General features: G+C 40.0%; 57 protein-coding genes (1 of these 57 only partly in view). 38 read left to right on the top strand and 19 right to left on the bottom strand.

The features are described 5' to 3' along the window. The 6 genes from ampD to tadA form a co-directional block, all read left to right on the top strand. Positions 1-7, top strand: the 3' portion of a protein-coding gene (gene ampD / locus HMPREF2750_RS03165) for a 1,6-anhydro-N-acetylmuramyl-L-alanine amidase AmpD (protein ID WP_070582540.1). Its footprint begins 557 nt before the window's first position; the window shows 7 of its 564 coding nt (coding positions 558-564); its start codon lies beyond the left edge, outside the window; its stop codon occupies positions 5-7. Positions 8-441: 434 nt separating this feature from the next. Next, positions 442-1,035 carry an RNA pyrophosphohydrolase gene (gene rppH / locus HMPREF2750_RS03160; protein WP_070582539.1) on the top strand — a complete coding sequence of 198 codons (594 nt, stop codon included), beginning with the start codon at positions 442-444 and terminating at the stop codon, positions 1,033-1,035. After that, positions 1,035-1,829 (top strand): sulfite exporter TauE/SafE family protein, encoded by a 795-nt coding sequence (locus HMPREF2750_RS03155; RefSeq protein ID WP_070582538.1) that lies wholly within the window; start codon positions 1,035-1,037, stop codon positions 1,827-1,829. The genes rppH and HMPREF2750_RS03155 overlap by 1 nt, the downstream gene beginning before the upstream one ends. An 8-nt stretch (positions 1,830-1,837) precedes the next feature. Next, positions 1,838-2,644, top strand: coding sequence for a prolipoprotein diacylglyceryl transferase (gene lgt / locus HMPREF2750_RS03150; RefSeq protein ID WP_070582537.1), 807 nt, complete (start codon positions 1,838-1,840; stop codon positions 2,642-2,644). A 12-nt stretch (positions 2,645-2,656) separates the two neighbouring features. Next, positions 2,657-3,508: a thymidylate synthase gene (locus HMPREF2750_RS03145; RefSeq protein WP_070582536.1), complete on the top strand. Its 852-nt coding sequence runs from the start codon at positions 2,657-2,659 to the stop codon at positions 3,506-3,508. Between the two features lie 9 nt (positions 3,509-3,517). Then, complete coding sequence (tadA, locus tag HMPREF2750_RS03140; protein WP_178160907.1) at positions 3,518-4,036, top strand: tRNA adenosine(34) deaminase TadA; 519 nt, start codon at positions 3,518-3,520, stop codon at positions 4,034-4,036. On the opposite strand, the gene ung is transcribed toward tadA, so the two are convergent. Next, positions 4,033-4,707 carry a uracil-DNA glycosylase gene (gene ung / locus HMPREF2750_RS03135; RefSeq protein ID WP_257282558.1) on the bottom strand — a complete coding sequence of 225 codons (675 nt, stop codon included), beginning with the start codon at positions 4,705-4,707 and terminating at the stop codon, positions 4,033-4,035. The genes tadA and ung overlap by 4 nt on opposite strands. Positions 4,708-4,956: 249 nt before the next feature. Between ung and grcA the strand changes: the two genes are divergently transcribed. The 8 genes from grcA (at position 4,957) to HMPREF2750_RS03095 (ending at position 12,229) form a co-directional block, all read left to right on the top strand. Beyond that, positions 4,957-5,340, top strand: a complete 384-nt coding sequence (grcA, locus tag HMPREF2750_RS03130) for an autonomous glycyl radical cofactor GrcA (protein ID WP_005697846.1) — start codon at positions 4,957-4,959, stop codon at positions 5,338-5,340. Between the two features lie 168 nt (positions 5,341-5,508). Further along, positions 5,509-7,305: a translation elongation factor 4 gene (gene lepA, locus HMPREF2750_RS03125; protein ID WP_070582533.1), complete on the top strand. Its 1,797-nt coding sequence runs from the start codon at positions 5,509-5,511 to the stop codon at positions 7,303-7,305. 9 nt (positions 7,306-7,314) lie between these two features. After that, on the top strand, positions 7,315-8,364 hold the full coding sequence (lepB, locus tag HMPREF2750_RS03120) for a signal peptidase I (protein ID WP_070582532.1): 1,050 nt from the start codon (positions 7,315-7,317) through the stop codon (positions 8,362-8,364). Between the two features lies 1 nt (position 8,365). Next, a complete protein-coding gene (gene rnc / locus HMPREF2750_RS03115; RefSeq protein WP_070582531.1) occupies positions 8,366-9,049 on the top strand; it encodes a ribonuclease III in 684 nt (227 codons plus the stop codon). Next, a complete protein-coding gene (gene era / locus HMPREF2750_RS03110; RefSeq protein ID WP_054419744.1) occupies positions 9,046-9,960 on the top strand; it encodes a GTPase Era in 915 nt (304 codons plus the stop codon). Before rnc ends, era begins: the two co-directional genes overlap by 4 nt. Before the next feature lie 77 nt (positions 9,961-10,037). Continuing rightward, on the top strand, positions 10,038-10,643 hold the full coding sequence (locus tag HMPREF2750_RS03105; protein ID WP_070582530.1) for a CDP-alcohol phosphatidyltransferase family protein: 606 nt from the start codon (positions 10,038-10,040) through the stop codon (positions 10,641-10,643). 11 nt (positions 10,644-10,654) lie between these two features. Further along, positions 10,655-11,287 carry a lysophospholipid acyltransferase family protein gene (locus tag HMPREF2750_RS03100; protein WP_070582529.1) on the top strand — a complete coding sequence of 211 codons (633 nt, stop codon included), beginning with the start codon at positions 10,655-10,657 and terminating at the stop codon, positions 11,285-11,287. Between the two features lie 9 nt (positions 11,288-11,296). Then, positions 11,297-12,229, top strand: a complete 933-nt coding sequence (locus HMPREF2750_RS03095; protein ID WP_186821571.1) for a phosphatidate cytidylyltransferase — start codon at positions 11,297-11,299, stop codon at positions 12,227-12,229. Positions 12,230-12,279: 50 nt separating this feature from the next. Here HMPREF2750_RS03095 and HMPREF2750_RS03090 read toward each other — a convergent pair whose 3' ends face one another. Beyond that, positions 12,280-13,494 carry a pyridoxal phosphate-dependent aminotransferase gene (locus tag HMPREF2750_RS03090; RefSeq protein WP_049372855.1) on the bottom strand — a complete coding sequence of 405 codons (1,215 nt, stop codon included), beginning with the start codon at positions 13,492-13,494 and terminating at the stop codon, positions 12,280-12,282. A gap of 153 nt (positions 13,495-13,647) precedes the next feature. Between HMPREF2750_RS03090 and HMPREF2750_RS03085 the strand changes: the two genes are divergently transcribed. The 4 genes from HMPREF2750_RS03085 to HMPREF2750_RS03070 are packed head-to-tail and all read left to right on the top strand — an operon-like array spanning position 13,648 to position 18,801. Continuing rightward, complete coding sequence (locus tag HMPREF2750_RS03085) at positions 13,648-14,928, top strand: isochorismate synthase (protein ID WP_070582527.1); 1,281 nt, start codon at positions 13,648-13,650, stop codon at positions 14,926-14,928. Positions 14,929-14,933: 5 nt separating this feature from the next. Further along, positions 14,934-16,640, top strand: coding sequence for a 2-succinyl-5-enolpyruvyl-6-hydroxy-3-cyclohexene-1-carboxylic-acid synthase (gene menD, locus HMPREF2750_RS03080; protein WP_070582526.1), 1,707 nt, complete (start codon positions 14,934-14,936; stop codon positions 16,638-16,640). A 47-nt stretch (positions 16,641-16,687) separates the two neighbouring features. Further along, complete coding sequence (menH, locus tag HMPREF2750_RS03075; RefSeq protein WP_070582525.1) at positions 16,688-17,431, top strand: 2-succinyl-6-hydroxy-2,4-cyclohexadiene-1-carboxylate synthase; 744 nt, start codon at positions 16,688-16,690, stop codon at positions 17,429-17,431. Positions 17,432-17,484: 53 nt separating this feature from the next. Further along, the gene (locus HMPREF2750_RS03070) at positions 17,485-18,801 is read left to right on the top strand and encodes an MFS transporter (RefSeq protein ID WP_070582524.1); all 1,317 of its coding nucleotides are present in this window, start codon (positions 17,485-17,487) and stop codon (positions 18,799-18,801) included. Positions 18,802-18,953: 152 nt separating this feature from the next. Here the strand turns inward: HMPREF2750_RS03070 and HMPREF2750_RS03065 are convergent, their stop codons facing one another. From HMPREF2750_RS03065 to nrfA, 9 genes are all read right to left on the bottom strand, one after another. Beyond that, a complete protein-coding gene (locus tag HMPREF2750_RS03065; RefSeq protein WP_005695537.1) occupies positions 18,954-20,048 on the bottom strand; it encodes a 5-methyltetrahydropteroyltriglutamate--homocysteine S-methyltransferase in 1,095 nt (364 codons plus the stop codon). A gap of 110 nt (positions 20,049-20,158) precedes the next feature. After that, positions 20,159-21,361 (bottom strand): BaiN/RdsA family NAD(P)/FAD-dependent oxidoreductase, encoded by a 1,203-nt coding sequence (locus HMPREF2750_RS03060; RefSeq protein ID WP_070582523.1) that lies wholly within the window; start codon positions 21,359-21,361, stop codon positions 20,159-20,161. Positions 21,362-21,364: 3 nt separating this feature from the next. Next, the gene (gene nrfF / locus HMPREF2750_RS03055; protein WP_049384508.1) at positions 21,365-22,420 is read right to left on the bottom strand and encodes a heme lyase NrfEFG subunit NrfF; all 1,056 of its coding nucleotides are present in this window, start codon (positions 22,418-22,420) and stop codon (positions 21,365-21,367) included. Between the two features lies 1 nt (position 22,421). Then, positions 22,422-22,952: a DsbE family thiol:disulfide interchange protein gene (locus tag HMPREF2750_RS03050; protein WP_049384507.1), complete on the bottom strand. Its 531-nt coding sequence runs from the start codon at positions 22,950-22,952 to the stop codon at positions 22,422-22,424. Beyond that, positions 22,945-24,849 carry a heme lyase NrfEFG subunit NrfE gene (gene nrfE, locus HMPREF2750_RS03045; RefSeq protein WP_070582522.1) on the bottom strand — a complete coding sequence of 635 codons (1,905 nt, stop codon included), beginning with the start codon at positions 24,847-24,849 and terminating at the stop codon, positions 22,945-22,947. Before nrfE ends, HMPREF2750_RS03050 begins: the two co-directional genes overlap by 8 nt. 147 nt (positions 24,850-24,996) lie before the next feature. Next, positions 24,997-25,962, bottom strand: coding sequence for a cytochrome c nitrite reductase subunit NrfD (nrfD, locus tag HMPREF2750_RS03040; protein ID WP_070582521.1), 966 nt, complete (start codon positions 25,960-25,962; stop codon positions 24,997-24,999). Then, the gene (gene nrfC, locus HMPREF2750_RS03035) at positions 25,959-26,636 is read right to left on the bottom strand and encodes a cytochrome c nitrite reductase Fe-S protein (protein ID WP_049376106.1); all 678 of its coding nucleotides are present in this window, start codon (positions 26,634-26,636) and stop codon (positions 25,959-25,961) included. The genes nrfD and nrfC overlap by 4 nt, the downstream gene beginning before the upstream one ends. Next, positions 26,636-27,301, bottom strand: coding sequence for a cytochrome c nitrite reductase pentaheme subunit (gene nrfB, locus HMPREF2750_RS03030; protein ID WP_049384503.1), 666 nt, complete (start codon positions 27,299-27,301; stop codon positions 26,636-26,638). The genes nrfC and nrfB overlap by 1 nt, the downstream gene beginning before the upstream one ends. A gap of 72 nt (positions 27,302-27,373) precedes the next feature. Continuing rightward, entirely contained in the window at positions 27,374-28,897 is a 1,524-nt protein-coding gene (nrfA, locus tag HMPREF2750_RS03025; protein ID WP_186821568.1) for an ammonia-forming nitrite reductase cytochrome c552 subunit, read from the bottom strand. A 511-nt stretch (positions 28,898-29,408) separates the two neighbouring features. Here nrfA and HMPREF2750_RS10030 point away from each other — a divergent pair. Together HMPREF2750_RS10030 and HMPREF2750_RS03015 are read left to right on the top strand one after the other, a co-directional pair. Beyond that, positions 29,409-33,857 (top strand): YadA-like family protein, encoded by a 4,449-nt coding sequence (locus tag HMPREF2750_RS10030; protein WP_186821567.1) that lies wholly within the window; start codon positions 29,409-29,411, stop codon positions 33,855-33,857. A 114-nt stretch (positions 33,858-33,971) separates the two neighbouring features. Next, positions 33,972-34,691: a DUF554 domain-containing protein gene (locus HMPREF2750_RS03015; protein ID WP_070582520.1), complete on the top strand. Its 720-nt coding sequence runs from the start codon at positions 33,972-33,974 to the stop codon at positions 34,689-34,691. A gap of 21 nt (positions 34,692-34,712) precedes the next feature. Here the strand turns inward: HMPREF2750_RS03015 and mutM are convergent, their stop codons facing one another. From mutM to radC, 4 genes are all read right to left on the bottom strand, one after another. Further along, on the bottom strand, positions 34,713-35,528 hold the full coding sequence (mutM, locus tag HMPREF2750_RS03010) for a DNA-formamidopyrimidine glycosylase (RefSeq protein WP_070582519.1): 816 nt from the start codon (positions 35,526-35,528) through the stop codon (positions 34,713-34,715). 72 nt (positions 35,529-35,600) lie between these two features. Continuing rightward, entirely contained in the window at positions 35,601-35,771 is a 171-nt protein-coding gene (gene rpmG, locus HMPREF2750_RS03005; RefSeq protein WP_005613503.1) for a 50S ribosomal protein L33, read from the bottom strand. 11 nt (positions 35,772-35,782) lie between these two features. Beyond that, a complete protein-coding gene (gene rpmB, locus HMPREF2750_RS03000; RefSeq protein ID WP_005599762.1) occupies positions 35,783-36,019 on the bottom strand; it encodes a 50S ribosomal protein L28 in 237 nt (78 codons plus the stop codon). Between the two features lie 218 nt (positions 36,020-36,237). Further along, entirely contained in the window at positions 36,238-36,903 is a 666-nt protein-coding gene (gene radC, locus HMPREF2750_RS02995; RefSeq protein WP_070582518.1) for a RadC family protein, read from the bottom strand. Between the two features lie 201 nt (positions 36,904-37,104). Between radC and coaBC the strand changes: the two genes are divergently transcribed. From coaBC to crp, 5 genes are all read left to right on the top strand, one after another. Then, positions 37,105-38,307 carry a bifunctional phosphopantothenoylcysteine decarboxylase/phosphopantothenate--cysteine ligase CoaBC gene (coaBC, locus tag HMPREF2750_RS02990; protein WP_070582517.1) on the top strand — a complete coding sequence of 401 codons (1,203 nt, stop codon included), beginning with the start codon at positions 37,105-37,107 and terminating at the stop codon, positions 38,305-38,307. 73 nt (positions 38,308-38,380) lie between these two features. After that, positions 38,381-38,836, top strand: coding sequence for a dUTP diphosphatase (gene dut / locus HMPREF2750_RS02985; RefSeq protein ID WP_070582516.1), 456 nt, complete (start codon positions 38,381-38,383; stop codon positions 38,834-38,836). 3 nt (positions 38,837-38,839) lie between these two features. Beyond that, complete coding sequence (gene slmA, locus HMPREF2750_RS02980) at positions 38,840-39,493, top strand: nucleoid occlusion factor SlmA (protein WP_005698358.1); 654 nt, start codon at positions 38,840-38,842, stop codon at positions 39,491-39,493. Between the two features lie 21 nt (positions 39,494-39,514). After that, on the top strand, positions 39,515-39,733 hold the full coding sequence (locus HMPREF2750_RS02975; RefSeq protein ID WP_005695554.1) for a YheU family protein: 219 nt from the start codon (positions 39,515-39,517) through the stop codon (positions 39,731-39,733). 16 nt (positions 39,734-39,749) lie between these two features. Next, the gene (gene crp, locus HMPREF2750_RS02970) at positions 39,750-40,418 is read left to right on the top strand and encodes a cAMP-activated global transcriptional regulator CRP (RefSeq protein WP_049369445.1); all 669 of its coding nucleotides are present in this window, start codon (positions 39,750-39,752) and stop codon (positions 40,416-40,418) included. Positions 40,419-40,918: 500 nt separating this feature from the next. Here the strand turns inward: crp and nagE are convergent, their stop codons facing one another. Continuing rightward, positions 40,919-42,385 (bottom strand): N-acetylglucosamine-specific PTS transporter subunit IIBC, encoded by a 1,467-nt coding sequence (gene nagE, locus HMPREF2750_RS02965; RefSeq protein WP_014064025.1) that lies wholly within the window; start codon positions 42,383-42,385, stop codon positions 40,919-40,921. A gap of 226 nt (positions 42,386-42,611) precedes the next feature. On the opposite strand from nagE, the gene HMPREF2750_RS02960 reads away from it, so the two are divergent. The 6 genes from HMPREF2750_RS02960 (at position 42,612) to nagA (ending at position 48,074) form a co-directional block, all read left to right on the top strand. After that, complete coding sequence (locus HMPREF2750_RS02960) at positions 42,612-43,301, top strand: N-acetylmannosamine-6-phosphate 2-epimerase (protein ID WP_070582515.1); 690 nt, start codon at positions 42,612-42,614, stop codon at positions 43,299-43,301. 11 nt (positions 43,302-43,312) lie between these two features. Next, complete coding sequence (locus HMPREF2750_RS02955; RefSeq protein ID WP_070582514.1) at positions 43,313-44,251, top strand: N-acetylmannosamine kinase; 939 nt, start codon at positions 43,313-43,315, stop codon at positions 44,249-44,251. Further along, positions 44,244-45,110 carry a MurR/RpiR family transcriptional regulator gene (locus HMPREF2750_RS02950; RefSeq protein ID WP_070582513.1) on the top strand — a complete coding sequence of 289 codons (867 nt, stop codon included), beginning with the start codon at positions 44,244-44,246 and terminating at the stop codon, positions 45,108-45,110. Before HMPREF2750_RS02955 ends, HMPREF2750_RS02950 begins: the two co-directional genes overlap by 8 nt. A 9-nt stretch (positions 45,111-45,119) precedes the next feature. Beyond that, positions 45,120-45,998: an N-acetylneuraminate lyase gene (gene nanA, locus HMPREF2750_RS02945; RefSeq protein WP_070582512.1), complete on the top strand. Its 879-nt coding sequence runs from the start codon at positions 45,120-45,122 to the stop codon at positions 45,996-45,998. A gap of 90 nt (positions 45,999-46,088) precedes the next feature. Then, a complete protein-coding gene (gene nagB / locus HMPREF2750_RS02940; RefSeq protein ID WP_070582511.1) occupies positions 46,089-46,892 on the top strand; it encodes a glucosamine-6-phosphate deaminase in 804 nt (267 codons plus the stop codon). A gap of 36 nt (positions 46,893-46,928) precedes the next feature. After that, entirely contained in the window at positions 46,929-48,074 is a 1,146-nt protein-coding gene (gene nagA / locus HMPREF2750_RS02935) for an N-acetylglucosamine-6-phosphate deacetylase (protein WP_070582510.1), read from the top strand. Positions 48,075-48,137: 63 nt separating this feature from the next. Here the strand turns inward: nagA and recF are convergent, their stop codons facing one another. Genes recF through dnaA form a run of 3 tightly spaced genes read right to left on the bottom strand, consistent with a single transcriptional unit; the run spans position 48,138 to position 51,701 of the window. Then, positions 48,138-49,220 (bottom strand): DNA replication/repair protein RecF, encoded by a 1,083-nt coding sequence (recF, locus tag HMPREF2750_RS02930; RefSeq protein ID WP_070582509.1) that lies wholly within the window; start codon positions 49,218-49,220, stop codon positions 48,138-48,140. A 5-nt stretch (positions 49,221-49,225) separates the two neighbouring features. After that, on the bottom strand, positions 49,226-50,326 hold the full coding sequence (gene dnaN / locus HMPREF2750_RS02925) for a DNA polymerase III subunit beta (RefSeq protein ID WP_014064018.1): 1,101 nt from the start codon (positions 50,324-50,326) through the stop codon (positions 49,226-49,228). Between the two features lie 10 nt (positions 50,327-50,336). Continuing rightward, complete coding sequence (gene dnaA, locus HMPREF2750_RS02920; protein WP_070582508.1) at positions 50,337-51,701, bottom strand: chromosomal replication initiator protein DnaA; 1,365 nt, start codon at positions 51,699-51,701, stop codon at positions 50,337-50,339. Positions 51,702-52,019: 318 nt separating this feature from the next. Between dnaA and rpmH the strand changes: the two genes are divergently transcribed. The 7 genes from rpmH to HMPREF2750_RS10130 form a co-directional block, all read left to right on the top strand. Beyond that, on the top strand, positions 52,020-52,154 hold the full coding sequence (gene rpmH, locus HMPREF2750_RS02915; RefSeq protein WP_005539760.1) for a 50S ribosomal protein L34: 135 nt from the start codon (positions 52,020-52,022) through the stop codon (positions 52,152-52,154). A gap of 12 nt (positions 52,155-52,166) precedes the next feature. After that, positions 52,167-52,535, top strand: a complete 369-nt coding sequence (gene rnpA, locus HMPREF2750_RS02910; RefSeq protein ID WP_014064016.1) for a ribonuclease P protein component — start codon at positions 52,167-52,169, stop codon at positions 52,533-52,535. Next, on the top strand, positions 52,490-52,753 hold the full coding sequence (gene yidD, locus HMPREF2750_RS02905; protein ID WP_005695569.1) for a membrane protein insertion efficiency factor YidD: 264 nt from the start codon (positions 52,490-52,492) through the stop codon (positions 52,751-52,753). The genes rnpA and yidD overlap by 46 nt, the downstream gene beginning before the upstream one ends. Beyond that, positions 52,753-54,381 (top strand): membrane protein insertase YidC, encoded by a 1,629-nt coding sequence (gene yidC, locus HMPREF2750_RS02900; RefSeq protein ID WP_070582507.1) that lies wholly within the window; start codon positions 52,753-52,755, stop codon positions 54,379-54,381. The genes yidD and yidC overlap by 1 nt, the downstream gene beginning before the upstream one ends. Positions 54,382-55,052: 671 nt before the next feature. Further along, on the top strand, positions 55,053-56,411 hold the full coding sequence (gene mnmE / locus HMPREF2750_RS02890; protein ID WP_070582505.1) for a tRNA uridine-5-carboxymethylaminomethyl(34) synthesis GTPase MnmE: 1,359 nt from the start codon (positions 55,053-55,055) through the stop codon (positions 56,409-56,411). A 10-nt stretch (positions 56,412-56,421) separates the two neighbouring features. Then, positions 56,422-56,979 carry a manganese efflux pump MntP gene (locus tag HMPREF2750_RS02885; protein ID WP_070582504.1) on the top strand — a complete coding sequence of 186 codons (558 nt, stop codon included), beginning with the start codon at positions 56,422-56,424 and terminating at the stop codon, positions 56,977-56,979. A gap of 67 nt (positions 56,980-57,046) precedes the next feature. After that, the coding region (locus HMPREF2750_RS10130; protein ID WP_261660600.1) for a SurA N-terminal domain-containing protein at positions 57,047-57,671 on the top strand (625 nt) is incomplete at its 3' end.

The raw sequence follows: 57,671 nt of genomic DNA, 5'->3' as shown, positions 1-57,671 counted from the left end.
AAAATAACCACTAAAATTTTTACTTGAATGTGAATAAGATGACTTCTGTGAATAAGCGTTATCTTTATGAAATTAAAGATAAAATTTTTCCTCAAAGCTCTATGGTAAAATGCTAAGAAGAGTTATGCAACAGTCACCATTTGCTCAATCACAATTTTATCCACAGAAATATTGAATAACTCACAGCTGTTATTTCTTCACCAAGCCAGAAATGTTTAAACTAAAAAATGGCTGAATTTTTGATTAAAGGTTATGCAAAAATGAAAAAAATGAAGTGTGAAAAGCGGTTTTTAATTTTTATACACAGTTAAATTTAGACTATCCAAGTGTTACCCACAGAGTTATCCACAATAGGGTAAATATGCCCATTCGGTTGATAAAAAAGCGAATTTATGAAACAATCTGCAAATTATTTTTGTACAAAATTTAAGGTGAACGATAGTGATCGATTTTGATGGCTACCGTCCAAATGTAGGCATTGTCATTTGTAATCGCAAAGGGCAGGTGCTTTGGGCTAAACGATACGGGCAGAATTCGTGGCAATTCCCGCAAGGTGGAATTAACGATAATGAAAGTGCCGAACAAGCTATGTATCGTGAATTATATGAAGAGGTTGGCTTGCAACCCAAAGATGTGAAGGTGCTTTACGCGTCTAAACATTGGTTGCGTTATAAGCTGCCGAAAAGATTGCTGCGTTATGACAGCAAACCCGTGTGTATTGGGCAAAAACAACGTTGGTTTTTGTTGCAATTAGTGGGTGATGAAAAAAATATTAATATGAACACAACAAAATCACCCGAATTTGATGGTTGGCGTTGGGTAAGTTTTTGGTATCCCGTACGTCAGGTTGTGTCCTTTAAGAAAGATGTTTATCGCAAAGCGATGAAAGAGTTTGCTCAAGTGATGTTTGGCAACGAAAAAACATTGCTTGAAAATACGCAGGAGCATGAGATAAATAAACCTTATCATGCTCCACGTAAAAATGGTTCTTCTAAATATCAAAAACGTTCGTTTTATAAATCAAGGGGGCAATAATGCTCACTTTTATTTTACTTTGTTTGCTTGTCGGGTCTGTGGTTGGCTTTCTTGCGGGATTATTTGGCATTGGTGGTGGGTTAATTATCGTCCCTACCTTGGTTTATTTATTGCCGATGGTAGGCGTACCTGAACCCTTGCTGATGTCTACCGCATTAGGGACTTCATTTGCAACCATTGTGATTACTGGATTTTCTTCTGCGCAGCGTCATCATAAACTAGGCAATATAGTCTGGAGTGCCGTGAAAGTATTGGCACCGATGGTGATGATCTCAGTCTTTATCTCTGGTTTGTTTATTGGCAAACTTGATCGTGATGTATCAGCCAAAATCTTTGCCTGTTTAGTCGTATATTTAGCGGCAAAAATGGTGATTTCTATTAAGAAAAACACAGGGAAAACCAAACCTTTAACAACACAAGCATCTGTTATCGGTGGTATTTTAATTGGGATGGCATCAAGTGCAGCAGGCGTTGGCGGTGGTGGTTTTATCGTGCCATTTTTAAATTCCCGCGGGATTGATATGAAAAAAGCCATCGGTTCTTCTGCATTCTGTGGGGCACTTCTTGGTTTATCAGGCATGTTGAGTTTTATGGTGAGTGGTTGGGGTAATCCTACCATGCCAGATTATTCCCTAGGCTATGTTTATTTGCCTGCCGTGCTTGGTATTACGGGCACTTCATTCTTCACTTCTAAACTAGGGGCAACAGCCACCTCCAAACTCCCTGTCCCAACCTTGAAAAAAGGCTTTGCCTTGCTATTAGTTGCGATCGCAGTTGATATGTTTATTAAATAAGGAATGTTATGAATTCAGAATTTTTGATGCTTCCGCATTTTGATCCGACTATTTTTACTTTTGGTAATAGCAATATAGGGCTGCGTTGGTATGGCTTAATGTATCTATTAGGCTTTATCTTTGCGCGCTGGCTAGCGGTTCGTCGTGCCAATCAACCAAATAGTGGTTGGACTGTGGATCAAGTGGATACGTTACTTTTTAATGGCTTTATGGGCGTGTTCTTAGGTGGTCGCATTGGGGATGTCTTCTTCTATAATTTTGATCATTTTGTGCAAGATCCGCTGTATTTATTTCGTGTTTGGGAAGGGGGAATGTCATTCCATGGTGGATTAATTGGGGTGATTATCTCAATGATTTGGACCTCTTATTCTCAAAAAAGAAGCTTCTGGCAAACGGCAGATTTCGTGGCGCCCTTGATTCCATTTGGTTTAGGGATGGGACGAATTGGTAACTTCATCAATTTAGAACTTTGGGGGCGAGAAACGGATGTGCCGTGGGCCATGATTTTCCCAAATGATCCATTGTTATTACCACGCCATCCTTCACAGCTTTATGAAGCATTCTTAGAAGGTTTCGTGCTGTTTATTATTCTGAATGTCTTTATTAAAAAGCCTCGTCCTGTGGGTTCAGTGGCTGGATTATTCCTGATTTGTTACGGGATTTTCCGTTTTATCGTTGAATATGTCCGTGAGCCTGAAGTGGAATCTTTCTTAGGCATCATGACACGTGGACAAGCGCTTTGTTTGCCGATGATTATTGGCGGTGGATTAATTATGGCATGGGCATACAATCGCTCGAAAAGTGCGGTTCATTAGTAAGGAGTTTTTATGAAACAATATTTAGATCTTTGCCGACGTATTGTAAATGAAGGTGAGTGGGTTGCTAATGAGCGTACTGGTAAGCGTTGCCTAACAGTGATTAATGCGGATCTAGAATATGATGTTGGCAATAACCAATTCCCCTTAATTACCACGCGTAAAAGCTATTGGAAAGCGGCGATTGCGGAATTTTTAGGTTATATCCGTGGTTATGACAATGCGGCAGATTTCCGTAAGCTTGGCACCAAAACATGGGATGCCAATGCCAATGAAAATGCCGCTTGGCTTGCTAATCCACATCGTAAAGGCGCCGATGATATGGGCCGTGTTTATGGTGTGCAAGGCCGAGCATGGCGTAAACCGAATGGTGAAACCATCGATCAACTTCGTAAAATTGTGAATAATTTAAGTCGAGGTATTGATGATCGTGGCGAAATCCTGACTTTCTTTAACCCGGGTGAATTTGATCTTGGCTGTTTGCGCCCTTGTATGCACACACATACTTTCTCTTTAGTAGGTGATACATTGCACTTAACGAGTTACCAACGCTCTTGTGATGTGCCACTTGGCTTAAACTTCAATCAAATTCAAGTCTTTACTTTCCTTGCATTAATGGCGCAAATTACTGGTAATAAACCGGGTAAGGCATATCATAAAATTGTAAATGCACATATTTATGAAGACCAACTTGAGTTAATGCGTGATGTGCAATTAAAACGTGAACCATTCCCGTCACCACAATTAGAAATTAATCCTGATATTAAAACCCTTGAAGATCTTGAAACTTGGGTAACAATGGATGATTTCAAGGTGGTGGGTTATCAATCTCACGAACCAATCAAATATCCTTTCTCAGTTTAGGCATTCAACGTGCGGTCAGATTTAGACGAGAAATTTATGCAACACGCCCTGATGCTTGCTGATCGAGCAGAAGCACTTGGCGAGATTCCTGTTGGGGCGGTGTTGGTGGATGATGAAGGAAATATCCTAGGTGAAGGCTGGAATTTATCTATCATTGAAAATGATCCGACCGCTCACGCTGAAATTGTCGCATTGCGTAACGCAGCGCAAAATATTCAAAATTATCGTCTGCTCAATACCACACTCTATGTCACCCTTGAGCCTTGTACCATGTGTGCGGGCGCGATTTTACATAGCCGGATTAAACGATTAGTCTTCGGTGCATCAGATTATAAAACGGGGGCTGTAGGTTCTCGCTTCCACTTCTTTGATGATTATAAAATGAATCACACACTAGAAATTACCTCTGGCGTGCTGGCAGAAAAGTGCGGTCAGAAATTGAGTGATTTTTTTAAAAAAAGACGAGAGCAGAAAAAGGGAGAAAAGCGGGAAAAGAATCTCCCGCTTGATGTTGAGTCGCAATCTTAAACTTGCCAATCAATTTCACTTAAACCATTTTGTTTTAAATATTCGTTAGTTTTAGAAAAATGATGACATCCTAGAAAACCACGATGTGCCGAAAGTGGAGAAGGGTGTGGGGCAGTTAAAACATAATGACGATTGCGATCAATAAATTGCCCTTTTTTCTGAGCATGGCTTCCCCAAAGTAAAAATACGACTTTTTCACGGTGTTCATTAAGTGCTGCAATCACTTGATCTGTAAAAACTTCCCAACCAAATTTAGCATGTGAATGTGCCATGCCACGTTCTACCGTTAGCACGGTGTTAAGCAACAGTACACCTTGCTCCGCCCATTTCACCAAGTAGCCATGATTTGGCATTTTAAAACCTGGGATATCGTTAGCCAATTCTTTGTACATATTCAGTAGAGAAGGCGGAATAGCAACCTCAGGTTTCACCGAAAAAGCTAAACCGTGCGCTTGATTTGGTCCATGGTAGGGATCCTGCCCTAAGATGACGACTTTCACCTCATCAAATGCCGTATATTTAAAGGCATTAAACACTTCGTCTTGCGGTGGGTAAATGGTTTTTCCCGCGAGTCGCTCTTGATGGACTTGTTGTAAAATGTGTTTAAAGTAAGGTTTTTCTTTCTCTTGACCGATAACATCTGTCCAGGTTTTCATTCTGTATTTCCTTATTGGATAAGCTTGAGCACATTATAAATGAAATTGCTTAGAAAGGCTTTATCTGAAGTTATGTTAATATTTTGTTAAATGAGATAGTGTATTGAGGCCTTGCAGTGTCAGAAACTTTAATCTAGATCAATTTTTAAAAATTAGTCAGAAAAAAGAACCTGTTTTAGGTCAAAATTAATTGAATTCTTCAAATAGTTTGATAAAATTTGCACAGTTTAATAAATATACAACCGCCAAATTAGGAGGCACTTTATGATCAAAGGTATTCAAATTACTCAAGCAGCAAATGACAATCTTTTAAACTCATTCTGGTTATTAGACAGCGAAAAAAATGAAGCTCGTTGTTTATGTGCAAAAGCTGAATTCGCAGAAGACCAAGTAGTAGCAGTGAGCGAATTAGGCCAAATCGAATACCGTGAATTACCGGTAAACGTAGCACCAACTGTTAAAGTTGAAGGTGGTCAACACTTAAACGTAAACGTATTACGTCGTGAAACTTTAGAAGATGCTGTAAACAACCCGGATAAATACCCTCAATTAACTATCCGTGTTTCTGGTTACGCAGTACGTTTCAACTCTTTAACGCCAGAACAACAACGTGACGTTATTACTCGTACTTTCACTGAAAGCCTATAATTTCAGTTTGAATGAAAAAAGAAACCCCGAAGTAATTCGGGGTTTTGTTTTATCTAAAAGGTTTGAAAATTTGACCGCACTTTTCCCTTTCATCCCTAGCGATTTCCACGCTTTTCAGGTACAATCCGCCAGTTAAATTTAATGATTTTTGAGAAAACTAATCTATTTATGAAGAATATTCGCAACTTTTCTATTATTGCCCATATTGACCATGGTAAATCGACCCTTTCTGACCGATTAATTCAGACCTGTGGAGGCCTTTCGGATCGTGAAATGGAAGCGCAAGTGTTGGATTCCATGGATCTTGAGCGTGAGCGCGGTATTACCATTAAAGCGCAGAGCGTAACTTTAAATTATCAAGCCAAAGACGGTGAAACATACCAATTAAACTTTATTGATACACCAGGACACGTGGACTTCTCTTATGAAGTATCGCGTTCTCTTGCGGCTTGTGAAGGGGCATTGTTAGTTGTGGATGCAGGACAAGGTGTAGAAGCACAAACCTTGGCAAACTGCTATACCGCCATTGAAATGGATTTAGAAGTCGTGCCGATTTTAAATAAAATCGACTTACCGGCAGCGGATCCTGAACGTGTTGCAGAAGAAATTGAAGACATCGTCGGTATTGATGCGATGGAGGCTGTGCGTTGTTCAGCTAAAACCGGTGTGGGTATCGAAGATGTATTAGAAGAAATTGTTGCAAAGATTCCCGCGCCAGAAGGTGATCCTGATGCACCGTTACAAGCATTGATTATTGACTCTTGGTTCGATAACTATTTAGGCGTGGTGTCATTGGTTCGTATTAAAAATGGTGTGTTGCGTAAAGGCGATAAAATCAAAGTAATGTCTACCGGACAGGCTTACAACGTTGATCGTTTAGGGATTTTTACGCCAAAACAAGTGGATACGACCGTATTAAATACCGGCGAAGTAGGTTGGGTTGTTTGTGCAATTAAAGATATTTTAGGTGCGCCAGTAGGGGATACCTTAACCCATCAACACAATCCAGCAAGCCATGTATTGCCAGGCTTTAAGAAAGTAAAACCGCAGGTTTATGCTGGTTTATTCCCAGTTAGCTCTGACGATTATGAAGCTTTTCGTGATGCGTTGGGTAAATTAAGCCTAAACGATGCATCACTTTTCTATGAACCAGAGAATTCAACCGCTTTAGGTTTTGGTTTCCGTTGTGGTTTCTTAGGGCTTTTACACATGGAGATCATTCAAGAGCGTTTAGAACGTGAATATGATCTTGATTTGATTACTACAGCACCAACAGTAATTTATGAAGTCGAAATGACCAATGGTGAAGTGGTTTATGTGGATAGTCCAGCGAAATTACCGCCATTGAATAATATTTCAGAAATTCGTGAGCCTATCGCGGAATGTAATATGTTGGTACCACAGGAATTCTTAGGTAACGTGATAACCCTTTGCGTGGAAAAACGTGGCGTACAAACAAATATGGTGTATCACGGTAACCAAATTGCGTTAACTTATGAAATCCCAATGGGCGAAGTAGTATTAGATTTCTTCGACCGCTTGAAATCAACATCGCGTGGTTATGCGTCTTTGGATTATGGTTTCAAACGTTTCCAAGCAGCAGACATGGTGCGCGTGGATATTATGATCAACGGTGATCGTGTTGATGCGTTAGCATTAATTGTTCACAAAGATAATGCCCCTTATCGTGGTCGTGAGTTAGTTGAAAAAATGCGCGAGCTGATTCCTCGTCAACAATTTGATATCGCGATTCAAGCCGCGATTGGTAACCACATTATTGCGCGTTCAACGGTGAAACAATTGCGTAAAAACGTATTAGCAAAATGTTATGGTGGTGACGTGAGCCGTAAGAAAAAACTCTTACAGAAACAGAAAGAAGGCAAAAAACGAATGAAATCTTTAGGTAACGTGGAAGTACCGCAAGAAGCGTTTTTAGCGATCTTACACGTTGGTAAAGATAAATAGGAAAGAGCTATGTCGAATGTATTTTTTATTCTGTTGTTAGCCGTGGGATTTGCCGGTTGGAAAGCGTTAGACCATTTCCAACTGCCTAACACATTTAGCATTTTATTGCTGATTTTGACCGCACTTTCTGGCATTTTATGGTGTTATCATCGTTTTGCGGTGATGCCAAGACGTCGTCGTCAAATCGCACGAGCAGAACAACGTTCAGGCAAAGCATTAACGGATGAAGAAAAAGCGAAAATTGAGCCAATTTCAGAAGGTTCAGAATTTATTTCTTCTCTTTTCCCTGTGTTATCCGTGGTATTCCTTGTGCGTTCATTTATTTTTGAACCATTCCAAATTCCATCTGGATCAATGGAAGCAACATTGCGCGTAGGGGATTTCCTCGTTGTTAATAAATATACTTATGGTATTAAAGACCCAATTTTCCAAAATACGATTATTGAAGGTAACAAACCAGAACGTGGAGATGTAATCGTGTTTAAAGCACCAGAGCAGGCGCTACTTCGTACTAGCTTAGGTGCAACGAGAGCAGCGTATGCTGAAAATCTTGCGTTAACATCTAAAAACAATATGTCAGGTGTGGATTACATCAAACGTATTGTGGGTAAAGGCGGTGACCGTATTATCCTTGATGTTGAAAAAAGTGCTTTAACGCTGGTTTATGGTAAAGATGGCAAACCTTGTGAAGTAGATTGCCAAACTAAAGCGTTTGAATACAAACAAGAACCTACAAATCCAGCCTTCCCAACGCAAGTGGAATATTTGGAAATCGGTGACGTGACACACACAATTTTAGTAGAACCAATGCGCCGTTATTCGGGTATTGAATTCTATCCACAGGAAGGCTTACCTACTGCGGAATGGATTGTGCCTGAAGGACAATATTTTGTAATGGGCGATAACCGTGATCATAGTGATGACAGCCGTTTTTGGGGATTTGTACCAGAAAAAAATATCGTGGGTAAAGCCACTTATATTTGGATGAGTTTAGAAAAAGAACCAAATGAGTGGCCTACAGGCTTCCGTTTAGACCGTTTCTTTACAAAAATTAATTAATATGAGCCATTTAGATCGACTAGAACGAAAAATTGGTTATCAATTTTCCGATCTAAAAAACTTAAAATTGGCACTGACACACCGCAGTGCCTCCACTCAACATAATGAACGCCTAGAATTTTTAGGTGATTCTATTCTTAATTATGTCATTGCTGATGCGCTTTATCATCAATTCCCTCGTTGTAATGAAGGTGAACTTAGCAGAATGCGTGCAACATTAGTTCGAGAGCCAACTCTGGCGATGATTGCCCGCAATTTTGAGCTTGGGGACTATATGTCCTTAGGTTCAGGTGAATTGAAAAGTGGGGGATTTCGTCGCGAATCTATTTTGGCCGATTGTGTTGAAGCGGTAATTGGCGCAATGGCATTGGATTCAAGCTTTGATAAAGCGGCAGATATTGTGCGTAGTTGGTATAAAACCTTATTGGCTGAAATTAAGCCAGGCGATAACCAAAAAGATGCCAAAACGCGTTTACAAGAGTATTTACAAGGTAAGCATTTCGCTTTACCAACCTATGAAGTAATAAAAATTGAAGGTGAAGCACATTGCCAAATCTTCACAGTGGAATGTACGGTAAAAAACGTACCAAATATTGACCGCACTTTTATTGCAAAAGGTTCTAGCCGCCGTAAAGCAGAACAAGCGGCCGCAGAACAAATTTTAAAAATATTGGAAATAAAATGACCGAATTAAATCAAGAACAAGAGACCTATTGTGGTTTTATTGCCATTGTAGGCCGCCCAAATGTAGGGAAATCCACCCTGTTAAACAAAATTTTGGGTCAAAAAATCTCGATTACTTCCCGCAAGGCGCAAACCACGCGTCACCGTATTGTGGGAATTAAAACGGAAGGCATCTACCAAGAAATTTATGTAGATACGCCGGGACTTCATATCGAAGAAAAACGAGCGATTAACCGTTTAATGAACCGCGCAGCAAGCTCAGCGATCGGTGATGTGGATCTTATTATTTTCGTCGTGGATGGCACACATTGGAATGCCGATGATGAAATGGTGTTAAACAAATTACGTAACGCCAAAGCACCTGTTGTACTCGCCATCAACAAAGTTGATAACGTCAAGAATAAAGATGATTTGTTGCCATTTATTACTGATTTAGGCAGTAAGTTTGATTTTGCGCACATTGTGCCGATTTCTGCACAACGTGGTAATAATGTGCATCAATTAGAGAAAATTGTTCGTCAGTCCTTACGTAAAGGTGTTCATCACTTCCCTGAAGATTACGTGACCGATCGTTCACAACGTTTTATGGCGTCAGAAATTATCCGTGAAAAATTGATGCGTTTTACTGGTGAAGAATTACCTTATTCTGTGACCGTTGAAATTGAACAATTCAAAGTAAATGAGCGTGGTACTTACGAAATTAATGGTTTGATTTTAGTTGAGCGCGAAGGCCAAAAGAAAATGGTGATTGGTGCTCAAGGGCAAAAAATTAAAACCATTGGTATGGAAGCGCGCGCTGACATGGAACGCTTATTTGATAATAAAGTACACCTTGAACTTTGGGTTAAAGTGAAGTCTGGTTGGGCAGACGATGAACGCGCCTTAAGAAGTCTAGGTTATATGGATGAATAAAAACTTGAGTAATACTCTATACTATTCTATTATTAGCGAAATTTTTATGTTTACTAATAAAAACAAGGAGATGGTAGATGAGTATCTATGCCTTAAAACCCAAATTTCAGAATTTACTTCGGCCTTTAGTTAGACAATTAGCAGCAAAAGGCGTAACAGCAAATCAAGTTACGCTAATTGCTTGCTTACTTTCAATTTTATTAGGTGTGGTTCTCGCACTATTCCCGACATTTTCCACTCTTTTCTTCCTTATTCCTATTTGGTTGTTTTTGCGTATGGCGTTAAATGCTGTTGATGGCATGCTAGCACGTGAATTTAATCAAAAAAGTCGATTAGGGGGTTATCTTAATGAAATTACTGATGTCGTCTCTGATGCAGCACTTTACCTTCCTTTTGCTTTTGTCGCGCCTTTTGATGGCGTTCAAATCTCAAGTATTATTTGGCTTGCCGCGTTGAGTGAGTTATGTGGTATTTTGGGGCAAGTTCAAGGCAAAACGCGTCGTTATGATGGCCCAATGGGTAAAAGCGATCGTGCATTTGTGTTTGGTGTGCTCGGTTTACTCTATGCGGTGAGTGGTAGTTTGCATTCATTTTTCTGGTGGGTAGCAAATATCCTGATTATCTTGCTCATCGTGACTTGTATTAAGCGAGTAAAAAATGGATTAGCGGAAGTAGCAGAGTAATAGGAGTAAATATGATCGCGAGATTAATCGATTTTTTATTGTGTCGTTTTGCCTCTTTTATTACAGGTGTTCGACCTCAAGCAGCGATAGCTGAACAATCTTCAGAAGGGCATCGTGTCTATTTTGCCAATCATAACAGCCATGGTGATTTCATCTTACTTTGGATTTCATTACCTTATGAAGTGAGAAAACAAACGCGTCCTGTTGCAGGCAAAGATTATTGGACGAAAGGCGCAATTCGTCGTTTTCTAGCCAATAAAGTGTTTAATATGTTACTGATTGAGCGTAATAGCCAAGATCCACAAGCGGCAATACGACAAATGACGGAAGCCTTGGAGAATGATTCGCTTATTCTTTTTCCTGAAGGAACCCGTAAAACGGATGATGATTTGCCACTTCAGCCATTTAAAAGTGGATTGTTTTATTTAGCAAAAGAAAATCCTAATTGTGAATTTGTGCCAGTTTGGATTAGCAATATGAATAATGTTTTACCAAAAGGCTTTATTTTACCGATCCCGTTGTTATGTGATCTTTATGTCGGTGAACCATTAAAAATTGGGACAGATGAGACTAAAGGTGAATTTTTAACACGTGCACAATCGGCATTATTAAGTTTAAACATCAGTGAAAAAGGCAAATCTTAGGAGTAAATGATGACAGAAATATGGCAACTCTTCGGTGGTTTATTTATCGCCTTAATTTTTGCTTCCACAGTGGGATATGTTTTAAAACGCAGAGCGGGCGTGGATACACCGAATAGCGTTATTGATAACCTGAATGCACGCATCAATGCTTGGTGGGTGATGATTGGTATTATCTTTATTGCGAGTTTATTAGGCTTTTATGGCGTGATTGGGCTCTTTTTGATTATTTCATTTATGGGATTGCGTGAGTTTCTTTCTCTGTTGAATATTCGTCGAGGCGATCATCTTGCACTCGCAGCCTGTTTTTATGTGATCTTGCCATTGCAATATTTTTTAGTCGCCATTGATTGGTTTAGTATGTTTACTATCTTTATTCCCGTATATGGCTTCTTATTTTTACCGATTCTTTCAGCATTACTGGGTGACCCAGCGAATTTCTTAGATCGTTCTACGAAAATTCAGTGGGCATTGATGATTAGCGTATTCTGTATTTCACATATCCCCGCTTTATTGACACTTGATATCTCAGGTTATGAAGGAAAAAATCTTTTATTAATGATCTTCTTAATCTTGGTAGTACAGTCAAGTGATGTGTTGCAATACGTTTGGGGTAAACTCTTCGGTAAACATAAAATTGCGCCAACCTTGTCACCATCCAAAACGGTAGAAGGTTTTGTTGGTGGGGTATTAAGCGCAAGTTTATTAGGTATGCTACTTCATTGGATGACACCATTTTATGCATGGCAAGCCTTTTTAATGAGTCTGTTAATTTGCTTAATGGGATTCTTAGGTGGACTCGTGATGTCGGCAATGAAACGCAGTATGGGTGTGAAAGACTGGGGGAATATGATCAGTGGCCATGGTGGTATTTTAGATCGAATGGATTCACTTTGTTTCTCCGCACCTATTTTCTTCCATGTGGTGCGTTATTTCTGGGCATAGTTATAAATCATGAAATAAAAAAAGAGCGGTTAATTAACCGCTCTTTTTTATTATTGACGATAAGTTTCTAAGAATCGCGCCAATTTGCCAATGGCTTCTTCTAATTGACCGGTATAAGGAAGTGTCACCACACGGAAGTGATCCGGTGAGTGCCAGTTAAATCCTTTACCATGCACGAGAAGTACTTTCTCTTTACGTAATAAATCGAGCACAAATTTTTCATCACTATGAATGTTGAATTTTTGGATGTCGAGTTTCGGGAACATATACATTGCCCCCATTGGTTTTACGCAGCTAATACCAGGGATTTGAGTAATTAAATCATAGGCTTTATTGCGTTGTTCCAGCAAACGACCACCCGGTTGAACAAATTCATTAATACTTTGATAGCCGCCTAATGCTGTTTGAATGGCGTGCTGCATTGGTACGTTTGCACATAAACGCATAGACGCTAGCATATCTAAGCCTTCAATATAGCCTTTAGCATGTTGTTTCGGCCCATTTAAAATCATCCAACCTTGACGAAAACCCGCAACACGATATGCTTTTGATAAGCCATTGAATGTAATGGTTAATACATCTGGTGCAAGGGCTGCAATATGATGGTGGACAGCACCATCGTAGAGAATTTTGTCATAAATTTCATCCGCAAAAATAATGAGATTATTTTCACGTGCGACTTGGATAATTTCTTCGAGTAACTCTTTGCTATAAACCGCACCCGTCGGGTTGTTCGGGTTGATCACTACGATAGCTTTGGTTTTGGCATTGACTTTCGCGCGAATATCATCAATAGCAGGGAACCAACCCGCTTCTTCATCACATAAATAATGTACCGCGTTTCCGCCCGCTAACGTTACCGCCGCCGTCCATAATGGATAATCCGGCATTGGAACCAATACCTCATCACCATCATTAAGAAGGGCTTGCATGGACATGGTAATCAATTCAGATACACCGTTCCCGATGTACACATCGTTTACTGTCGCATCATGAATACCTTTAGACTGATAGTATTGCACGATAGCTTTACGTGCAGAATACAAACCTTTGGAATCGCAATAACCTTGTGCAGAAGGTAAGTTGCGGATGACATCGACTAAAATTTCATCTGGCGCTTCAAAACCAAATGGGGCAGGGTTGCCGATATTAAGTTTTAAAATTTTATTGCCTTCTTCTTCTAGGCGTAAAGCTTCTTTGTGAACCGGTCCACGAATATCGTAGCAAACGTGCTCTAATTTGTCTGATTTCGGAAAAGATCTCATTAGTAACATCCTATGATAATTAGATTTTCATTCAAAAATTGTGTCTAATTTACGCTTAAATTCTTATCTTGAAAAGATTTAATAAAAAAATTTTTTGAATGTATTAAAGTGCGGTAGAATATGGGCTAATTTTTTTGTGTTTTATTATTTTTCATGGGCCCTTTAGAACAAGCTAAATCTGAGCTAATTCGCCAATTTGAAACTTTGGCGATAACTGATCAGCAACCTGCTATTGCACGTCTTCAGATGAAGATGAAATTGGGTGTTGATCTTTTGGCATGGATGAAAGGACAGCTTGTTTATCCACAATTTTATTTACGTTTTCGTGATGAAGATAAAACCGTCGCTGCCGTAGGGAAAGTGCGGTCATTTTCAGATGTGAATTTGGCACAGCAATTTATTCAAGAGCACAATTTCCCGTTAGTGGGCGGTTTACAGTTCCAAGGTGAAAGTCAGTTTATTTTGCCGCAAGTTTTAATTGAACAGCAAAATGGTGAGACCGTGGTTTCAGTTTTTGTTGATCCAAATGAGCTTGATTCGGCAAAAATGATTTTGAATTCATTTGAAAAAATGACCGTACTTTCACCGCTTAATCAATTAACCATCGAAAGTGTAGAGCCAAAAGCGAATCAAGATACCTGGTGTAACTGGGTCAATCAAGCACTCACTCGAATTCGACAGGGTGAATTAACTAAGCTCGTTTTGGCAAATGAAACCGTGTTTGGTATTCAGGGTGAGCTAAACGGAAAAGATTTTCTTGCTGCAAGCCAAGCAAAAAATAGTGGTTGTTACCATTTTTTATGGGCAGATAATGCTCAAAACTGTTTTGTGGGATCGACACCAGAACGCTTATTTGCACGTGATGATCGTCAGTTATTCACGGAAGCGCTTGCAGGGACAGCACCTGTTAGTGATAATCCGAGTGAAAATGACGAACGTGCGAATTGGCTGTTAAATGATGAAAAAAACCTCAATGAAAACTGGTTGGTGGTTGAAGATATTTCACAAAATATCAGTCACTTAGTGGAACAAATTACTGTTGATGATGTCGCATTAAAGTCACTACGCAAAGTGCAGCATTTAATTAGAAAAATGCAAGCAAAATTGACCGCAGTTTGTACGGATGCCGATTTGCTGAAAGCGATCCATCCAACGGCGGCTGTATCCGGCTTACCACAGCAGCAAGCGAAGAAAGCCTTGGCTGAAATAGAAACCTTTGATCGTCGTTGGTATGCCGGTACATTAGGTGTGATGAATCAACATCTATCAGAATTTTGTGTCACCATTCGTTCGGCTTTTATCGAAGAAAAACAAGTGCGTGTATTTGCTGGAGCCGGTATTGTAGAAGGCTCACAACCTGTAGAAGAGTGGTTGGAAATTGAACGTAAAGCGGCAGGGCTCATTTCCCTGTTTGCAGAGAATAACGGAGAATAAGAAGAATGTCTGTAAGCGTATTTAATCGTTGTTGGTCAAAGGTGATCTTAGAAACCTTGGTTCGCCAAGGGGTGAGTCACTTTTGTATTGCGCCAGGTTCACGATCAACACCTTTAACGCTAGAAGCTGTGCGTTTACAAAATGCCTCTCGAGCAACGTGCCATAGTCACTTTGATGAACGTGGCTTAGGCTTTTTTGCTTTGGGTATTGCAAAATCCACGCAAGCACCTGTTGCCGTGATTGTCACCTCAGGGACTGCGGCAGCAAATTTATATCCAGCGATTATTGAAGCTCGCCAAACAGGCGTGAATTTAATTATTCTTACTGCCGATCGACCACCTGAATTGTGGGAATGTGGTGCGAATCAAGCGATCGTGCAACAAAATATGTTTGCTGATTACCCAGTGGCAAGTGTCAATTTACCGAAGCCTCAAGCCGATTATGCGGCGAAATGGTTAATTTCTACGTTAGAACAAGCTTGCTATAAACAAAAGCAACAACCAGGCGTGGTGCATATTAATGTACCTTTTGCTGAGCCACTTTATAATGCCCAAGATCAAGAAATTGATGCTCATCCATGGTTAATGCCAATTCAACGTTGGTTAAGTCAGCCTAAAAATTGGGTTGATCATCAACCATTGCAACAAGAAGTGTTGATGCATGAGAATTGGGATAGCTGGCGTACAAAACGTGGTGTGATTGTGGCAGGGCAATTAACGCCTGAACAAGCAATGGGTATTAACTCATGGGCAAATACCATGGGGTGGATTTTGCTTACGGATATTCAATCCGGTGTTGAACCGCTCATGCCTTATGAGGATATTTGGCTAGCAAACCAAACCGTGAAGCAAAAATTACTTCAAGCTGATATCGTGATTCAATTTGGTTCTCGTTTTATCAGTAAACGTATTAACCAATTCTTAGCGGAGTTCCAAGGCGAATTTTGGGTGGTGGAGCAAAGTCAAAATGCAGTTGATCCTAATCACCATACGCAAACTCGCTTTAACGCCAAAGCTCATCATTGGTTGCGTGCACATCCGCCATTGCGTCAAAAACCTTGGTTACTCGAGCCACTTGCGCTTTCAAAATTCTGTGCAACCTTTATCGAACAACAAGTTGGTGGCAATCTTAATGAAGCCTCATTAGCACATCATATTGAACGTGTTTTACCTTACAACGGTATTTTGTTCTTAGGAAACAGTCTTTTTGTACGTTTGGTTGATGCTTTAACCAAATTGCCTGAAGGGTATCCGATTTTCACTAACCGTGGTGCAAGTGGGATTGATGGCTTATTAGCAACGGCTGCAGGTATTGGTATCGGTGCAGATCAACCTGTGGTCGCCATGATTGGTGATACGTCTACGCTTTATGATTTAAACTCTTTAGCCTTATTTAAGAATGTGACTCAACCAACTATTATTTTTGTGATTAACAATAATGGTGGTGCGATCTTCGATATGTTGCCGGTAGATGAAGAGGTGAAAGAGCAGTTCTATCGCTTGCCACATAATGGTGATTTCTCTCAAGTCGCGGCAATGTTTGGCTTAAAATATGCCCTGCCTTACACCTGGGCAGATTTAAGCTCCGTGTTAAAACAAGCTTATACTCGCCGCCGTGCGACATTAATTGAAATCAAAACAAACCCAAGTGATGGCAGCGCAACCTATAAGCGCTTGATTGAACAAATCAGCCACGCGGTGGTTGGTGAATAATTTCTTTCCCCTCTTATATAGAGGGGATTTCTTTATATGGCATTATTATGATGAATCTTGTTTTTCTTCATGGTTTATTAGGTACGAAATCAGATTGGCAAAAAGTCATCGAAAATCTACCGCACTTTCGTTGTCTCTCTCTCGATTTACCGTTTCATGGCGAGAATAAAGCTGTTGCTGTTGAAGATTTTGAGCAAACCGCTCAGTGCCTTGAAGAACAAATTCAACATCTCATAAAAAATGAGCCTTATATCTTAATCGGTTATTCACTTGGTGGACGAATCGCACAATATTATGCACTGCAAGCGAAAGTGAAAATAGGGCATTTAAAGGCCGTCATTTTAGAAGGGGCGAATTTAGGTTTACAGTCTGAGCAAGAAAAGCAAAGTCGTTTGGTCAATGACGAAATGTGGGCTGAGTGTTTTTTTCATGAAAAGCCTGAAACCGTGCTCGAAGATTGGTATCAACAACCTGTTTTTTCTCATTTAAATGAACCGCAACGTAAGGCATTAATTGAAAAGCGAAAAGCCAATTGTGGGGCAAATATTGGTCATATGTTATTAGCCACTAGTCTTGCCAAGCAGCCTGATTTCCGAGAGAAAGTGCGGTCAAGTTTGCTGCCATTTTTTTATTTTTGTGGTGAACGAGATCAGAAGTTTCGTCAAATGGCAGAGGATAATCAACTTGATTTAACGATTATTCCTGATGCTGGTCATAATGCACATTTAGAAAATCCGACATATTTTGCTGAAAAAATCGAAAATATCGCATTAAAAATTGCTCAACCTTAAGAGAAATGCTAGGATTTAGCCCTTTCATTTTATTTGACTCTTAAGGAAGCAAAATGTCCTCACAACTTCGTAATGATCCATTTAAGGTTGCTTTGGCATCCATGGTGGGTACTGCAATTGAATTCTTCGATTATTATATCTATGCAGCGGCTGCAGTATTAGTTTTTAACACGCAATTCTTCCATAGTGGCGATCCGCTTTCAGATGATTTGCTTTCTCTTTCGACATTAGCTTTAGCGTTCTTTGCTCGTCCCATTGGCTCCGCTTTATTTGGGCACTTTGGTGACAAGATCGGTCGTAAGAAAACCTTGGTCGCCTCTTTGGTTTTAATGGGCGGATCTACGGTCGTTATCGGCTTGTTGCCGACTTATTCTCAAATTGGTATTTGGGCACCGATTTTGTTATGTATTTGCCGTGTCGGTCAAGGTATTGGTCTTGGTGGTGAATGGGGTGGTGCCGCTTTAGTGGCAACAGAAAATGCGCCAGAAGGAAAACGTGCTTGGTATGGCACATTCCCTCAATTAGGTGCACCAATTGGTTTATTTGTGGCTAATGCAACCTTCTTCTTAGTGAGCTATTTCTGGGGGCAACAAGCCCTTGTTGAGTGGGCATGGCGTATCCCGTTTGTTTCTTCTTTAGCCTTAGTTTTAGTTGGGTTGTATGTTCGTTTAACTTTACATGAGAGCCATGTCTTCGTTGAAGCGGAAGAAAAAGGGAAAAAATTAAAAGCACCGGTGAGTGTGGTATTTACTAAACACTTTAAACCGATGGTGATTGGTACCTTTATTATGGTGGCGACTTATTCCTTGTTCTATATTATGACTGCCTTTGCTCAAGCGTATTCTCGTACACCGGCAACCCTTTCAGAAGCGGGCTATCCTATGGGGTTAGGCATTCCTGCCAATACCTTCACGGGATTACTTTTAATGAGTGCGATCGTTTTTGCGATTTTTATCAGCATTTCAGGTCTTTATGCCGATAAAATCGGTCGTCGTAAATGGTTGATTTGGACAACGGTCAGCATCTTAATTTTTGCATTATGTATGCCATTATTCCTTGGAAACGGTACACCAACTTCTGTATTTGCTTTCTTAGTAATTGGTATGGCATTAATGGGCATGACATTTGGCCCAATGGCGGCGTTATTGCCTGAATTATTCCCAACGGAAGTACGTTATTCTGGTGCTTCTTTAGCCTACAATATTGCATCGATTATCGGGGCCACTATTGCGGCAATGATTTCATTAAAAATCAATGCACTTTATGGCTTAATGGGTGTAGGGATTTATTTAGCCATTAATGCATTCTTAACCTTGTTAGCATTATTAGCCTCAAAAGAAACTAAAAACGTCGATTTAACGCAAATCTAGTGATAAATTGATAATGAAAAAGCTGATGTAAATTACATCAGCTTTTTTTATTTGTTGAAAGGAAGCAGTAAAAAAGAGCGTATTGCTACGCACTCAGATTATAAAAGTGCGGTTAAAAAACAGTGTGTTTTTAACATCAGATATGAAAAGAATTAATCTTCACCCCATACTTCTTTGGCAATTTCTTCAACATAACGGACTTTTGCCCATTGCTGTGCTTCCGTCATGATATTTCCTTCTTCAGTTGACGCAAAACCACATTGTGGGCTTAAGCAAAGCTGTTCAAGTGGAACATATTTAGTTGCTTCTTCAATGCGAGCTTTAATAGCCGCTTTATCTTCTAATTCAGGGAATTTTGAACTGATTAAGCCTAATACAATACGACCTTTGTGTGGATTATTAGCAAAGTGTTTTAATGGTTCAAACCCACCAGAACGCTCATCATCATATTCAAGGAAATAGCCATCGTATTGGGTTTGGCCGAATAACGCATCCGCAATAGGATCGTATGCGCCAGTTAATAAATAGGTTGAACGGAAATTGCCACGACAAACATGCGTTGTGATAACCATATCTGCTGGTTTAGCCGCTAATACAACTTGAATATTTTCAAGCGCCTGTGCTTTATCTGCTTCAAATTCTGGTTTTAAGTGATTGTTACAGAGTGAACCCCAATACACGTCATCAAATTGTAAATAACGGCAACCCGCATCATAGAAGGCTTTGATCGCATCTTTATAAGCTTGTTGAACATCTTTGGCAAATTCTGCACGTGTCGCATAAACGCCCGTATCCCATTGAATTGGATACATTAATTGATTCGGACTTGGAATGGTATATTTTACGACGCCACGATCTCCAACAATGTCTTTTAATTTTTTGAAATGTTCGATAAATGGGTGGTTTGGATTCCAAGATACTTTACCGCAGCAGCGAGTATTGTAAGGTTTGGTTTCCACGCCATTAAATTTATAACCGTGTTCAGGGTGATAACCTTCAATACCATTTAAGTGTTCTAAGAAATCGATATGCCAAAATGCACGGCGATATTCCCCATCCGTGATGACTTGAATACCTGCATCTAACTGAGCTTGTACCAATTTAGCAATTTCTTGATCTTCAACTTCCGTTAATTGTTCACGAGAAAGTTCGCCTGCTGCAAATTTTGCACGAGCTTCTTTTAAAGGTTGAGAACGTAAATATGAGCCCACAGTATCAGCGTGAAAGGGAAGTGTTTTTGATGTCATGTTTATATCCTTCTTTTTTATTTTCGTATGCTGATTTTAACGTAAGGATATTTCATGATCAAAGTAATGATTTTTTCATTCATAATGAAAATAATTAATGCAGAGAAAGATTAGCCTTCAGCAATTCCCATCGCACAAACGGCAGCCGAACTCCATGCCCATTGGAAATTGTAGCCACCTAACCAGCCGACAACATCTAACACTTCACCGATAAAATAGAGGCCTTTAATCTTTGTGGCTTCCATGGTTTTGGATGAAATTTCATGGGTATCAACACCGCCCATTGTGACTTCAGCCGTGCGGTAGCCCTCAGTGCCATTAGGTATAAATTGCCAATTGTGGATTAAATTCTCTAAATTTTCTAACTGCACTTTACTTAAGTTCGCGATCACTTCATCTTGAATCAAGCCTTGTTCTAGCCAAAGTTCGATTAACTTTTTCGGTAATAATCGACTTAATACAGTCTTTAACTGCAATTTAGGTGAAGATTGACGCATTTCATCCAAATGATGACGAATGTTGTTATAGGGCAATAAATCTAAATGAATGCTTTCACCCGGTTGCCAATAATTGGAAATTTGCAAAATGGCAGGCCCAGATAAACCACGATGGGTGAATAGCATTTGATGAGTAAAGGTTTTGTTTTGATTTGTCGCTGCCACATCTAATGAAACACCAGAGAGTGCTGCATAGAATTTTTCACTTTCTCGCCATGTGAACGGTACAAGACTCGCACGTGGGGGAATCACATTTAATCCAAACTGTTCTGCAATTTGATAGCCAAAAGGCGAAGCGCCTAAGCCAGGCATGGAGAGCCCACCGGTGGCGATAATTAAATTCTGGCATTGCCATTCAACCGCATTTACCTTCAATTTAAACCGCACTTTAGGGTTGTTTTCAACGGCTTCGACATCACTCACTTCGCTGCGTAGTTGAATGCTTACACCATATTTGTCACATTCCGTTCCGAGCATCTTCACGATATCTTCTGCACCGTTATCACAAAATAGCTGTCCTAACTCTTTTTCATGGTAAGGAATGCCATACTCAGCGACTAAAGCAATAAAATCCCATTGTGTATAACGTTTTAAGGCAGATTTGACGAAATGCTTGTTTTGACTGATATAACGGTCTGGACTGATTTCCATATTGGTGAAATTACAAAATCCGCCGCCAGACATTAAAATTTTTCGGCCAATTTTCTTACCGTTATCAAAAATGGTGGCTTGCTTGCCCAGCTTTCCTAACTGTGCGGCACAAAATAAGCCGGCAGCACCGGCTCCAATAATGATATTTTCTGAATAATGAGACATAGCTTATTGTGAGGTTTGTCCTTTTTCAAAATAGTCTATCATTTTGATTCGTTGGATGACAGTACGGCGATCCACGGCAGAATTCCCCGAATCTAATAATTGTTGCCAATAAGCTTTGGCTTTTTCGGCTTCATGATTTTTAAAAGCTTCAGTCGCCAATAATGTGATTACCGAGATTTCATGTTTATCTTGTTTTAACGCTTCATCCATTATTTGCTGGATTTGCGGTGTGATGTTTTGACCTGCTTGATAATAAAGTGCGGTCGCTTTTAGGCCTAAAATAGCGGGTGTTGTGCCTGAAATTTTTTCTGCATTGCTATAGGCGATGAGAGCATGATCAAATTCATCATTTTGCATATAGGCGTCACCTAGCTGAGCCCAAAGCTCAGGGTTATTCACATCTTCTCGAATTTTATTTTGAATTTTGAGCACCATATCTTCTTTTTGATGCACCATTGATGTATCTGCTTTTTTGTTGGCAAGCTCAATCATTTCTTTTTCACCTTGTTGAACACGCTCAAAACGATCAAGGGAGAAGTAATAACTTAAAGGAAGAACCAACAAAATAGCAAAGACCCAAATGGCAGATTTGGTTTCAAATTTGACCGCATTTTTTTCTTCTTTAGGCGCTGTATAAGGTTTATTTTCAAGTGGTTTAGGTTCGTCTTCTGATTTTTTAGTGGAAAACAAAATCAACGCAAAAGCACCAATTAATAGCAAAATAGGTAATAACCAGAGGAGTGCGGTATTCCATTGGAAAGGGGGCTTATAGTTCACGAAATTACCGAAACGTGCAGTCATCGTATCAATAATTTGCTGATTCGTTTTTCCTTCATCCACCATTTTATAGACTTCAATACGTAAGTCATAAGCAATCGGCGAATTGGACTCAACTAAGTTCTGATTCTGACATTGTGGGCAACGTAAGGATTTTGCCAGTTCAACAGCACGAGTACGATCGGCTTGGTTTTTAAACGCATAGGTGTCCACCATTTCTGCGTGAGCAAAAAGGGCGAAAGTCAGTAAAAGTGCGGTCAGAAATCGGGTTAATTTTTTCATTTTACTTTTTTGTTAATTCATCAAGTTTTGGTTTGATTTCGGTAAGCCACGTTTCACGATCCATATAGCCAGAATGACGATAACGGATCATGCCGTGTTCATCGACAATATAGGTCTCTGGTGCACCATCTACGCCTAATTGCATCGCAAATTCACCACGACTATCGTCAATGGTAAGTATAAATGGATTACCCATACGTTCGAGCATCGCAATACCGTTTTGTGGTTTGTCACGATAGTCGATGCCCACAATGAGCACGTCTTTTGAAATTTCCATTAAAAGAGGGTGTTCTTGTTGGCAATAGCCACACCAACTTCCCCACACATTAAGCAGGAAAGGTTTCTTTGGGAAATCTCTTGGGCTGACGATTTGAGTCGGTTCAAGCAAATTTGCTTGATAGAATTCTGGCACGGGCTTATTAATGAGTGCAGAGGCAATTTGTTTTGGATCTTTATGCAAACCAACAAAAAGCAGTAAGCAAACGCTCAATAATAAAATCAGTGGTAAAAACAAAATAAACTTTTTATTCATCGCGTTTTCTCTTCAAATTGATGGCAGAACATAATGCGCCAAGTGCCATTAAAATGCCTCCGAGCCATAACCAGCGAATAAGTGGTTTGTAATGCAAGCGGAACGTGAATTCACCTTTGCCCAAGTTATCACCCATCACAATATATAAATCGCCCCAAAGACCAGCATCTAAACCCACTTCACTCATGGTCATGGTACGAACGTCGTAATAGCGGCGTTCAGGTACAATTTCAGCGTAAGGTTTGCCTTGTTTTGACACGTTAAAGAAAGCAACTTCAGCGGTAAAGTTTGGTCCGATTTCATTGGAAAAACGATCATAGTGGAATTCAAATTGACCTAATTGTTGGCTTTGTTGTGGTGCAAGTCTAACACCTAATTCACTGCCAAAGTAACTACTCATCACGGCGCCCATTGTAGCAATAGCCACGCCACAGTGTGCAAGAATCATCCCAAAATAGGATAGTCTTACTTTTGCCCAATTTTGCCATAAGGTGACGAATAATACCCAAATAGCGAGAGTAAGTAGTACATAAGCGAAGAAATGGAAACGTAACGCACTGTCATTTTGTAGCGCATTCCAAATCATGCCATAAGCCATCACTGCTGCAGGAATGAGTAATAACAAGCGTTTGAAAAAATGTTTCTTATCGGCTTTAAACCAGCCTAAGCAAAGTGTGCCCGCCATGGCAAAAAGCACTAACGTGAGCAATGGGAAGAAAATGCTATTAAAGTAAGGGGCGCCCACAGAAATACTTCCCCAATTCATGGCTTGGAATAGCATTGGATAGAAAGTGCCTAAGAATGTGCTGACGGTGGCCACGGTCAATACGATGTTTAAACCTAAAATCGCCCCAGTTTTAGAAATGAGTGGAAATTTGACCGCACTTTCGTTGGTATTTGTGCGTAGCGCAAATAAACTGAGCGAGCCGACAGTCAGTAAGAAGAAAATGAGTAATAACACATAACCGCGAGAACTATCTAAGGCAAACGCGTGAACGGAGGTTAATGCGCCTGAACGGACAATAAATGTGCCTAATACGCTGAATGCAAAAGCGAGTAGGGAGAAGAGTGTTGTCCAATAGCTGAAAGCACCTTGTTTTTCAGTCACCATTAAGCTGTGTAAAAGAGCAAGACCTAATAACCACGGCATAAGAGAGGCGTTTTCTACTGGGTCCCAGAACCACCAGCCGCCCCAGCCTAATTCATAATATGCCCACCATGCACCGAGCACGATCCCTAATGTTAAGAATAACCAAGAAACGAGAACCCAGGCTCGCATCGCACGCGCGATTGCTTGTGCAGAACGATTAAAGATTAAGGCAGAAATGGACATGGCAAAGTTAACGGCAAAGCCCACATAACCCACATATAACAGTGGTGGATGGAAAATTAAGCCAATATCTTGCAGCATTGGGTTGAGATCTCGCCCTTCCGAAGGGGCAGGAAAAGCACGTCCAAATGGATTAGAGTAGAACAAAATGAAAATAGCAAATCCAAGACAAATTAAGCCGAGTAAAGAAAGGGTTTGTGCAGAAAAAGTGCGGTCATTTTTGCGAGAGAAAAAGGCAAAAGCCACTAACCAAAGACTTAAGGTAAAAAGCCAAAATAAAATGGAGCCTTCATGTCCGCCCCAGGTGGCGGCGACTTTAAAAAATGTTGGTAGTTGAGAATTGGAGTGCGCTGCCACGTATTCCAAAGTGAAGTCATCCATTGCAAAAGAGTAGGCAAGAATACCGATTGAAACGCTCGTAAAAATACCGAAGCAATAACTTAATCCCCAAGCTGTGTTGGTGAGAGAGGGTTTATTTCGCCAAATACCAATTTGCGGCACGATGGAAAGTAAGAGCGCCGCGGTGGTGGCAAAGAGTAATGAGAGAAATCCGAATTCGGGAAGCATAGTATTCTTCAGTATTAAAGGTTGTATTTTACAAAATGAGGTTGATTTTAAGCATGAAAAACATACGTAAAATTAACCGCACTTTAGTCTTCTAAATAAACAAAAGGCGTATTGTATACGCCTTTTGATTAAATAAGAAATTTATCCTTACGCAACGGTAAGTTGTCCTGCATACAAGATGAAGTAACGTAAGCAGAGAACCCCGATTAAGTCGAAGATTGACACAAGGATAATAAAGTTCTTGTTGTATTTTAAGTTGTCTTTTACGGCAAGGTTGGCAAATAGTGGAATTAAGATACCAATTAAGAATACCCCAATCCAGAACACTGCACCCCAGAAGCCGGAAAGTGCATTGTGCAATGCAACCACTTTCTGACCACCACCGAAGTGTAGACCAACAAAGAAACAGATTAATAAACCAAGTTCAGTCACCATAATTGGCACTTCAAATTTGTGAATGAAGTGTGATTCATGGCTATCACCTTTTAATTTACCTGCAATAAGGATAAATAAGAAGGTTGCAGCGATACCTGAAGAGGTACCTGAAGCTAAGAATAACGCTGGTAGAACAGGGTTATTTAACATTGGGTAACTGATCAATGCTGAAAGTAAGAAACCGGTATAAGCCCCTAGCACAGCAGCTAAGATGAAGAGAATGACTTCTACAGGACCAGTTAAACGTTCTAATACATTGATAATTTTGCCGACAAACCCCAGTTTTGGCATAAAACGTTGAATGAGCGCCATGATATCTTCTTTGAAGATAACCGCACACCAACATACCAAGAACAGCATATAAACTTGGAATAACATTACCCCCATAGACATTACAGAGTTGAATTGATAGTTAAACATCAATTTCCAGAATGTCCAAGGACGTGCCAAGTGGAAAATTAACAGGGTTAAACCAATTAATGTTGGCACAGAACCTAAAACGGCGGCTGCTCGGATAATCCAGTTTTTGCTAGGATTTTCTAATTTGTGACTACGTTTATAAGCAATCGCTAATTGTACCGCACCGGAAGAAATACCAAGTAAGAACAAATAGATAGCGATTGTTGAATCCCACACTAAATTAGGTGTGTGAAACGGAACAGGATAATCTAATGTCATCTTCTTGGCTCCCCGTGTTGGAATGGAATATGGTAAAGATTTGGTTGAGTACCTAATTCCACTTTCGTGCGATAAACCGGTTTTTCTTTCACTTTGCGGGAAACGGCACTGCTTGGATCATTCATATCGCCAAAGGTTAATGCTTTGGTTGGACAAGCTTCTACACAAGCAGGTTGTTTGCCAGCTGCTAAGTTTGTATCGCGACAGAAGTTACATTTGTCCGCAGTACGGTGTACTGGGTGAATGAAACGTACGCGGTAAGGACAAACTGCAATACAGTATTGGCAACCTACACAAAGATCTTTATGCACATCGACGATACCTGTTTCAGGATCAATAAATGATGCACCGGTCGGACAAACTGCCACGCAAGGGGCGTTTGTACAGTGTTGGCAAGATTGACGGAAAAACTCGTATTCTTGATTTGGGAATTCGCCGTAAGGTTCACTACGGAGAATTTCCAAACGTGAAACGCCTTCAGGAACGTGGTTTGTTTCACGACAAGCATCCATACAAGCGGTACAGCCGATACAAGCTGTTTCGTCGTGTACCATTGCATAGCGTTTCGGTTTATCCGCCTTTTCCTCTTTCGCTAAAGAGGTAACTGATGTCCCCGTCATAAGGATTAATGCCCCCATGCCGGAAACAAAGTTTCGGCGTGAACAAGCTGTCATTATTTATCCTTTTGTTCGGTTGATTGCGTTTGTGATTGTGTGTCTTTTGCCGCTTTGCGTTTTTGTTGTTCGCCGTGGCAATCTACACAAAGTTTCACACGATTTTTCGGTTGAATGCCTTTCATCGCATCATCTTTCGGGTGTAATGTGTGGCAGCTTGCACAAGGCAATTTCATTGCGTGAACATCGTGCGCCCAAAGTTTTTCACGAAGTTTTGCAGGTTGGTGACAAGCAAAACAAACTTGGTTTTGTTCTTGCGCGGTATACATTGGTTTTTTATCACCAAAGATATCGCCATCAAAACGCATCACATCTTTTGCACCACGACGGTGATCTTCCGAAATATTACCGTGACAGTTTACACAGTTAATCGGTTTACCTGTGTTAGGGCTTTTTTGATTTAAGTGTGCGCCGTGGAATTTACCAAAGTGTAATTCACCACCAGATTGATCTAAAGTTTGGTTTTTATCAACTTGGTCAAATTTGTGACATTTCGCACAATATTGGTTTGGGTCACGTTGGTTATCCAATTGTGGCTCATAAGTGAGTTGAGAGGCAGGTGTTTTTGCCATCTCTTCCGCACTTGCAGCCATTGGCATTGCCGCAAGCATTGCAAGCAATGCGAGGGATTTTGCCGATTTGCTGATTAAAGAAGTTAAATTCATTCTGATTACCTCAAATATATGGTTAAAAATGACCGCACTTCGACACTTTAGTTACAAAGTGCGGTTCTTTTTTTATTGTTTTGTTGCGGTATCTTCAGCTAATTTGCCATTGGCTTTCGCTTCTTTTACCCATTGAGGTACAACAGTTTCTAAGAATTCTTTTTTCGCTTGACGTTCTTTCTCGATATCAATACCCATTACTTTCCATGCTTTATCAGCTGTAGAAATATCTGGTACTTCAACCGGAGTTTTCACGCCGTGTTTAGTTAAGATTGCTGCAAGTTTAGCACGTGCATCTGCTGCTTTGTCGATACCAGAACCTAATACGCGAAGCATTACATCAGGTGCGTGCATGTGACCACCGTGGCTTGCTGCTGCGTAGTCCCAACGCCATTGAGCGTGACGGATATCCATTAAAGCAGGTTCCATTTCTTCTTTAGTTGCACCTGCATCCCATGCCGCTTTCGCTTCAAAGTGAGCACGAACAACTTGATCTTCTAAACGACCCATTACATCTTTCACTTCTTTTTTACGTGAAGCAACGATATCTTTAAGTTTTTCTTTACTTTGATCGTGACAGTTTGCACATGTGGTATCAAATGCATCGAATGGGTTTTGGATTTGGTGGTCGGTGTAAACTTTACCGTCTTTACCTTGTACTTTAGGCATGTGACAGTCGATACAAGTTACGCCGTTTTTACCGTGCATACCTAAAGACCAAATTTCAAAGTCAGGGTGTTGAGCTTTTAACATTGGTGCTTTAGAAAGAGAGTGAGTCCAGTCACTGAAGCCGATATCATCGTAGTATTTTTCGATGTCATCAACAGTTTGACCATTGTTCCACGGGAAGGTGACTTGTTTTAAGTCGCCCGCGAAGTAGTATTCAACGTGACAGTTTGCACAGATTTCAGCACGTTTTTCAGTGCGAGCAGCTGTGTTAAAGCTTAAGTTAGCTTGTTCTTTACCTTCAGCTTTTGCTTTTGCTTGAAGTGCATTATTTAAGTGATCTAATGCACGAAGAACGTGTGGACGAGCAATACGTAATGCAGGTTTGCCTTCAGCAAAGTCTTTAGAGGTCGTATCGTGACAGTCAGCACAACCGATCGAGTTGACAATTTCTGGTCCACCTTTAGCCCATTTGGCACCAAAGTAACCATCTTCACCCCATTCTGCAATTAAACGAGGAACGTCTGGACCTTTACAAGTCCAACATGCCATTGGTTGTGGGCCATCATTTGCATTTTTGGGCGCACCAGTACGTAAAATATTACGTACATCTTCTACTGCATAAATGTGACCACGAGGTGCGTTATATTCTTTTGCGAAAGAATAGCCCCCCCATAACACGATTAAACGAGGATCTTGTTCATTAGCATAGATGATTTTGTCGCCTTTTTCAGTCGCTTTCCACGAATTGAATTGGCTAGGATATTTCTCAGCAAATTTTTCATTCACTGCTTCGATTTTTAAATTAGGGTTTGGTGCTTCCACAGGTTGTTCAACAGGCTTGTATACCATTTCAGCCATCGCTGAGTTATACACACCTAAAGCTGCGAAAGAAGTGGCCAAAACAAGGCTTTTTCTCAATGCGTTCACGATAATCACTCCATTAGGAAAGAATAAAAAAACAATTTTAAATGCGAACAATTCCTATTAAGCTTTTGAAATCACTCATAAAAATAGCTCAACGCAAGCATAAGATACCAAAAAGTAGTAGTTTTCCTAAGGTTTTTTTTCAAAACTTTGAGGTTGATCAAACTTTAAAATCAAAATACTCATAAAGGGGTATGTTAGGTATTAAAAAAGTGGTAGGGGAGGATACCCTAAAAGAGGAAAAAAGTGCGATCGATTTTCATCGTGTTTTTTATTTGTTTGAGAGAGATTAAACCCTTGTGATTAGTCCATCCTGAGTACTTTTTTAATGTTCGCTTTTTACGCAAACGTTAAAATGTAAATTTTTTGTAAAAAACAGTGTAAAAAGCAAACATTTACTTGATCTTATGCTTAGCTCCTATATACTCCAAGAACTTTATTATTTATGTGCTTAGTTTGCATTATTTTAGCTTTGCAACGACTTGTTAACCTATTTGTTTGGGAGAACCTTTTTATGAACAAAGTATTTAAGATTATTTGGAACAAAACGACACAATCTTTTGTCGTCACATCAGAATTAGCGAAAGGAGCCGTAAAAGCTTCTTCAAACTCAGAACAACGTGTAACAAGCGAAACACGTTTATCTTCTCTTTTTAAACTTTCTGTATTTGCACTTTCTTTATCTGCAGTGATGATGCCGGCACAAGCAAACGTGATTGTGGGGGATGGAAGCAATGCGCCTACAAATGTACATCCTTTTAGTATTGCAGTTGGGAACAGTGCCACATCAGCAAGCGGTGGAAGTACTACCGCTATTGGTTATGGCGTAAATGGTCGTTATGACAATAGTGTGCTGATTGGTGATGGCACAGGAAATTATGGTGGAACAACGGGTAGTCGTAATATTCTCATCGGTCAAAATGCTCAAGTTGGTGATAGCACTTCTGTTGTACGAGTAAACCAGTCTATTGCTATTGGAGCTGGCATTAGAGCTGATAAAGCGGCTAAATATGGTGGTAATTCTATTACTGAGGGTGCATGGGCTCGAGGCGATCAATCAATTGCGATTGGCGGTAATGTTATTTCTTATGGTAATGCATCGGTTGCGATTGGTGGGGATGATACTGATTCAGCAGCGGCTACACAAACGACTTATATCAATACTAATGGCCAAGATAAAACGGGAACGGTTCAACAAGCATTTAGAGATTTAACTGGAGGGGAGCTTCAAAGTCCTCGTTGGATGAATACAATTGCAGGGGAAGCTGCTGTATCATTAGGAACAAAAACAAAATCTGGGGATCTTTCATTAGCATTAGGTTCATTGGCTGCAGCGCAAAAAACGAATGCTGTCGCTGTTGGTACTGGGGCTAATGCATCGTTTGCAAACTCAGTAGCGATTGGTGGCGGTTCCGCAACGGATAAAGCAGGGGTTGCCTATACTACTCGTACTATTTTAGGGACAACTTATACTTGGGCTGGTGGTGCTGATACTATCGCGGGGGACGTTGTTTCCATTGGTAAAAAAGGCTATGAACGTCAACTTATTAACTTATCACCTGGTGATATTTCTGCAAACTCGACTGATGCAATCAATGGTTCTCAGCTTTATGCTGCGATGGCAGAAATTGAAAAAATTCGTTATTTCTCGGTTAATTCTACTGTTGAGGGAAATAAAAATAATAATGGTGCAACGGCAGTTAATTCTATTGCAATTGGCCCAGATGCGAAATCAAGCGCAGTTAATGGCGTTTCATTAGGTAATAATGCAACCAGTAATTTTTCAAATTCTACAGCGATTGGTTTTGCGACCCATGCTAATGGTGGTAATGCTACTGCAGTGGGTACAAATGCTAAAGCCGTTACTAACTCGACAGCACTAGGTTCTAATACAGATGCTAAAGAGTTAGGCGTGGCCATTGGCCATACTGCCTCTTCTGCTTATGCAGGTGTTGCTACGGGGGCAAATGCAAATGTTAGTGGCATTTATGGTATCGCAATAGGTAATAATGCTAATGCTTCAGAACAAGCATCTATTGCTATCGGTAAGGACGCAGCTGGCTCGGCAGCTGATGGTGTAGCGATTGGTTCATCAGCTAATGCAACGGTGCGAAATTCAGTTGCGTTAGGTAAAGATAGTGTGGCAGGTGGCAATGTTTTCGGTGGAACCGCCCATGAAGCCGCTTTCAAAAATGATAATGGCGTGAGTGAAAATAAACAGTTTAAAGCTGGTTTAGCTAATAATTCGCTTGGTGCTGTTTCAGTTGGTAAAGAAGGTTTTGAACGTCAAATTCAAAATGTAGGTGCGGGCCGTGTTACTGCAAACTCTACTGATGCAATCAACGGTTCACAGCTTTATGCCGTATTAACTTATAGTGGCTTTAACGTACAACAAAATGGTACTGATAAATCACGTATTAATAACAACGGTTTTGTGAACTTTAAAGATGGTAATTTAACCACTGTAAATGTAACTGATGCGGATAATGGCACCATTGTGAAATTTGATGTGAATACAACAAATTTCACGACTGATGCAGCAGGCAATGTAACTGCAGCGAATCCAAATAATATTGCAACCGCAGGTGATGTAGCTGATGCAATTAATAACGTACGTAATATGCCATTAACCTTTGCTGGAGATACTGGCACTAATGTAACACGTAAATTAGGTGAAACCGTTAAAGTAATTGGTGGTGAAACTAATGCGGCTAAACTTTCTGATGGTAACATTGGTGTAGTAGCGAATGGCCAGGATAAGTTAGAAATTAAATTAGCGAAAGACATCAACGTTGATAGCGTAAAAGCTGGCGATACCGTTTTAAATAAAGATGGTGTAAAAGTTGGCGATACCGTTTTAAATAAAGATGGCTTAAAAGCGGGTGATGTATTAGTTAATAAAGATGGCATCAATGCAGGCAATCAAAAGATTAGTAACGTGGCAAACGGCAACGTGACACAGGATAGCAAAGAAGCTGTGAACGGTAGCCAATTATATTCATTAGGCGATACAATCAATAAGAAAATTGATGGTATGGGCTTTAATTTAACCACAAATGGTGCTGAAACACCGTCGCTTTCTGGTGCGGATAAACGTATTACGAACAATGAAACATTTGCAATTAACCAAGGTAAAAATATTCAAGTAACCCAAATTGCAAATGGTTATGAAATTGCTACAGCGAATAACATGACACTAGGCGAAAAAGCAGAGAATGGTCAACCGGGCAGTGATGGCTCGTTAGATGTTAAAGGTAAAGATGGTTCTGCTGTTTCAATCAATGGAAAAGATGGCTCAATCGGTCTAGCGGGTAAAGATGGTGCAAACCCACTTACGATTAAGACCGCAGAGGGACCTGCTGGTGTAGATGGTGACGATGCAACTAAGAAACCTCGTTTAAATGTAAACGGTGAAAGTGTTGCTACTTTGGATGATGGCTTGAAGTTTACAGGTAATAATGAAAGTACGGTAAACAAACATAAACTGAATACCTTAGTGAAAATTAAAGGTGAAGGTGTAACTGAAGCACAGTCAGCAGACTTTAAATCAGCAGCAGGTAATATTAATGTTAAAGCAGATGGTGCAAGTACATTAGAAGTTCAGTTAGCGAAAGACTTAAAAGGGTTAAATAGCGCTGAATTTAAAGATGCTGCAGGTGATGTAACCAAAATCACTCCAGCAGGTGTTGCAGTTAATAAAGCGGATAACTTGAACCCGGATGGTTCAGTTAAAGATCCAAAGAAAACTGTATCAATCTCTAATACTGGTCTGAATGCAGGTGAAAACAAAGTCACTAATGTTGCAGATGGTGCTGTTGATGCCAATAGCAAAGATGCAATAAACGGTAGCCAACTTTATAATGCTGTAGCGACCACTAATTTAACGCCTAATGCTACAGGAAAAATTGATACACCTGTAGATGGAGCAAAATTGGTGAATGCAACCACAGTTGCAGAGGCAATCAATAAGTCTGGTTGGAATGTCACTGTGGATGAAGACGGTGGTAAAGCTGAAGGTAAAACTGTTCAAAAGGTAAGCCCAGGTAATACTGTGACTTATATCGCAGGACAAAATATCAAAATTAAGCAAAATGGTATGAATTTCACTATCTCTACTACGAACGATTTAGAAGCCGGAACTGTGAATGCCACAACGGTTAATACCACGACGATTAATCTTGGCAAAGGTGAGAATTCAGAGCAAATTACAGTAGTAAGTGGTGAAGATGCGCCAAATGTAAATGGTGATACACCAAATCGAATGAAATTTGGTCGTGAAACTATCGCAACATTAAGTGACGGCTTAAAATTTGGTGCGAATGTAGGCGACGTTTACCCTGCGAGATTAAATAGCCAAATCAATGTGAAAGGCGCAGATAGCAACACAAACTGGAGTGAGTTTGATGGTGGCGATAATGTGATGACAAACATTGATAAGAGCGGTAATGTTCGTGTAGGTATCAAGAAAAAACTTAAAGTGGAAAGCGTAACTGCAAACAAATTCACTGCGGGTGATACGGTGATTGATGGCAATGGCGTCACCATTAAAAATGGTCCAAGTATGACTAAAAATGGTATTGATGCAGGTAATAAACAAATTACCAATGTTGCACCAGGACGCATTGCAGCAGACAGTACTGATGCAGTAAATGGCAGCCAATTACACGAAGTAAAAGCTGACATGAATAACAAGATCAACCACTTAAATGGTCAAGTGAACAAGTTAGGTAAACGTGTCAATGCAGGTACAGCAAGTGCGTTAGCAGCGTCTCAATTACCACAAGCTTACATTCCAGGTAAGAGCATGGTATCTGTGGCAGCGGGTAATTACCAAGGTCAAAATGCAGTGGCATTAGGTATGTCACGTATTTCAGATAACGGTAAAATCATTATTCGTTTAGCCGGTACGAGCGATACTCAAGGTAAAGTGGGTGTAGCAGTAGGTGCAGGTTACCACTGGTAATTTATCATTTATAAACAAAAGGCATGGGAAACCATGCCTTTTTTATTGTTAAAAGTGCGGTCGATTTTCATCCTGTTTTTCGTATAATAGAAAGAACTTAACTCGGAGAAGAATATGATTATCGGACCTTATATTAATGCATTGGCGATTATCAGTGGCGCAGTTATTGGGGCAGCACTCGGTGGGCGCATCCCAGAGCGTTTACGCACTAATCTCACTTTAATCTTTGGCTTGTGTTCGATGGGCATGGGCATTGTGATGGTGGCGAAAACCACTAATATGCCGGCAATGATTTTATCGGTGTTATTAGGGACGATAATTGGCGAGTTGCTTTTATTGGAACAGGGGATCAATAAACTGGCATCATCAGCCAAAGGCCTTGTTGAAAAAATGTTCCCTGATAAGCCAAGTAGCATGAATAGCCAAGAAGAGTTCTTATCTAAATTTGTTGCGATTGTGGTTTTGTTTTCATTTAGTGGAACGGGGATTTTCGGGGCGATGAATGAGGGGATGAGTGGTAATTTTGATATCCTCATTGTGAAATCCTTTTTAGATTTTTTCACGGCGATGATCTTTGCCACATCACTCGGCATTTCTGTGGCAAGTATTTTTGTGCCACAAACATTGGTTCAAGTGATCTTAGCTTATTCTGCGGTATTCATTATTCCTTTCGTGACACCTGAAATGCGAGGTGATTTTGCTGCGGTAGGCGGTATGCTAATGATAGCTGCGGGCTTTCGCATTTGTAATATCCAAATGTTCCATGTGGCGAATATGCTGCCGGCTCTTTTCCTCGCTATGCCGATTTCTCATTTCTGGAGTACCTTTTTCTAAAACAATAGGCGTGTATCACGCCTATTTCTTTTTCTGACAATGAGGGCAATAAAAGCTATTGCGTTGCCCAATAATCATGCTTTCGATCTTTGTGCCACATTTTGGACAAGGTTTATCTTTGTTTCCGTACACTAACAATTCCTGCGCAAAATAACCAGGACGGCCATCGGGTTGTAAGAAATCTTTTAATGTTGTTCCACCTTGTGTAATAGCTTTCGCTAATACGTTTTTAATTGTTTCAACGAGTAAGGCGCATTGGTTCCGCGTGAGATTTTCGGCTAATTTCATTGGGTGTAAACCACATAAAAAGAGTGTTTCATTGGCATAAATATTTCCTACGCCCACGACGACAGCATTATCCATTAAAAAGGTTTTAAGTGCGGTCGATTTTTTGCGTGATTTTTTAAAAAGGTATTCCGCATTAAATTCATCAGAAAGTGGTTCTGGACCAAGTTTTAGAAAAAGATGAAAGTCACCTAAGCTTTCCGTCCATAACCATGCACCGAAGCGTCTCGGGTCGTTATAACGCAGTAATTTGTCATTATTCATTACAATATCAAGGTGATCGTGTTTATCAATAGGACTATCGTGCGGCACAATTCGAACAGAGCCAGACATGCCTAAATGGCCAATGATATAACCTTTTTCAGTATGAATAATGAGGTATTTCGCACGGCGAGAAGTATCTAAAATTTTGACGTTTTTGAGCGTTGTTAATTCAGGAGAGACAACCCAGCGTAATTGTGGTTGACGGACTACAATTTTTTCAATGGTAAAACCTTTTAAATAGGGACTGACACCGCGTAGGGCTGTTTCGACTTCAGGAAGTTCAGGCATAGATAATCTCGGTAATGAATTTGTGATATAAAAAAACCCGAACAATGTCGGGCTTTTTTCAAATCAGCAAAATTATTTGATTTTTGCTTCTTTATAGATAACGTGTTTACGCACTACTGGATCAAATTTTTTGATTTCCATTTTTTCAGGCATATTACGTTTGTTTTTATCAGTCGTGTAGAAGTGACCAGTCTCTGCTGTAGAAACTAAACGGATTTTCTCACGAGCGCCTTTAGCTGCCATGTTTTAGCTCCTTAGATTTTTTCGCCACGAGCACGGATTTCAGCTAACACTGCATCAATGCCTTTTTTATCGATAATACGCATACCTTTCGCAGTTAAACGTAAGGTCACGAAACGGTTTTCACTTTCAACCCAGAAACGGTGAGTGTGAAGGTTTGGAAGAAAACGACGACGTGTCGCATTCAACGCGTGTGAGCGGTTGTTACCCACAGCTGGACGCTTGCCTGTTACTTGACAAACTCTAGACATAATAATCTCCAATAATTTAAATATAAGCTCGAGCTTATGGTTCGGATAATGAAGCTTAAAACTAAGCTTGCTTCCTCGTCAGGTCGCAGTATCCGACCCACTTACTATATTAAAGGTCGCAAATTATACTGACTTTATTTTCATTTCTCAAGTCCAAAAGCGATTTTTCCGTCTTTAAATGGAAATGAACGATAAAAAAATCATCAAATTCCCTAAAACTATAACAGATTATGTTCTGCAAAAGAATAACAAGTCCCTTTGCCGACAATAAAATGATCCAAAATACGAATATCCATTAACTCAGCAGCTTCAATAATTTTTTGTGTGATCATTTTGTCGGAATAGCTCGGTTCTGCTAGGCCAGAAGGGTGGTTGTGAGCCAAAATTAAGGCGGCTGCATTGCAGTAAAGGCTTTCTTTGATGATTTCTCGTGGATAAACATTCGTCACATTAATTGTGCCTAAAAATAACCGCTCTTTTTTAATCAAACGATGTTGATTATCTAGAAATAACACCATAAAAATTTCACGTTCTTCGTGATGAAGCTCCGCTTGAAGATAAAGCTTTACCGTAGATGTGTCGCTAAATACATGCTCTATCAGTAATTCTTGCTTCAGATACCGCTTTGTCATTTCTGTGGTGGCTTGCAGTTGAATAAACTGCGTAATGCCTAATCCTTTTACTTTGCAAAAGGCTTCTTTATCTGCGCTTAATAAGGTTCGAAGAGAGCCAAAATGTTGCAGCACGTTATGTGATAATTCCATGACAGGGCAACCTTTAATCCCTGTTCGTAGAAAAATAGCGAGTAATTCGTGATCTTCTAGGGCTTCAACGCCATATTTCAACAATTTTTCACGAGGCATTAAAGGAGTGTTTGTTTGCATATTAATTAATGAAAAGAAAAAAGTGCGGTCAATTTCCACGATGTTTTCAATCTTGGCGAGAAATCAGTTTTATTTTTGGAACGGCGATCGTAAAAATAAAATTTTTTATTGGCGAAATTTGAAGTAAAATAGGCGACCTTAAGTTGTTAAGTACTAACACACAAAACATATCCATTCTATTAAGTTGCAGCGGAGTAGCAAATGAGCTTGAGCGGAAAGCGTATTGTTGTCGGGATTACAGGAGGCATCGCCGCCTATAAAACCATTGAGTTTATTCGTTTATTACGCAAATCTAACGCAGAAGTTCGAGTGGCTTTAACGCCAGCCGCCGCTGAATTTGTCACACCTTTAACGCTACAAGCCATTTCGGGTAATGCGGTTTCTCAATCTTTACTTGATCCACAAGCTGAATTAGCCATGGGACATATTGAGCTGGCCAAATGGGCTGATGCGATTGTGATTGCGCCAGCCAGTGCCGATTTTATTGCGCGTTTAACCGTTGGAATGGCAAATGATTTACTCAGTACGATCTGTCTCGCGACAAGTGCCCCTATTTTGCTCGCACCTGCTATGAATCAGCAAATGTACCGCCAGGCGATTACACAACAAAATTTGACCGCTCTTTCTGTGCGAGGTATTCATTTTGTTGGGCCAAATAGTGGCTTTCAAGCTTGCGGCGATGTGGGCGCAGGCAGAATGTCTGAACCGGCTGAAATTTTCGAATCACTTCAATCACTTTTTGCTGTTCAGCAGGATTTAGCCGATTTAAGTGTCACCATTACGGCAGGCCCAACGCGTGAAGCTATCGATCCGGTTCGTTATATTTCTAATCACAGCTCAGGTAAAATGGGCTTTGCAATTGCCGAGGCCTTTGCAAAATGTGGGGCAAATGTCACCTTAATTGCAGGGCCTGTTAATCTGGCTACACCGAAAAATGTTCATCGTATTGATGTGACAACTGCCCATGAAATGTGGCAAGCCTCCCTTGAAAGTGCGGTCAAAAATAGCATCTTTATTGGCTGTGCCGCTGTGGCTGATTATCGAGTTGCGGAAGTCGCTGATCAAAAAATTAAGAAAACCAATGATAACGATGAGCTTTCTCTTAAATTGGTGAAAAATCCAGACATTATCGCAAGTGTGGCAAGTTTAGAAAAAGATCGTCCATTTGTTGTGGGCTTTGCAGCTGAAACGCAAAATGTCGCTGAGTATGCGAAGAGCAAACTTCAACGCAAAAATTTAGATATGATTTGTGCCAATGATGTATCGGGTGGGCAAGTATTCGGACAAGATCAAAATGCCTTGCAGATCTTTTGGAAAACAGGCGAAAAAGCGTTGCCTTTAGCAGATAAAAATAAATTGGCAGAAGTGTTAGTCACTGAAATTGTTGAGCATTATCACAAATAAAATACGCTCAAAATTCGTTGGATTTTGTGACCTCACTTTTGTATGACAGATTTCTTTTAAAGGATAAATAAGCATGAAAAAAATTGATGTAAAAATTTTAGATAGCCGTATTGGCAACGAATTTCCTTTACCAACCTACGCAACCGAAGGTTCAGCAGGTTTGGATTTACGTGCATTGCTTGAAGAGGGCATTGAAATTCAGCCAGGCGAAACCAAACTTATCCCAACAGGTCTTTCAATTTATATTGCCGATCTGAACCTTGCAGCAGTGATTCTGCCTCGTTCTGGTTTAGGTCATAAACACGGTATCGTATTAGGTAACTTAGTGGGCTTAATTGATTCAGATTACCAAGGTCCATTAATGGTGTCTGTATGGAATCGTGGCCATGAACCGTTCAAAATTGAAGTTGGTGATCGTATTGCGCAGTTAGTCTTTGTGCCAGTAGTACAAGCTGAATTTAATATTGTTAATGAATTTACCGAAACTGAACGTGGTGAAGGTGGTTTTGGTCATTCAGGTAAAAAATAAACTATGGTAGAACAATTATCTCTCGTAGAAGTTGATGAGATTGCGGCGGAAATCAAACCGCCAAAAATCGAAAAGCGTACGGTAAAAGAACGTCGTCAACAAGTGTTGACGGTGCTTACCCATATGCTGCATTCTGAACGTGGAATGGAGCGTATGACAACCGCGCGTTTAGCGGAAGAAGTAGGGGTGTCAGAAGCCGCGCTTTATCGTTACTTCCCAAGTAAAACCAAAATGTTTGAAGCGTTGATCGATAATATCGAAGCGAATTTATTTAGCCGTATTACCACATCAATTCGCAATGAAACCAATACGATGAATCGTGTACGTGACATTATGCAGATGATCCTCGACTTTGCGCGTAAAAACCCTGGTTTGACACGTATTTTGACGGGGCATGCATTGATGTTTGAAGAGCCGCTTTTACAGGCTCGTGTCGCGCAATTTTTCGATCGTCTTGAAATGCAATTTGTGAATATTTTACAAATGCGAAAATTACGCGAAGGGCGTGGTTTTAATGTCGATGAACGTATTATTGCAGGGCATTTAGTGACCCTTTGTGAAGGGCAGTTTATGCGTTATGTCCGCACAAACTTCCGTTTAGGCGCAAATCAAAGCTTTGAACAGCAATGGCGTTTTCTTGAACCGCTTTTTGCTTAATTGACTTTAGTTGATAAATATATGATTATTCCGTGGCAAGAATTGCCAACAGAAACCTTAGAAAATATTGTGGAAAGTGTGGTACTTAGAGAAGGTACCGATTATGGTTCGCACGAATTTTCTTTAGAACAAAAAAAACAACATCTACTAAACAAGATTCACAATGGAAGTGCAGTGATCGTTTGGTCGGAGTTACATGAATCCATTGATATAAAAGATAAAATGGAATTTCTAAAATAAATCAATAGGAGCTTATATGTCAGAAAATGTAGAATTATTAGAAGAACAAAAGCCCCAGGACGATGATCAGCAACGTGATCCTGCTCTGGATTGGTTCCTAACGCACTGTCATTTACATAAATATCCGGCTAAATCCACCTTAATTCATGCGGGGGAAGATGCCAATATTTTATATTTCTTAATTAAAGGAACGGTGATGGTTTCATCGAAAGATGATGAAGGCAAAGAGATGATTTTATCTTATTTAGGTGCTGGACAATTTTTTGGTGAAGCGGGTTTATTTGATGAAGGCTCGAAACGTTCTGCTTGGGTAAAAACGAAAACCCCTTGTGAAATTGCAGAAATTTCCTATAAAAAATATCGTCAGCTTATCCAAATTAATCCTGAGATTTTAATGTTCCTTACTTCTCAGTTATCAAAACGCTTGCAAAATACATCTCGACAAGTGACTAACCTGGCCTTTTTGGATGTGGCGGGGCGTATTGCTCAGGCGCTTATGCATCTAGCAAAACAACCTGAAGCGATGACGCATCCAGATGGCATGCAGATTAAAATTACGCGTCAGGAAATTGGTCAAATGGTGGGCTGTTCACGTGAAACCGTAGGGCGAATAATTAAGATGCTGGAAGATCAAAATCTAATTCATGCGCACGGTAAAACCATTGTGGTTTACGGCACTCGATAGTAAAAATAACCGTCTTTAATAAGACGGTTATTTTGTTTTTGTTACATTGATGTGATAGTTGAAATGACTTTGTTAATTTTTATACGAAAAGCGAAAAAATACTTCTTTTAGTGCAATATCTTAATTGACAAAATAGCGGAAGACTTCTATCATACCACTGCCTTCCAATGTAGTTTCTTTGGAAGTCAGGATTGGTCTCCTGAATATATAAGTGGCTTTTAAAAGATTCTTAATCTTTTAATTTTATATCGCAGACTGGAACCCCAGAGATGCTTTAAATCTATGGTGGGCTAGGTAGAAATCCCGCAGGGATGCGATGCAGTAAGCCACTTGCTGTTAAGACCAATTCTGCTTAGTTCCACCACCCTTCAAAACAATTTTCAAACTTTCATTTAACTCAACTCGAGCAACAAATTCTCAGCTAAAGTGCGGTCATTTTTACTTTGTTTTTGGCAAAAAATACCGACCCATTTCTGAGTCGGTATTTCATTTGGTGTGTGTTATTTCACTTTTTGTTTCATGGCTTCTGCCACAAGTTCAGCTTCAGGGCCGAGAACCACTTGTAAGCCATCGTTACCGATTTTCACGATACCTTTTGCGCCAAGAGACTTGAGCTGTTCTTCATTAATTTTGTGTTGGTCCACTAAGCTTAAACGTAAGCGAGTGATACAAGCATCAATATTTTTGAAGTTATCAGCACCACCTAAAGCATCAATAAATTTGACCGCTCTTTCTTCACGAGATTGGCTCGCTGCTGGTTGTGCTGCAGTGGTTTCTTCTGCTTCTTCTGTACGACCTAATGTTTTTAAGTTGAAAGCTTTAATTGCAAAACGGAATACTGCATAGTAAATCACAAAGAATACTAAGCCTTGTACGATTAGCATATACCATTCAACGGCTAATGGGTTGCGTGATGAAAGCACCATATCCACGAGACCCGCACTGAAACCGAAGCCTGCGATCCAATGCATTGTTGCGGCGATAAAGACGGAAATACCGGTTAATACCGCGTGGATGAAGTAAAGCACGGGCGCAACAAACATGAAAGAGAATTCTAATGGCTCGGTGATACCAGTGAAGAATGAGGCAAACGCACCCGCAAGCATGATTGATGCCACTTTAGTTCTTTGGCTTGGTTTAGCGCTGAGATAAATCGCTAATGCTGCACCCGGTAACCCGAACATCATGACAGGGAAGAAGCCTGCTTGGTACATACCCGTTACACCAACCGTTGCAGTGCCTTCAGCAAGTGATTTAGCACCACCCAAGAAGTTTGGAATGTCATTGATGCCTGCAACGTCAAACCAGAATACTGAGTTCAATGCATGGTGTAAGCCAACAGGAATAAGTAAACGGTTGAAGAAACCGTAAAGACCCGCACCAACAGCACCTAAGTCTTTAATGCTTTCACCGAATGATACTAAACCACCGAAAATATATGGCCAGATATAGAGCAATACGAAGCTGATGAACATCATGACAAAAGATACGACGATTGGCACAAGACGTTTTCCGCTAAAGAAGGAGAGTGCTTTTGGCAATTCTACTTGATAGAAGCGGTTATAAAGTTCAGCCGAAATCACCCCGATCAAAATCCCAATAAATTGGTTATTGATTTTCCCGAAGGCAGCTGGCACTTCACTTACATCGATATGTTGTAGCTGAGCAACACTGCCAGGTGAAAGTAGAGTGGTTACCACATAGTAGCCCACTAAACCTGAAAGTGCAGCAGAACCATGTTTGTCCTTAGATAAACCGAAAGCAACGCCAACGGCAAAAAGCAGGCCCATGTTATCGATGATAGCACCGCCTGATTTAATTAAAAATGCAGCAAGTTGACTGTTAGCTCCCCAGCCATCTGGGTCAAGCCAATAACCAATACCCATCAGTACAGCCGCTGCTGGTAAGACAGCAACTGGTACCATTAAGGCTTGCCCAATTTTTTGCGCATAACCTAACACATTCATTTTTTTCTCCTATTTATAGTAATGAAGTATTACTTCATATTCTAAAGTAAAAAAAAATATTTTGTACAAATGTGGTAACTTTATCTCAAAATTGAGAAGCCGATCACAAATTTTGAAATTGTACTTCAAAAAATATTTTTTTATGGTGCAAGTTTTACTGCGTTTTACTATAATGACCAAAAAGCCAAAAGGAAACCAAGTGTTACTGTCTAATGTAGGAGTTTATATGTCGAAATTATCACATAATGAAGTCTTAGATAAAATCAAATTTGGTCTTATTGCTTCTTGTCAGCCTGTCGATGACGGCCCGATGGATAAACCAGAAATCGTGGCGGCCATGGCACAGGCTTCTGTTGCTGGTGGCGCCGCCGGATTGCGTATCGAGGGCATAGAAAATCTTAAAGCAACACGCCCTACTGTGAATGTACCGATTATTGGTATTGTGAAACGTGATTTACCTGACAGCCCTGTACGAATTACCCCATTTTTGCATGATATTGAAGATTTAGCGAAAGCGGGTGCTGATATTATCGCCGTGGATGGGACAAATCGCCCTAGACCCGTAGATATTGAAAGTGCGGTCAAAAAAATACACGAATCAGGCTGTTTAGCCATGGCGGATTGTTCGAATTTAGAAGAAGGCTTGTACTGTCAAAAACTCGGTTTTGATATTGTGGGCAGTACGATGTCTGGCTACACAGGTGGTACTGTGCCAGAGGAGCCTGATTATCAATTGGTTAAAGATTTAAAAGCAGCAGGCTGCCGAGTCATGGCGGAAGGACGTTATAACACCCCTGAATTAGCGAAAACGGCAATTGAAATTGGTGCTTATTGCGTGACTGTAGGTTCTGCATTAACTCGTTTAGAGCATATCGTAAGTTGGTTTACAGAAGCCATTCATTCAGCAAAAAAATAAAGGAAGAAGATATGTCATTAACAGTGGATAGTGGTCAGACATTACAGCGTTGTTTGGCATTAGATATTGGTGGCACGAAAATCGCTTCTGCTATAGTGAAAAATGGTGAAATTCAACAGCGAAAACAGATTTCCACGCCACAAGATGATGCTGCGCAAGCGATGCATCAAACCCTTGCTCAGTTGTTAAAAGAATATGAAGGGCAGTTTGATTATGTCGCCGTTGCTTCAACGGGCATTATTAATCAAGGCATTCTGACCGCACTTAATCCTAAAAATTTGGGTGGATTAGCCCAATTTCCATTAAAAGATAGCATTGCACAGCATACTGATAAACCGATTGGTTTACTTAATGATGTGCAAGCTGCCGCCTATGCCGAGTATCAATTACAAAATCCTAATGATGTTCAAAATTTTACCTTTATTACGGTTTCAACAGGCGTAGGGGGCGGTTTAATTTTAAATCATCGTTTACTTACTGAGCCAAACGGCATTGCTGGGCATATTGGTCATACTTTATCTGATCCTAATGGTCCAATTTGCGGCTGTGGTCGCCGTGGTTGTGTCGAAGCCATTGCATCAGGTCGCGCGATTGAAGCAGTTTCTTCTCAATGGGATGATCCTTGTGAACCGAAAGAAGTTTTTGCGCGTTTCCGTCAAAATGATGAAAAAGCAACCGCACTTGTGACTCGTTCAGCCCAAGCCATTGCGAATTTAATTGCGGATTTGAAGATTGGATTAGATATGCAAAAAGTCGTGGTTGGCGGTAGCGTAGGGTTGGCAGAAGGTTATTTACCGCTAGTTCAATCTTTATTAAGTGAACTTCCCGCTGTTTATCACTGCGAATTAGAAAGTGCTCAATTTGGACAAGATGCAGGCTTGATTGGGGCTGCTTATTGGGTAAAAGATTGCTTATTACAAGCAAAAAATACGGGAGTGGTTTATGGCTAAAAACGGCAATATTTTAAATACCATCAGCTCGTTATACCGTAGTTTAACGAAAACTGAAAAGAAAATTGCGGATGCGATTTTATTAAATCCCGATCTTGCGGTGCAGGCTCCTTTAGCTGAAATTGCCACCCATTTAGAAGTGGGGGAGGCGACCTTTGTGCGTTTTTGTCGTACTCTCGGCTTTAAAGGCTTCAGTGATTTTAAATTGGAATTATCCATCGAGCTTGCCACAAAAGATGGCAAAGATAACACCGTATTAGATTCAGATATTACCGATTCTGACAACTCATTGAATATTGCGCATAAGCTGAAATCTGCCATCAATAACGTGATGGATGAAACCATTAATTTATTAGATTTTGAGCAGTTGGAAGAGGCAGTAAAAGCCATTCAACAAGCAAATCGTGTCTTTTTATTTGGTGTGGGCACATCCGGCATTACTGCGGAAGATGCCAAAAATAAACTGATGCGTATCGGTGTGCAAGTGGATGCGACAGGTAACAACCATTTTATGTATATGCAGGCATCGTTATTGACGAAAAAAGATGTGGCAATTGGTTTGAGCCATTCAGGTTATTCTCAAGAAACCACTCATACCATGAAAATTGCCAAAGAAAATGGTGCCAAAACCATTGCGATTACGCACAGTTTGCGTTCCCCCATCACAGAATATGCTGATCTTGTTTTAGTGAATGGGAATAAGCAAGGCAAGTTGCAAGGCGACTCTATCGGCACGAAGATTGCTCAATTATTCGTATTAGATTTGATTTACGCTTTATTAGTACAGGCATCACAGGAAAGTGCGGTCAAAATAAAGCAAAAAACATTAAATGTCATTTTAGAACAACGTATCAAATAGGAGAGAAAAATGCGTAACTTAAAAGGTATTTTTAGTGCGTTATTAGTATCATTCAATGAAGATGGCTCTATCAATGAAAAAGGTTTGCGTGAAATCATTCGCTATAACATTGATAAGATGAAAATTGATGGTTTATATGTAGGCGGTTCAACAGGTGAAAACTTCATGCTTTCTACGGAAGAGAAAAAACAAATTTTCCGTATCGCGAAAGATGAAGCAAAAGACCAAGTTGCGCTAATCGCACAAGTGGGTAGTGTGAACTTACATGAAGCAGTGGAATTAGGTAAATATGCAACGGAATTAGGCTATGACTGTCTTTCTGCAGTAACCCCGTTCTACTATAAATTCAGCTTCCCTGAAATCAAACATTACTATGACACTATCATTGCTGAAACAGGCAATAACATGATTGTGTACTCAATTCCGTTCTTAACAGGCGTGAATATGGGGATTGAGCAATTCGGCGAACTTTATAAAAACCCGAAAGTGCTAGGTGTAAAATTTACGGCAGGGGATTTCTATCTATTAGAACGCTTGAAAAAAGCTTATCCAAATCACCTCATTTGGGCTGGTTTTGATGAAATGATGGTGCCGGCAGTATCTCTTGGTGTAGATGGTGCAATTGGTAGTACATTCAACGTAAATGGTGTGCGAGCAAGACAAATCTTTGAATTAACCAAACAAGGTAAATTGGCTGATGCGCTTCAAGTTCAACACGTTACCAATGACCTTATCGAAGGCATTTTAGCAAATGGCTTATATCTCACTATCAAAGAGTTATTGAAACTAGAGGGTGTGGATGCAGGTTATTGCCGTGAGCCAATGACAGCGAAAGCAACACCAGAGCAATTAGCGAAAGCGAAAGAGTTAAAAGCAAAATATTTATAAATTAATGGAAAAGTGACCGCACTTGCTTCTTTCCTCCCTCTATAGCGGGGTGGAAAGAATGTCAGTGTGGTACTGATAAGGAAGGTTATTATGCGTCTCATTCCTCTAAATAATGAACAACAAGTTAGCCGTTGGGCGGCGCGTCATATTGCTGATCGAATTAATCATTTCAAACCTACAGCAGAACGTCCTTTTGTATTAGGTTTACCAACAGGCAGTACACCACTTAAGACCTATCAAGAATTGATTAAATTAAATCAAGCGGGAGAAGTGAGTTTTAAACATGTGGTGACCTTTAATATGGATGAATATGTGGGTTTGCCAAAAGAACATCCGGAAAGTTATCACAGTTTTATGCATAATAATTTCTTCAACCATATTGATATTCAACCACAAAATATCAATATTTTGAATGGTAATACCAATGACCATGATGAAGAATGTCGTCGTTATGAAGAAAAAATTAAATCTTACGGTAAAATTCATTTATTTATGGGCGGTGTAGGTGTTGACGGACATATTGCCTTCAATGAGCCTGCGTCTTCTTTAAGTTCGCGCACCCGTATTAAAACCTTAACGCCAGATACCATTATTGCGAATTCTCGTTTCTTTAATAACGATGTAAATCAAGTACCAAAATATGCTTTAACAATCGGCGTGGGTACATTACTTGATGCAGAAGAAGTGATGATTTTAGCAACAGGCCATAATAAAGCCTTAGCTGTACAAGCGGCAGTAGAAGGCAGTATTAATCACCTTTGGACAGTAAGTGCCTTACAGCTCCATCGCCATTTTGTTTTAGTATGTGATGAGCCTGCTCTGCAAGAATTAAAAGTGAAAACAGTGAAATATTTTACTGAATTGGAAGGTCGTGCGATTCATAGTGTGTTATAAGTGCGGTTAATTTTAATTTGATTTTAGGAAGGTATGATGAAGTATGCATTAATTAACAGCGTAATCTACACCAAAAATGAGGTGTTAAGAAATTATGCAGTGGTTATTGAAGGGGAATATATTCAATCTGTTATTCCACAAAGCGAATTAGAAAGTGGGATTAAAACCATTGATTTGCAAGGTCATAATCTCACGGCAGGCTTTATTGATCTGCAATTAAACGGTTGTGGTGGCGTGATGTTTAACGATCAAACAAGCGTAGAAACATTAGAAATTATGCAAGCGACTAATTTGAAATCAGGCTGTACTAGTTTCTTACCAACATTTATTACCGCACCGGATGAAGATATCAAACGCGCAGTAAGTATCATGCGAGAGTATTTGAATAAGCATAAAAATCAAGCGCTTGGTTTACACATCGAAGGCCCTTATTTAAGTCTTGAGAAAAAAGGCGTACATCGCCCGGAATATATCCGTGAAGCGACGCCTGAGATGAAAGATTTCTTATGTGATAATGCGGATGTCATCACTAAACTGACCATTGCCGCTGAAAACCCAACGGTGCAATATATTCCTGATTTTGTGAAAGCAGGCATTATCGTGTCTATTGGCCATTCTAATGCAACTTATGAAGTGGCGAAAGCTGCCTTTCATAAAGGTGCGACGTTTGCAACACACTTGCATAATGCGATGTCGCCGATCAGTTCAGGACGTGCGATGGGCGTAGTTGGTGCAGTGTTAGATTCTGATGTTTACACGGGGATTATTGTAGATGGCGTGCATGTGAACTTTGGTAACGTTCGCTTAGATAAAAAAGCGAAAGGTGACAAACTTTGCATTGTAACCGATTCTCTTGCTGCTGCAGGTGCACCACCTGAATTGGAAACCTTTACCTTTGTAGGAAAACCAATTTATGTGAAAGAAGGTCGTTGCTACGATGCAAATGGCACGATTGCAGGTGCATCAATTACCATGATGGAATCTATTAAGAATGCTGTAGAGTATGTAGAAATTCCATTAGCAGAAGCGATTCGTATGAGTAACCTTTACCCTGCGAGAGCAATCGGTGTAGATGATCGTTTAGGCTCAGTTGAAGCGGGTAAGGTGGCTAACTTGGCGGTATTCACAAAAGATTATGACGTGATTGGTACCGTATTGAACGGCGAATGGAAACCAAACTAAAGTGCGGCCAAAAATAGTATTGTTTTAAACGTAATCCGATCTTTAAACAGATCGGATTATTTTTTATGACTGTAGTACGGTGATCTTACCGGTATCTACTTGGAACAATTTTCCTTTTCCCACTTGCATCTCTTTGAGTTGACCTTGAGTAATAGCGGTTACGAAAACTTGAGAACCACTTTGTTGTAAGCGTTCCGCAAGTAGGGCTCGTTTATGTTGATCCAACTCTGAGGCAAAGTCATCAATCAGAAAGATGCAATGACGCTGTTTTTGAATCATTAAATGTTCACCTTGTGCTAAACGTAGCGCACACATCAATAATTTCAATTGACCACGAGAGAGTACGTCTTCCACGGGGAGCCCATTGGCTTTAAAACGGAAATCGGCTTTTTGCGGACCAGAAACCGTATAGCCAATGGCTTTATCTCGCTCAAAGTTTTGCGCCAATAATTCACCATATTCAGTCTCTTTATCCCAGCCTTGATGAAAGCTAACAGTAATCTCTAATTCGGGTAAAAATAACTGGCAGGTTTTTTCGATCTCAGGACGTAAAGCCTCTGCGTATTCAGCTCGCCAATCACTCACTTGGTGGGCTAATTTGGCTAATTCAATATCCCAAATTTTAATCGCAGAATAAGGCTGGTTTTGACTTAATGCGGCATTTCGCTGTTTTAATAAGCGGTTTAATGCGACCCAAGATGAATGGAAACTATTATGGTGGTGGAATAAGCCCCAATCTAAAAATGCACGTCGAAAACTCGGTCCGCCATTTAATAGGGTAAGTCCTTCTGGTGTAATTAATTGCATCGGTAAAAGGTGAGCGAGATCGGCAATTTTATTGCCGTCTTCACCGTTTATTTTTGCGATGGTATTGCCTTGGCGGAGTTTTTGTAAGCCAACAGACCATTGATGCTGGCTTTCTTGTATTTGGCCAAAAAGCGTGAAATGAGGTTCGTCGTAAGAAATGATGCGATTTGCGACCGCACTTTTGAAAGAGCGTCCATGTCCGAGATAAAAAATGGCTTCTAATAAGCTCGTTTTTCCGCTGCCGTTGTTGCCGACTAAAAAGTTAAAGCCGTGATCAAATTCAAGATCCACGGCATTTAAATTTCTAAATTTTTCAACAATTAAGCGGGAAATGGCCATTATTTCTAGAGGCGCATTGGCATAATGACGTATTCTGCACTTGCATCTTCGCTGTTTTCAATTAAGCAGCTTGATGACGCATCAGTGAGGCGGATACGTACTTGTTGGCATTTTAAGGCGTTCAATACATCTAAAATGTAAGTTACATTAAAGCCCACTTCCATTTCTTCACCTTGATAATTCACATCCACGATTTCTTCTGCTACTTCGTGTTCAGGGTTAGATGCGGTAATTTTAAGTTGGTTTTCACTTAAGTTTAAACGCACGCTACGTACACGCTCATTAGAAAGGATCGAAGCACGTACAAAGGCTTGTTTTAAGGTTTCCCAGTTACCTTCTACGATACGAGTTGCATTACGTGGTAATACACGACGGTAATCCGGGAAGCGACCATCAATGAGTTTTGAGGTAAACACAATGTGGTTTAAGTGAATGCGAAGATTATTCGTGCCGATTTGCAAACGAGCAAGTTCGTCACTGCTTTCTAATAAGCGATTCAGTTCTAATACACCTTTGCGAGGGAGAATAACTGAATGGGTTTGCAGATCTTGATCTAATTCGATCGTACAAACAGCAAGACGGTGACCGTCAGTTGCAACAGTACGTAATAAATTACCTTCCGTTTCAAATTTCATGCCGTTTAAGAAATAGCGGGCATCCTGGTTTGCCATTGAAAATTGGGTGGCTTCAATTAAGCGACGTAAGGTGCTTTGCGGTAAGGCAAAATCCACTTCAGATTGCCAATCTGTTAGATTTGGATATTCTTCAGCAGGCAGAGTAGTGAGATTAAACTTACTGCGACCAGACTCCACAATGGCGCGATCTTCTTCAAAGGTAACTGTAATTTCAAATTCATCTGATAGCGTGCGGCAAATATCTAAGAATTTTTTAGCCGGAATGGTGAACGCGCCATCAGCGGTTGAAGAAGAAAGTTGAGTATAGCTAGAAAGCTCCACTTCAAGGTCTGTACCTGTAATCGTTAAACGGTTATCTTCAATTTGTAATAACACGTTATTTAATACAGGAATATTCGGACGATTGCTCAATACGCCACAAACTTGCTGTAAGGGTTTTAATAGATTTTCTCTTGAAATGCTAAATTGCATCATTGGCTCCTTATGCAGATAATGTGCGAATTAAATTCGCCCAATCTTCTTGAATACTGCTGTCTTTTTCACGGAATTTGGGCACTTCACGGCAGGCATTTAAGACTGTCGTATGGTCGCGTTCAAAGGCACGGCCAATTTCCGGTAAACTTTTATTGGTTAATTCTTTTGCTAATGCCATCGCAACTTGGCGTGGGCGAGTGACTGATCTCGCTCTACTTTTTGATTTTAAATCAGCCACTTTAATTCGATAGTATTCTGCCACGACTTTCTGAATGTTTTCAATGGTGACCAAACGTTCTTGTAAGGCGAGAATATCTTTTAATGTATCACGAACAAAATCAATATCAATGTGACCACCTTTGAAATCTTGCATCGCTTTTACACGGTTTAATGCACCTTCTAATTCACGAACATTGGTACGTAAGCGTTGGGCAATAAAGAATGCGACTTCTTCTGGCAGCTCCATGTTATGTTCTTCTGCTTTTTTCAGCAAAATCGCAACACGGGTTTCTAAATCTGGTGGTTCAATCGCAGTGGTTAAACCCCAACCGAAACGAGATTTTAGGCGTTCTTCAATTTTCTCAATTTCTTTTGGATAGCGGTCAGAAGTCAAAATGATTTGACGACCAGTTTCAAATAAACTATTGAAAATATGGAAAAATTCTTCTTGTGTTTTTTCTTTTTCTGCAAAGAATTGAATATCATCCACTAATAATGCATCAAGAGAACGATAGAATTTTTTGAATTGATCCATCTTATTATCACGCATCGCTTTGACCATGTGCTGCATAAAATTATTAGCATGGATATAAAGCACGCGGGCATTCGGTTTATTCGCTAAAATACCATTACCGATTGCGTGTAATAAGTGGGTTTTACCTAAACCTGTACCCCCATATAAAAAGAATGGGTTTGCCGTTGGTTCACCTGGTGCAAGAGCAAGTTTTTGACCTACTGCACGAGCGAGTTGGTTTGATTTACCTTCAACAAAGTTTTCGAATAAATGTTTACGATTTAGATGTGATTCAAATTTAGTAGATGAATCAGATTCTTGCTGAAAACTCGCCGCACTTTCTTGATGATTATTCGTTTGAATTGGGGCTTCAACTGCTTTTGGCGCTGGTTTTACCCCTTCTTTTACGATAATTTGTAAATTTGGATTTTTAGCAAGGGCTTGGCAAATTTGATGAATTTGGGCCAAGTAATGATTTTCTACCCAGCTTTTCACAAACATATTTGACGCATATAACACCACTTGATCTTGCGAGATGATATCCGCTTGTAATGGGCGTAACCATGTGCTGAGATCCATCGGGGAAACCTGATCTTGTAGTTGTGATAAGCAATCTTGCCATAGGGTAGAAAGGCTCACGATAAATTATCCTTATGTTATATGCGTATAAAATAAAAGCCGCAAAAGTGCGGTTAAAAATCGAAGAGAATTTTACAATAATTTAGGCAAAAGATCTTCTGTTGGTCGTCAAAAAAAGACAAAAAGGTTGCTTGAGATTTTGTCTAAAATCCGTATAATCCCCACGATTTTAGAAGAAACGGAAGATTATTTCGGAATTTTCTCTTTTCTTATTTGACGAAAGCCCAATTTATGATTAAAATTGCGGTCTATTTTTTATAACCCTTGTTGTGTTTTGAATATCAAAACAGTAAACCATTTTGATTTAGGTAGATTACAATGAAACGTACATTTCAACCTTCTGTATTAAAACGTAGCCGTACTCACGGTTTCCGTGCTCGTATGGCAACTAAAAACGGCCGTCAAGTTTTAGCTCGTCGTCGTGCTAAAGGTCGTAAGAGTTTATCTGCATAATCACCTCTTTTAGTGATTAAGCTAAACTTCTCTCGGGAGTTACGATTGCTAACTCCCACTCAATTCAAAAATGTCTTCGAACAACCGTTTCGAGCAAGCACCCCTGAAATTACCATTCTCGCACGCAAAAATAATCTTGAGCATCCACGCTTAGGTTTAACTGTGGCTAAAAAACATCTTAAACGAGCACATGATCGTAATCGTATTAAACGTTTAGTTCGTGAAAGTTTTCGTTTATCTCAACATAATTTGCCTTCTTGTGACTTTGTCTTTGTGGCGAAACGTGGCATTGGTCAGCTTGATAATCAAACGTTTTTACAAACTTTGGATAAATTATGGGCACGTCACATTCGTTTGGCACAAAAATCCTCATCGCTTTAATTAAGTTTTATCAAGTAGCGATTAGCCCTTTAATCGGGCCACGTTGTCGTTTTGTGCCAACCTGTTCTTGTTATGGTATTGAGGCGTTAAAAACACATGGATTGTTAAAAGGTAGTTGGCTTACGCTAAAACGTGTATTAAAATGTCACCCCTTAAGCGCCGGTGGATTCGATCCTGTTCCGCCGAAAAAGATTAATAATAACGATGAGAAAAAATAATGGACTCAAGACGTAGCCTATTAGTGCTTGCACTACTCTTTATTTCTTTCCTTGTTTATCAGCAATGGCAACTTGATAAAAATCCACCTGTTCAACAACAGACCACGGAACAAACAACAGCCGCCTCTTCTGATGTCCCGGCAAGTTCTTCTTCATCTGCTGAAGTAGTGGCAGATTCACAAACAAAAGGTCAAATTATCACATTAGAAAATGATGTACTCCGTTTGAAAGTGGATACATTAGGTGGTGATGTAATCAGTTCTGAACTATTAAAATATGATGCAGAATTAGGTTCAAAAGAACCTTTCGTCTTGTTAAAAGATACAAACGAGCATGTTTACATTGCACAAAGCGGTTTAATTGGTAAAAACGGGATCGATACAAAAGCAGGTCGCGCGCAATATCAAGTTACTGGCGACAATTTCAAATTAGCAGAAGGTCAAAATGAACTTTCTGTGCCATTAACATTTGAAAAAGATGGTGTGACTTATCGTAAAATCTTTGTGTTAAAACGTGATAGTTACGATGTAGGTGTTAACTTTGAAATTGTGAACCAAAGTGGTAGCGCAATTGAAGTTGAACCTTACGGCCAATTAAAACACACATTAGTTGAAAGCAGCGGTAACGTGGCAATGCCTACTTATACCGGTGGTGCGTATTCTTCTTCAGAAACCAATTACAAAAAATACAGCTTCAGCGATATGAAAGATAAAAATCTTTCTATCGATACCAAAGCAGGTTGGGTTGCTGTTTTACAACACTATTTCGTATCAGCTTGGATCCCAAATCAAGATGTAAATAACCAACTTTATAGTATTACAGACAGTAAAAATAACGTTGCGTCTATTGGTTATCGTGGTCCAGTCGTTTCTATTCCAGCTGGTGCAACAGAGACTATTACCAGCTCATTATGGACAGGTCCGAAATTACAAAACAAAATGGCTGAAGTGGCTAACCACTTAGACTTAACTGTCGATTATGGTTGGGCATGGTTCATTGCGAAACCATTATTCTGGTTATTAACGTTCATTCAAAGTATTGTATCTAACTGGGGTGTAGCAATTATTTGTGTTACCTTAGTGGTTAAAGCGATTTTATATCCGCTCACAAAAGCACAATACACTTCTATGGCGAAAATGCGTATGTTGCAACCGAAAATGCAAGAAATGCGCGAACGTTTTGGTGATGATCGCCAACGTATGAGCCAAGAAATGATGAAACTTTACAAAGAAGAAAAAGTAAATCCACTTGGCGGTTGCTTACCATTAATCCTTCAAATGCCAATTTTTATCGCATTATACTGGACGTTTATGGAAGCGGTTGAACTTCGTCATGCGCCATTCTTTGGTTGGATTCAAGATTTATCGGCACAAGACCCTTACTATATTCTCCCAATCTTAATGGGCGGATCAATGTTCTTGTTACAAAAAATGTCACCGACACCAGTTGCAGATCCAATGCAACAAAAGGTGATGAACTTTATGCCGTTGATCTTCATGTTCTTCTTCCTCTGGTTCCCGGCAGGTCTAGTACTTTACTGGTTAGTGTCTAACTTAATCACTATCGTACAACAACAAATGATCTACCGTGGTTTAGAGAAAAAAGGGTTACACACCCGTAAAAAATAATCACTAACCGCACCTTTGGGTGCGGTTTTTACATATATTTATGATGTTCAATACAAGACTAAAAGTCATTTCGTTATTTATTTTAATTGGGTTAATTATATATCCTACGTTTTCGGATAAGACCCTACTTCCTGGTGCACGTCTTGATGTTTATGTTTCCCTTGTATTAAGCATTCTTCTTTTTTTGTCGTGATTTATTGGGAAGTGGAAAATGTCCTTTTACAAAGGAAGGCAAAACCTAAAAGAGCTTCCGATAAAAAGAAACCCAAAGAAAATATTTTTTATCACATACTCATGAAAGTATTGGGGTATATTATTATGTGTAGTGGTTTTTTTTGTTGCTTTTTCTTACTTTCAGACACTTTCTTAACTTTCTATGTTTCCATTTGGGGACAAGAAGAAAACTATATAGCCGAGGTTACTTATAAGCGTAAAAACAAATCGGTATATAGTATTTATATTTCATCTAATCAATATGGAAATGAAAGATTCACTTCTAAAAAGGTTTATAATTCGGTAGAGAATGGGCAAATACTCCAAATTTATAAAAAAAGAACGAGCTCGGTCTCCTATATTGATGCATCTGAAGTAATGAAACTTAATGCTCTTTACGATTAATTTTTCCTCAAGATAACCGCAATATTAGAGCGGTTAATTTTTAGTGAGTTTTTATGAAAGAAACAATCGTCGCACAAGCGACAGCGCCAGGACGTGGCGGTATTGGTATTTTGCGTGTATCCGGCCCAAAAGCGGTTGAAGTAGCACAAGCGGTGCTAGGTAAATGTCCTAAATCAAGAATGGCAGATTATTTACCTTTTAAAGATGCTGATGGCACAGTATTAGATCAAGGCATCGCGCTTTATTTTAAATCACCGAATTCCTTTACCGGTGAAGACGTATTGGAATTGCAAGGCCATGGTGGACAAGTGGTATTAGATTTGTTGCTAAAACGAATTTTACAACTTGATGGTGTTCGTCTTGCGCGTCCAGGTGAATTTTCTGAACAAGCTTTTTTAAACGATAAGTTAGATTTAGCTCAAGCAGAAGCGATCGCGGATTTAATTGATGCCACTTCGGAGCAAGCTGCTCGTTCAGCATTAAAATCATTACAAGGTGAATTTTCTAATAAAGTGAATCAGTTAGTGGATTCCGTGATTTATCTGCGTACTTATGTGGAAGCGTCGATTGATTTCCCCGATGAAGAAATTGACTTTTTGGCAGACGGTAAAATCGAAGCAAAATTACGAGAAATTATTGATCAACTTGATTTAGTTCGTAGCGAAGCGAAACAAGGCTCGATTTTGCGTGAAGGGATGAAAGTGGTGATTGCCGGTCGTCCAAATGCAGGTAAATCAAGTTTACTGAATGCTTTAGCGGGCAGAGAAGCAGCCATTGTGACAGATATTGCAGGTACAACGCGCGATGTGTTGCGTGAGCATATTCATATTGATGGCATGCCTTTACATATTATTGATACCGCAGGGCTTCGTGAAGCGACAGATGAAGTTGAACGTATCGGGATCTCGCGTGCCTGGACGGAGATTGAGCAAGCCGATCGTATTATCTTAATGTTAGACAGTAGCGATCCTGATAGCCAAAATATTGAAAAGGTGCGGTCAGAATTTTTATCAAAATTGCCAAATAATATGCCGGTGACTATCGTTCGTAATAAAGTAGATTTAAGCGGCGAGGCAGTTGGGCTAAAAGAAGAAAATGGAACAACAACCGTTTGTTTATCCGCCCAAACACATCAGGGTGTAGATTTGTTGCGTGAGCATTTAAAACAGGCGATGGGTTTCCAAGCAGGGATGGAAGGTGGTTTCTTGGCTCGTCGTCGTCATCTTGATGCCTTAGAAAAAGCGGCCGAACATTTACAAATTGGATTAGTCCAATTAACCGAGTTTCATGCGGGTGAATTACTGGCAGAAGAACTTCGTTTAGTGCAAGATAACCTGAGTGAAATTACGGGGCAATTTACCTCAGATGATTTACTCGGCAATATTTTCAGTTCTTTCTGTATTGGAAAATAAACGTTAGTTTATGGCTTTTCATATGTTGTGGGTCATTGCGCTTGGTCTCTCGATGGATGCCTTTGCAGTTTCCATCTCTAGAGGCTTAGCAATGCGCTCTTTTCGATGGAAACAAGCATTAGCTATCGTATGCTGTTTTGGGCTATTCCAAGGCATCATGCCTGCGATAGGCTATGTTGTCGGACTGCAATTTAGTCAGATGATTCAAAATTGGGATCATTGGATTGCCTTTGTTTTGCTTGCGCTCATCGGTGTGAATATGATTCGAGAAGGACTTAGCTCGAATGATGAACCCGCTCCCTCATTGATTAGTTTAAAACACTTGCTAACACTTGGTGTGGCAACGAGTATTGATGCGTTAGCCATTGGTGTCTCTTTTGCTTTTCTTTCTGTGGACATTTTATTGGCTGTCTTCATCATAGGTTTAACAACCTTTGTCATCTCTTTTATTGGAGTAAAGAGCGGTCATTTTTTAGGGAAAAAATTCAAAAGCAAAGCAGAGATTTTTGGCGGGTTAGTGTTATTAGTCATGGCTGTGAAAATCCTACACGAACATGGTGTTTTTTAAGTGCGAATTTTCGCCTTTTAGATTATAATCTTACGAACTTTGTCTTTTTTAAAAGGGTAATAATTGAATGTTAATTGAAAAAATGCATGGCATCGCCCATAGCTTTATCGGAAAAGCGATCTTTGCTTTAATTCCAGTTTCATTTTTGATTGGTGGGATGTCAGGTTATCTGTATAGCAGCAACGATAGTTTTGCGGCAAAAGTAAATGGCGAGACTATCTCTCAACAAGATTTCTTAAATCGTTATAACCAAGAGTTTGAAGCGCGAGCTCAACAAGAAGGCGAGAGCTTCCTAGCGAAAACTGACTCTGTGGAATTTGTGACTGTACTTCGTCAAAATTTAATTCAACGTTTGGTGGATCAAGAATTAATCCGTCAATATGCGAAAGAATTAAAATTAGGTGTAAGTGATGAGATGATCAAACGTGCGATTGTAAGCGATCCTAACTTACAATCTAACGGTAAATTTGATAACGCGCGCTATCAACAATTATTGACTCAAAATGGTTTAACATCTGATACTTATGCGGCTATTTTACGTAATGCATTAACACTTGAACAAATGCAAAACGGTTTGGCAGATAGTGAATTTGTTGTGCCGGCTCAAGTAAAAGATAACGCACAAGTCTTTTTCCAAAAACGTATCGCTCGTCTTGCAACACTTCCATTAGCGGATGAAGTGGCAAAACAAA

The sequence above is a fragment of the Haemophilus sp. HMSC066D02 genome, from assembly GCF_001810545.1.
Taxonomy (GTDB): Bacteria; Pseudomonadota; Gammaproteobacteria; order Enterobacterales; family Pasteurellaceae; genus Haemophilus_D.
Note: the sequence above shows the minus strand (reverse complement) of the source record. Positions and strands in the feature narration are given on the sequence as shown.

Bases quoted from the DNA above. Each gene is read 5' to 3' on its own strand.
- HMPREF2750_RS03095 (WP_186821571.1), top strand. From the start codon at position 11,297: ATGACAGAAATATGGCAACTCTTCGGTGGTTTATTTATCGCCTTAATT.
- rpmB (WP_005599762.1), bottom strand. From the start codon at position 36,019: ATGTCTAGAGTTTGTCAAGTAACAGGCAAGCGTCCAGCTGTGGGTAAC.
- HMPREF2750_RS03070 (WP_070582524.1), top strand. From the start codon at position 17,485: ATGTCCTCACAACTTCGTAATGATCCATTTAAGGTTGCTTTGGCATCC.
- nagB (WP_070582511.1), top strand. From the start codon at position 46,089: ATGCGTCTCATTCCTCTAAATAATGAACAACAAGTTAGCCGTTGGGCG.
- yidD (WP_005695569.1), top strand. From the start codon at position 52,490: ATGGGCACGTCACATTCGTTTGGCACAAAAATCCTCATCGCTTTAATT.
- HMPREF2750_RS02960 (WP_070582515.1), top strand. From the start codon at position 42,612: ATGTCGAAATTATCACATAATGAAGTCTTAGATAAAATCAAATTTGGT.
- menD (WP_070582526.1), top strand. From the start codon at position 14,934: ATGTCTGTAAGCGTATTTAATCGTTGTTGGTCAAAGGTGATCTTAGAA.
- mnmE (WP_070582505.1), top strand. From the start codon at position 55,053: ATGAAAGAAACAATCGTCGCACAAGCGACAGCGCCAGGACGTGGCGGT.
- radC (WP_070582518.1), bottom strand. From the start codon at position 36,903: ATGCAAACAAACACTCCTTTAATGCCTCGTGAAAAATTGTTGAAATAT.
- HMPREF2750_RS02885 (WP_070582504.1), top strand. From the start codon at position 56,422: ATGGCTTTTCATATGTTGTGGGTCATTGCGCTTGGTCTCTCGATGGAT.
- recF (WP_070582509.1), bottom strand. From the start codon at position 49,220: ATGGCCATTTCCCGCTTAATTGTTGAAAAATTTAGAAATTTAAATGCC.
- grcA (WP_005697846.1), top strand. From the start codon at position 4,957: ATGATCAAAGGTATTCAAATTACTCAAGCAGCAAATGACAATCTTTTA.
- HMPREF2750_RS02955 (WP_070582514.1), top strand. From the start codon at position 43,313: ATGTCATTAACAGTGGATAGTGGTCAGACATTACAGCGTTGTTTGGCA.
- nanA (WP_070582512.1), top strand. From the start codon at position 45,120: ATGCGTAACTTAAAAGGTATTTTTAGTGCGTTATTAGTATCATTCAAT.
- era (WP_054419744.1), top strand. From the start codon at position 9,046: ATGACCGAATTAAATCAAGAACAAGAGACCTATTGTGGTTTTATTGCC.
- HMPREF2750_RS03090 (WP_049372855.1), bottom strand. From the start codon at position 13,494: ATGAGATCTTTTCCGAAATCAGACAAATTAGAGCACGTTTGCTACGAT.
- nrfB (WP_049384503.1), bottom strand. From the start codon at position 27,301: ATGAATTTAACTTCTTTAATCAGCAAATCGGCAAAATCCCTCGCATTG.
- menH (WP_070582525.1), top strand. From the start codon at position 16,688: ATGATGAATCTTGTTTTTCTTCATGGTTTATTAGGTACGAAATCAGAT.
- HMPREF2750_RS03105 (WP_070582530.1), top strand. From the start codon at position 10,038: ATGAGTATCTATGCCTTAAAACCCAAATTTCAGAATTTACTTCGGCCT.
- rnc (WP_070582531.1), top strand. From the start codon at position 8,366: ATGAGCCATTTAGATCGACTAGAACGAAAAATTGGTTATCAATTTTCC.
- HMPREF2750_RS03015 (WP_070582520.1), top strand. From the start codon at position 33,972: ATGATTATCGGACCTTATATTAATGCATTGGCGATTATCAGTGGCGCA.
- HMPREF2750_RS03050 (WP_049384507.1), bottom strand. From the start codon at position 22,952: ATGAATAAAAAGTTTATTTTGTTTTTACCACTGATTTTATTATTGAGC.
- dut (WP_070582516.1), top strand. From the start codon at position 38,381: ATGAAAAAAATTGATGTAAAAATTTTAGATAGCCGTATTGGCAACGAA.
- lepA (WP_070582533.1), top strand. From the start codon at position 5,509: ATGAAGAATATTCGCAACTTTTCTATTATTGCCCATATTGACCATGGT.
- dnaN (WP_014064018.1), bottom strand. From the start codon at position 50,326: ATGCAATTTAGCATTTCAAGAGAAAATCTATTAAAACCCTTACAGCAA.
- lepB (WP_070582532.1), top strand. From the start codon at position 7,315: ATGTCGAATGTATTTTTTATTCTGTTGTTAGCCGTGGGATTTGCCGGT.
- nrfE (WP_070582522.1), bottom strand. From the start codon at position 24,849: ATGCTTCCCGAATTCGGATTTCTCTCATTACTCTTTGCCACCACCGCG.
- slmA (WP_005698358.1), top strand. From the start codon at position 38,840: ATGGTAGAACAATTATCTCTCGTAGAAGTTGATGAGATTGCGGCGGAA.
- yidC (WP_070582507.1), top strand. From the start codon at position 52,753: ATGGACTCAAGACGTAGCCTATTAGTGCTTGCACTACTCTTTATTTCT.
- nrfF (WP_049384508.1), bottom strand. From the start codon at position 22,420: ATGAAAAAATTAACCCGATTTCTGACCGCACTTTTACTGACTTTCGCC.
- HMPREF2750_RS10030 (WP_186821567.1), top strand. From the start codon at position 29,409: ATGAACAAAGTATTTAAGATTATTTGGAACAAAACGACACAATCTTTT.
- lgt (WP_070582537.1), top strand. From the start codon at position 1,838: ATGAATTCAGAATTTTTGATGCTTCCGCATTTTGATCCGACTATTTTT.
- mutM (WP_070582519.1), bottom strand. From the start codon at position 35,528: ATGCCTGAACTTCCTGAAGTCGAAACAGCCCTACGCGGTGTCAGTCCC.
- HMPREF2750_RS02975 (WP_005695554.1), top strand. From the start codon at position 39,515: ATGATTATTCCGTGGCAAGAATTGCCAACAGAAACCTTAGAAAATATT.
- HMPREF2750_RS02950 (WP_070582513.1), top strand. From the start codon at position 44,244: ATGGCTAAAAACGGCAATATTTTAAATACCATCAGCTCGTTATACCGT.
- HMPREF2750_RS03065 (WP_005695537.1), bottom strand. From the start codon at position 20,048: ATGACATCAAAAACACTTCCCTTTCACGCTGATACTGTGGGCTCATAT.
- HMPREF2750_RS03085 (WP_070582527.1), top strand. From the start codon at position 13,648: ATGGGCCCTTTAGAACAAGCTAAATCTGAGCTAATTCGCCAATTTGAA.
- coaBC (WP_070582517.1), top strand. From the start codon at position 37,105: ATGAGCTTGAGCGGAAAGCGTATTGTTGTCGGGATTACAGGAGGCATC.
- crp (WP_049369445.1), top strand. From the start codon at position 39,750: ATGTCAGAAAATGTAGAATTATTAGAAGAACAAAAGCCCCAGGACGAT.
- rpmG (WP_005613503.1), bottom strand. From the start codon at position 35,771: ATGGCAGCTAAAGGCGCTCGTGAGAAAATCCGTTTAGTTTCTACAGCA.
- HMPREF2750_RS03100 (WP_070582529.1), top strand. From the start codon at position 10,655: ATGATCGCGAGATTAATCGATTTTTTATTGTGTCGTTTTGCCTCTTTT.
- HMPREF2750_RS03145 (WP_070582536.1), top strand. From the start codon at position 2,657: ATGAAACAATATTTAGATCTTTGCCGACGTATTGTAAATGAAGGTGAG.
- nrfC (WP_049376106.1), bottom strand. From the start codon at position 26,636: ATGACAGCTTGTTCACGCCGAAACTTTGTTTCCGGCATGGGGGCATTA.
- HMPREF2750_RS03155 (WP_070582538.1), top strand. From the start codon at position 1,035: ATGCTCACTTTTATTTTACTTTGTTTGCTTGTCGGGTCTGTGGTTGGC.
- nagA (WP_070582510.1), top strand. From the start codon at position 46,929: ATGAAGTATGCATTAATTAACAGCGTAATCTACACCAAAAATGAGGTG.
- nagE (WP_014064025.1), bottom strand. From the start codon at position 42,385: ATGAATGTGTTAGGTTATGCGCAAAAAATTGGGCAAGCCTTAATGGTA.
- rpmH (WP_005539760.1), top strand. From the start codon at position 52,020: ATGAAACGTACATTTCAACCTTCTGTATTAAAACGTAGCCGTACTCAC.
- HMPREF2750_RS03060 (WP_070582523.1), bottom strand. From the start codon at position 21,361: ATGTCTCATTATTCAGAAAATATCATTATTGGAGCCGGTGCTGCCGGC.
- nrfD (WP_070582521.1), bottom strand. From the start codon at position 25,962: ATGACATTAGATTATCCTGTTCCGTTTCACACACCTAATTTAGTGTGG.